At 44.0% G+C, this 57,671-nt stretch carries 38 protein-coding genes and 2 tRNA genes (1 of these 40 running past the window's edge); 22 read left to right on the plus strand and 18 right to left on the minus strand.

From position 1 onward, the window contains the following. Positions 1-66: 66 nt before the first annotated feature. The 9 genes from HMPREF0671_RS01150 to HMPREF0671_RS01190 form a co-directional block, all read right to left on the minus strand. A complete protein-coding gene (locus HMPREF0671_RS01150; RefSeq protein WP_036896268.1) occupies positions 67-1,755 on the minus strand; it encodes a RagB/SusD family nutrient uptake outer membrane protein in 1,689 nt (562 codons plus the stop codon). A gap of 14 nt (positions 1,756-1,769) precedes the next feature. Beyond that, complete coding sequence (locus HMPREF0671_RS01155) at positions 1,770-4,550, minus strand: SusC/RagA family TonB-linked outer membrane protein (RefSeq protein ID WP_036896269.1); 2,781 nt, start codon at positions 4,548-4,550, stop codon at positions 1,770-1,772. Positions 4,551-4,578: 28 nt separating this feature from the next. Further along, positions 4,579-6,426, minus strand: coding sequence for a RagB/SusD family nutrient uptake outer membrane protein (locus HMPREF0671_RS01160; RefSeq protein WP_036896205.1), 1,848 nt, complete (start codon positions 6,424-6,426; stop codon positions 4,579-4,581). A 13-nt stretch (positions 6,427-6,439) separates the two neighbouring features. Beyond that, positions 6,440-9,571 (minus strand): TonB-dependent receptor, encoded by a 3,132-nt coding sequence (locus tag HMPREF0671_RS01165; RefSeq protein ID WP_036896206.1) that lies wholly within the window; start codon positions 9,569-9,571, stop codon positions 6,440-6,442. A 474-nt stretch (positions 9,572-10,045) separates the two neighbouring features. Then, positions 10,046-11,185, minus strand: coding sequence for a DUF1735 and LamG domain-containing protein (locus HMPREF0671_RS01170; protein ID WP_036896207.1), 1,140 nt, complete (start codon positions 11,183-11,185; stop codon positions 10,046-10,048). Positions 11,186-11,223: 38 nt separating this feature from the next. Then, positions 11,224-12,351: a glycoside hydrolase family 18 gene (locus HMPREF0671_RS01175; protein WP_036896208.1), complete on the minus strand. Its 1,128-nt coding sequence runs from the start codon at positions 12,349-12,351 to the stop codon at positions 11,224-11,226. A gap of 21 nt (positions 12,352-12,372) precedes the next feature. Beyond that, positions 12,373-13,998 carry a RagB/SusD family nutrient uptake outer membrane protein gene (locus tag HMPREF0671_RS01180; RefSeq protein ID WP_036896209.1) on the minus strand — a complete coding sequence of 542 codons (1,626 nt, stop codon included), beginning with the start codon at positions 13,996-13,998 and terminating at the stop codon, positions 12,373-12,375. A gap of 16 nt (positions 13,999-14,014) precedes the next feature. Continuing rightward, positions 14,015-17,314 carry a SusC/RagA family TonB-linked outer membrane protein gene (locus HMPREF0671_RS01185; RefSeq protein ID WP_369793910.1) on the minus strand — a complete coding sequence of 1,100 codons (3,300 nt, stop codon included), beginning with the start codon at positions 17,312-17,314 and terminating at the stop codon, positions 14,015-14,017. An 84-nt stretch (positions 17,315-17,398) separates the two neighbouring features. Further along, complete coding sequence (locus HMPREF0671_RS01190; RefSeq protein WP_036896272.1) at positions 17,399-18,376, minus strand: FecR family protein; 978 nt, start codon at positions 18,374-18,376, stop codon at positions 17,399-17,401. A 286-nt stretch (positions 18,377-18,662) separates the two neighbouring features. Between HMPREF0671_RS01190 and HMPREF0671_RS01195 the strand changes: the two genes are divergently transcribed. The 6 genes from HMPREF0671_RS01195 to HMPREF0671_RS01220 all read left to right on the plus strand — a co-directional run bounded on the left by HMPREF0671_RS01195 (position 18,663) and on the right by HMPREF0671_RS01220 (position 26,762). Further along, on the plus strand, positions 18,663-19,283 hold the full coding sequence (locus tag HMPREF0671_RS01195) for an RNA polymerase sigma-70 factor (protein ID WP_052052733.1): 621 nt from the start codon (positions 18,663-18,665) through the stop codon (positions 19,281-19,283). Between the two features lie 816 nt (positions 19,284-20,099). After that, on the plus strand, positions 20,100-21,041 hold the full coding sequence (locus HMPREF0671_RS01200; protein ID WP_052052735.1) for a glycosyltransferase: 942 nt from the start codon (positions 20,100-20,102) through the stop codon (positions 21,039-21,041). An 8-nt stretch (positions 21,042-21,049) separates the two neighbouring features. Further along, on the plus strand, positions 21,050-22,141 hold the full coding sequence (locus HMPREF0671_RS01205) for a glycosyltransferase family 4 protein (protein WP_036896276.1): 1,092 nt from the start codon (positions 21,050-21,052) through the stop codon (positions 22,139-22,141). Positions 22,142-22,356: 215 nt separating this feature from the next. Further along, entirely contained in the window at positions 22,357-23,898 is a 1,542-nt protein-coding gene (locus HMPREF0671_RS01210; RefSeq protein WP_036896210.1) for a GH3 auxin-responsive promoter family protein, read from the plus strand. A gap of 37 nt (positions 23,899-23,935) precedes the next feature. Beyond that, positions 23,936-25,936 carry an Ig-like domain-containing protein gene (locus HMPREF0671_RS01215; protein ID WP_082721701.1) on the plus strand — a complete coding sequence of 667 codons (2,001 nt, stop codon included), beginning with the start codon at positions 23,936-23,938 and terminating at the stop codon, positions 25,934-25,936. Positions 25,937-25,946: 10 nt separating this feature from the next. Next, on the plus strand, positions 25,947-26,762 hold the full coding sequence (locus HMPREF0671_RS01220) for a DUF3108 domain-containing protein (RefSeq protein WP_036896211.1): 816 nt from the start codon (positions 25,947-25,949) through the stop codon (positions 26,760-26,762). Between the two features lie 136 nt (positions 26,763-26,898). Here HMPREF0671_RS01220 and HMPREF0671_RS01225 read toward each other — a convergent pair. Next, positions 26,899-26,971 (minus strand) — tRNA-Phe (locus HMPREF0671_RS01225). A 114-nt stretch (positions 26,972-27,085) separates the two neighbouring features. On the opposite strand from HMPREF0671_RS01225, the gene HMPREF0671_RS01230 reads away from it, so the two are divergent. Both HMPREF0671_RS01230 and HMPREF0671_RS01235 read left to right on the plus strand, forming a co-directional pair. After that, a tRNA-Pro gene (locus HMPREF0671_RS01230) sits at positions 27,086-27,158 on the plus strand. Positions 27,159-27,318: 160 nt separating this feature from the next. Then, positions 27,319-27,762: a D-Ala-D-Ala carboxypeptidase family metallohydrolase gene (locus tag HMPREF0671_RS01235; protein ID WP_036896212.1), complete on the plus strand. Its 444-nt coding sequence runs from the start codon at positions 27,319-27,321 to the stop codon at positions 27,760-27,762. Between the two features lie 108 nt (positions 27,763-27,870). Here HMPREF0671_RS01235 and HMPREF0671_RS01240 read toward each other — a convergent pair whose 3' ends face one another. The 5 genes from HMPREF0671_RS01240 to HMPREF0671_RS01260 all read right to left on the minus strand — a co-directional run bounded on the left by HMPREF0671_RS01240 (position 27,871) and on the right by HMPREF0671_RS01260 (position 34,804). Continuing rightward, positions 27,871-28,398 (minus strand): NUDIX domain-containing protein, encoded by a 528-nt coding sequence (locus HMPREF0671_RS01240; RefSeq protein WP_036896213.1) that lies wholly within the window; start codon positions 28,396-28,398, stop codon positions 27,871-27,873. Between the two features lie 2 nt (positions 28,399-28,400). After that, complete coding sequence (locus HMPREF0671_RS01245) at positions 28,401-29,831, minus strand: sialate O-acetylesterase (RefSeq protein WP_036896214.1); 1,431 nt, start codon at positions 29,829-29,831, stop codon at positions 28,401-28,403. Between the two features lie 133 nt (positions 29,832-29,964). Next, positions 29,965-31,137, minus strand: coding sequence for a TlpA disulfide reductase family protein (locus tag HMPREF0671_RS01250; protein WP_036896215.1), 1,173 nt, complete (start codon positions 31,135-31,137; stop codon positions 29,965-29,967). Between the two features lie 144 nt (positions 31,138-31,281). Beyond that, complete coding sequence (crcB, locus tag HMPREF0671_RS01255) at positions 31,282-31,659, minus strand: fluoride efflux transporter CrcB (protein ID WP_036896216.1); 378 nt, start codon at positions 31,657-31,659, stop codon at positions 31,282-31,284. Between the two features lie 910 nt (positions 31,660-32,569). After that, positions 32,570-34,804 (minus strand): GH92 family glycosyl hydrolase, encoded by a 2,235-nt coding sequence (locus HMPREF0671_RS01260; RefSeq protein WP_036896217.1) that lies wholly within the window; start codon positions 34,802-34,804, stop codon positions 32,570-32,572. Positions 34,805-34,941: 137 nt separating this feature from the next. Between HMPREF0671_RS01260 and HMPREF0671_RS01265 the strand changes: the two genes are divergently transcribed. The 6 genes from HMPREF0671_RS01265 (at position 34,942) to HMPREF0671_RS01290 (ending at position 43,746) form a co-directional block, all read left to right on the plus strand. Then, positions 34,942-37,110: a GH92 family glycosyl hydrolase gene (locus tag HMPREF0671_RS01265; protein WP_036896218.1), complete on the plus strand. Its 2,169-nt coding sequence runs from the start codon at positions 34,942-34,944 to the stop codon at positions 37,108-37,110. A gap of 46 nt (positions 37,111-37,156) precedes the next feature. Further along, complete coding sequence (locus tag HMPREF0671_RS01270) at positions 37,157-38,605, plus strand: glycoside hydrolase family 125 protein (RefSeq protein WP_052052748.1); 1,449 nt, start codon at positions 37,157-37,159, stop codon at positions 38,603-38,605. A gap of 6 nt (positions 38,606-38,611) precedes the next feature. After that, positions 38,612-39,886 (plus strand): MFS transporter, encoded by a 1,275-nt coding sequence (locus tag HMPREF0671_RS01275; protein ID WP_036896219.1) that lies wholly within the window; start codon positions 38,612-38,614, stop codon positions 39,884-39,886. Between the two features lie 40 nt (positions 39,887-39,926). Continuing rightward, the gene (locus HMPREF0671_RS01280; RefSeq protein WP_036896220.1) at positions 39,927-40,925 is read left to right on the plus strand and encodes a glycoside hydrolase family 130 protein; all 999 of its coding nucleotides are present in this window, start codon (positions 39,927-39,929) and stop codon (positions 40,923-40,925) included. A 13-nt stretch (positions 40,926-40,938) separates the two neighbouring features. Next, the gene (locus tag HMPREF0671_RS01285) at positions 40,939-42,576 is read left to right on the plus strand and encodes a beta-N-acetylhexosaminidase (RefSeq protein ID WP_036896221.1); all 1,638 of its coding nucleotides are present in this window, start codon (positions 40,939-40,941) and stop codon (positions 42,574-42,576) included. 120 nt (positions 42,577-42,696) lie between these two features. Beyond that, on the plus strand, positions 42,697-43,746 hold the full coding sequence (locus HMPREF0671_RS01290) for a redoxin domain-containing protein (protein ID WP_036896222.1): 1,050 nt from the start codon (positions 42,697-42,699) through the stop codon (positions 43,744-43,746). Between the two features lie 422 nt (positions 43,747-44,168). Here the strand turns inward: HMPREF0671_RS01290 and HMPREF0671_RS01295 are convergent, their stop codons facing one another. Further along, the gene (locus HMPREF0671_RS01295) at positions 44,169-44,543 is read right to left on the minus strand and encodes a desulfoferrodoxin (protein ID WP_036896223.1); all 375 of its coding nucleotides are present in this window, start codon (positions 44,541-44,543) and stop codon (positions 44,169-44,171) included. Positions 44,544-44,874: 331 nt separating this feature from the next. Continuing rightward, positions 44,875-47,118: a polyribonucleotide nucleotidyltransferase gene (gene pnp / locus HMPREF0671_RS01300; RefSeq protein WP_036896224.1), complete on the minus strand. Its 2,244-nt coding sequence runs from the start codon at positions 47,116-47,118 to the stop codon at positions 44,875-44,877. Positions 47,119-47,772: 654 nt separating this feature from the next. Here pnp and dut point away from each other — a divergent pair. The 4 genes from dut to HMPREF0671_RS01320 all read left to right on the plus strand — a co-directional run bounded on the left by dut (position 47,773) and on the right by HMPREF0671_RS01320 (position 52,757). Then, complete coding sequence (dut, locus tag HMPREF0671_RS01305) at positions 47,773-48,207, plus strand: dUTP diphosphatase (RefSeq protein WP_036896225.1); 435 nt, start codon at positions 47,773-47,775, stop codon at positions 48,205-48,207. Between the two features lie 198 nt (positions 48,208-48,405). Then, on the plus strand, positions 48,406-50,166 hold the full coding sequence (locus HMPREF0671_RS01310; protein ID WP_232223150.1) for a lipopolysaccharide assembly protein LapB: 1,761 nt from the start codon (positions 48,406-48,408) through the stop codon (positions 50,164-50,166). Between the two features lie 5 nt (positions 50,167-50,171). Continuing rightward, positions 50,172-51,098: a DUF4292 domain-containing protein gene (locus HMPREF0671_RS01315; protein WP_036896281.1), complete on the plus strand. Its 927-nt coding sequence runs from the start codon at positions 50,172-50,174 to the stop codon at positions 51,096-51,098. Continuing rightward, positions 51,099-52,757, plus strand: coding sequence for a peptidoglycan DD-metalloendopeptidase family protein (locus tag HMPREF0671_RS01320; RefSeq protein ID WP_036896226.1), 1,659 nt, complete (start codon positions 51,099-51,101; stop codon positions 52,755-52,757). Between the two features lie 137 nt (positions 52,758-52,894). Here HMPREF0671_RS01320 and HMPREF0671_RS01325 read toward each other — a convergent pair whose 3' ends face one another. Beyond that, the gene (locus tag HMPREF0671_RS01325; RefSeq protein ID WP_036896227.1) at positions 52,895-53,974 is read right to left on the minus strand and encodes a M20 family metallo-hydrolase; all 1,080 of its coding nucleotides are present in this window, start codon (positions 53,972-53,974) and stop codon (positions 52,895-52,897) included. Positions 53,975-54,063: 89 nt separating this feature from the next. Here HMPREF0671_RS01325 and HMPREF0671_RS01330 point away from each other — a divergent pair, with 89 nt between their 5' ends. The 4 genes from HMPREF0671_RS01330 to HMPREF0671_RS01340 all read left to right on the plus strand — a co-directional run. Then, a complete protein-coding gene (locus HMPREF0671_RS01330; RefSeq protein ID WP_036896228.1) occupies positions 54,064-55,872 on the plus strand; it encodes a long-chain fatty acid--CoA ligase in 1,809 nt (602 codons plus the stop codon). Positions 55,873-55,906: 34 nt separating this feature from the next. Then, positions 55,907-57,025, plus strand: a complete 1,119-nt coding sequence (prfB, locus tag HMPREF0671_RS01335) for a peptide chain release factor 2 (RefSeq protein WP_036896229.1) — start codon at positions 55,907-55,909, stop codon at positions 57,023-57,025. A gap of 92 nt (positions 57,026-57,117) precedes the next feature. Then, positions 57,118-57,258, plus strand: a complete 141-nt coding sequence (locus HMPREF0671_RS12355) for a hypothetical protein (protein ID WP_197421733.1) — start codon at positions 57,118-57,120, stop codon at positions 57,256-57,258. A gap of 160 nt (positions 57,259-57,418) precedes the next feature. Beyond that, positions 57,419-57,671 carry the 5' portion of a CYTH domain-containing protein gene (locus tag HMPREF0671_RS01340; protein WP_036896283.1) on the plus strand. Its footprint extends 248 nt past the window's final position, so 253 of the gene's 501 nt are visible here — the first part of the coding sequence; its start codon is at positions 57,419-57,421; its stop codon lies off the right edge, out of view.

A 57,671-nucleotide genomic window follows, 5' to 3' on the forward strand; every position in this document is an offset into this window, starting at 1 on the left:
TATATAAAAAGAAATCGTGTGCCGATAGAAGTCGACACACGATATTTTTGACTATCAATAGTAAAGTTATTCCCAGCCGGGATTTTGCTTCAAGTTTCTATTCTTATAAAGCTCGGCATTGGCAAAAGGATAGAAATACAACTTATCTTGGATGTCATAGGTAGTCAAAGGCAGACGCTCGTAACTGAGTTTGCCGTCGCTACCCTTCTTAATCTCTACCTTATAGATGTTCTTCATCTCGTCGAGAGCCTTCCAACGACGCAAGTCCCAGAAACGTTGTCCCTCGAATGCGAACTCTACTCGGCGCTCATTGCGAAGTCGTTTGATGAAAGCTTCCTTCGTCATACCCTTGGGGAACTTAGGCATCTTGACTTCCGGACGCTGGCGAACCATATTGACAGCCTCGCAAGCCGATAGCGTAAAGCCGGCCGGAGTTGCGTCTGGCCCATAGGCTTCGGCTGCTGCTTCAGCATAATTGAGCAATATCTCGGCGTAACGCATTACTACCCAGTTGTGGTGGAAGTTTTTGGTTGTCTGTCCGGCTTCAAATGTTACCTTGTTATTTACGTACTTACGCAGATAGTAACCCGTGGTAGTGGCATTGAGGAGGGGCTGTCCGTTCTTTCCACCTATAAAAGTTTCGACAGCTTCTTTAGCTGGCCATTTATCACCATTACATACAATCGTCATCTTCATACGAGGGTCGCGACTCTTGTAAGGATTGGCTGCGTGCGCAGGATTATTCCAATCGAAGACATCGCCATTGGCCATCTCGTAGGCATCAACAAGATTCTCGGTGGGGCAAGTGTTACCATTACCCTTGTTCACACCAATAGGGAAGTTGTTCGACTCGAACGATGTGGTCTCACCACCGGGTACACACATGATGACTTCGCTGCTTTGGTTGTTGGTCGGACCAAATAGATTGTTATATTTACTATCAAGTTTGTAGCCGAATTCGGACGACTTGTCAATGACATCATAAGCCGCTTTGGCAGCATCTTCCCACCGCTTCACATCTTTATTAGGATTGAAGAGCGGACTGGCCAAATACAACGTTGCACGCGATTTGAGTGCCAATGCCGTACCTTTACTTACACGTTGCATGTTGGCAGCGGCTCCGGGAAGCGTGGTAACCTTAGCAGGTAACTTCTCAGCAACAGCCGTACATTCGTCGATAACGAACTTCAATATGCTCTCAGCATTGGTAGGTTTCACGGCAGAAGCTTCTTCGGCACTTAATGTCTTGGTGACAAGTGGCACATTACCGTAACGCTTGGCCAATTCAAAATAGTAGAAAGCACGCAGCAATCTTACCTCATGCTCATAATTCAGATAACTATTATAGGTGTCTTGGAAACCATCAGAGTTCTTCCAATCGTCGTATGTCAGTCCCAAACAGTTCTCCAAATAGAAGTTGGCATCGTGTATTGCCTGATAATAATCAGAGAAAACATCGTCGACAGTACGGTTTGCCGACCACGAACCATTAACGAAACGCTGCACATTAGCAGTGGGATAAACATGTATAGCATCGTCGGTTGCCGCATCTTGTAGGGCTCCTGAAAGGCCTGTCAGGCCATTTGGCAAGTAGGTATATACTTGTGTACAGAGCTGATACACGCGCGACGGGTCGTAGAGTATCTCATCTTTATCGTAGTAGGTCGACTCGCTTGTATCAAGAAAGTCGCAGCTTGTGAACGCTGTGGCAAAGAGCAAGCCTGCCATCAGCGTAGGGATATATCTTTTTTTCATAATCCTCATTGTCATTAGAATGTTAAGTTGAAACCGATAGCATAGCGACTCATCGATGGATGACCGGTACCCATATTCTCAGGATCCATCACTTTGATATGGTCGAGGCAGAATAAATCGTAGCCACGAACATAGACTTTGGCACCGTGAACACAGCGCAGAGACTTCAATTGACGTGCATTGAACTGGTAATAGAGTTCAAGTGTGCGCAGCTTGAAGAACGAACCATCCTGCACCCACAACGAGTTAGTGACGTAATTGTTGCTCGAACCTGTCGATGTGAGGCGTGGATACTTGGCCATCGGATTCTCGGCTGTCCAGCGATTATTGTAATATTCGGTCGAAACAGTGCGGTTGTTGTACAGCGGCCAATAGATGCTAGGCGTGCTGGCCAACACACTCCTGTTGCCAACACCTTGGAACATGGCGAAGAGACCGAATCCCTTATATTCCAAATTCAAGTCTACAGAGTAGTAGATTTCAGGGAAATTGCTATAACCTATGGCCATTTGGTCGTGAGCATCGATTACCTTGTCCCCATTAAGGTCTTTGTATTTCAAGTCGCCGGGGCGTACTTCAGACAGCGTCTGCTTGACACCGCGGTTGTCAATCTCGTCCTGATTCTGATAAATTCCCTCTACTACATAGCCGAAATACTGTCCCATGCGCCCGTTGGTACGGTAGAGATAGTCGTAAGGACGATACTCTTCGTTCTGCTGTACAATCTTGTTGCGTGTAAAGGTGAATGTTCCGCCAAACGAATACTTAAAGTCTCGGCTGCCATCTGTCCAATGAATGTCAGTCTCAATGCCCTTATTGTCAACTACACCAGCATTCTGTTTCGAGATAGGACTACCGAAGATAGACGATACTTTACCGTTGGCTCCAACGAGAATATCGGTACGATGATCGTAGAACAGGTCGAACGTAACAGCCAAATGACGGAAAGCGCGAAGGTCGAAACCTAGATTCCACTTGTGAGATTTTTCATAAGTAAGGTCGGTCATACCCACTTGTGTAAGCTTCAGACCACCATCTTTCTTCGGAGTCTTGCCGAAGAAGAAGCCTCCACCGTTACCATACATATCTATATATAGGTCGTTATTGAAGTCGGCAGCACCTGAAATACCATAGCTAGCACGCAGTTTCAAGAGGTCGATGGCAGTGTCTTTCATGAAATTTTCTTCAGAAATGAGCCATGCCGCACCCACTGATGGGAAGATACCCCAACGATGTCCGGGAGCAAGGATGCTCGAAGCAGAACCCGTCAACGACAAGTCGGCAATGTAGCGCTGCTTGTATGAGTAGTGTACTTGCCCCACGGCGTCGATGAAAGCATAAGAAGTATTCTGCCCCTTAGCCGTAAGTTTATCCATGGAATATTGCAATGTGCTCTTTAAAGCATGGTCGCCCCAAGTACGATCGAACTTAGCAAAGGCTCCAAGATAGAAGTGATTGCGCGACGAACCTACCGAACGGCTGAAACTAAGAGCTGTTTCGTTGCGTAGATTCTTATACGAATAGCTCTTATTTGTCCAATCATAATCGGTCTGTTCGTAACCATAATTGCGCGTGTTGCTGTCCCAATAAGAAGCCATATTATCCAATCCTACACGTACTCCCACCGACAAACCGGGCAAAAGTGCATCCAATCGATGCACAATATTCATGTCGGCATAGAGGTTTCGCTGCTGTGAACGAGCGTAACCGGTACCCGAAATCATGGCAACGGGGTTGGTTCCGATGTCTTTCGTACCTGCCCATATACCGTTCTCATTGCGAATAGGGAACGCACCGGCAGGCACATTATACAGCGCATTGAAAATATTGGCAATGCTGGCTCCGGGTCGATTGTGCTCAGAGAATGCTCCGAAGATATTCAATTGCAAGTCGGTATTACGATTCAAGTGAATATCCAAGTTGCTACGCACGTTAAGATTAGAGAACTTAAACTGCGTAGAATAACCGCCATTGTCGTTCACCGGCTTCAGAATACCATCGTCATAAAGGTAATTCAACTGCGTGAAATACTTCACAAACGAACCACCACCGGTCACAGAGAAGGTGGCATTGTGACCATTACTATAGTCACGTAGCGACTCGCCCCACCAATCTATATTGGGATACATGCCCGGAACGCTACCATTTTGGAACGCAGCCAGTTCGTCATCATTGTATCGTGGTGTGAGACCATCGCTTACTCTACCCTCGTTCAGAGCCTTGGCATAGGTGTAACTATCGACCAACTTCGGCGTACGGAAAGGCTTTGCCATGTTAAACTCGTACGAGAAGTTAATCACAGGTTTCCCTAAAAAGCCGCGTTTTGTCTTTACCAAGACCACTCCATTGGCTCCACGCATACCGTAGAGAGCCGTAGATGGAGCGTCTTTGAGAATGGTTACCGACTCAATCTCATCGACAGAAAGCTGTCCGGGGTCACGCTCGAAACCGTCAATCAACAACAATGGTGCATTTGCATTGAGCGTATTGCGACCTCGAATGGTCAATCCTGCAGAGGTCTCCCATGCAGTTCCTTGACTTTGCAACGATTGAAGACCGGGTATCAAACCATAGAATCCGTCACGAGGATTGATGCCTTTACGATGCGAGAGCATCTCTTTGGTAGTAAAGGCAGTTGCTGTGGTCGACTCCTTTAAGTCGAACGAGAGATTACGTCCGTACTCGATGGGATATGAATCCTTGCTACGCTGCAGACTATCGGTCTGTGTCTGAGCCTGCAAGGGAAGGGATAACGGCAGGGCTATCAAGCCTACCAGATATGTTTTGAATGTCATATTACTATTCGTTTTTGTTAGAATGGAATTACCAACCGGGATTCTGAACAAGTCCATATCCCTTGCTTACTTCTCTTGAGGGGAAAGCACTGAGGCACATACGAGGCTGCCATCCGGTCTTCCACCAACTACGTGAGTACTTGGTCAGTTTGAAGGGAACGCACTCATAAGCCCTTGTCTTCTTATGACGATACACATGCAAGCCGTGCAACTGCGTCTCGAAGACATCGTATTTTTTCCATCTGATGAGGTCGAAGAAGCGTACTTCCTCGTAAGCGAACTCTACAGCACGCTCGTGAAGGAGAGCTTCGCGGAACTCTTCCTGTGTCATGCCCGATTTCAATGGAGGCATATCGACACGCGCTCTTACCTTATTCACAGCCTCGTAAGCCTCCGGTGTGGGGCCACCATTGTATTCGTTGAGAGCCTCAGCATAGTTCAGATAAACCTCAGCTAGGCGTATGATAGGCCATTGTACGGGGCGGTTGTAAGCCGCGTTGTTGCGATCGAGACCCCATTTACGACATACCAATCCTGTAATGATACTTAGATTATGAATCCTTCCTTGACTCCAGTCCTTACCCTTCGGATATTCTTTCTTCGGGTCATTGGGCTTTGGCTCCACCATATCAGCTTTACGTCCATTGTAATCGTCACCATCAAGGATGAAATTTTCGTACAGACGAGGATCACGATTTTTGAAAGGAGCTTTCTTATGTTTCGGATTATCCCAATTAAACTTGGTTCCATCCTTCATTTCAAACATATCGAAGAACTCTTTGGTGGGGCAATATGCACCCCAACGAAGTCCTTGATCGAACGTCTTATTGTTCTTCAACATAAGAATATTACGACGCGATGAAATGAGCGTCTCAGTGTTGCCACGATCAAAGTAAGCACTGGTATAAGCGTCACGCACCGACTTAATGCCGGGATCGCCATTCTCTACAAGCTTATAATAACCATTTCCACCCTTTTTCAATTCATCGAAGAAAGTCTTACAAGCATCAGCTGCTTGTTTCCAACGATTCTTATCGTAATTACCAAACCACGTCATCTTCTTCTCAGAAGCCTCACCCTCGGCAAACGGTGTAGGACTGTTGAAGAGTGGACTAGCCACAAATAGCAGCACACGAGTCTTCAAAGCCATGGCTCCGGCCTTGGTAAATCGACCGTCCCAGTTGCCCAATTCATCGGCAGGAATACTCCATGGGAAGTCTTTATTGGCTATGACAGAATCTAGAAGCTTCACGATAAAGTCGACCGTCTCTTGCAAAGTAGCACGCTTAGGGAACTCCGCATCCTCAGAAGAGAGAGCATGGTCGATGATAGGCATAGCTCCGTAGTGGCGCAGCATGTGCGCATAAAGCACTGCCACCATCATATCTGCCTCTGATTTCATGCGAGATTTCTCCGCAGCATCCATATCGGGAACGCGGTCTACATTCTCTTTGAAGAGCCAAGCGTGGCGCACAGCCGTCCAAATACCAGCCCTTGTAAACTGCATCTTGGTCACTCTGCCATTATCATTTGTATTGTCTTCTATCGATGCATTATAGAGACCGGGATAATAAGTCTTCCCCAACGACGACCAACCGATATTATCAAAATTCAAATCAGTAAGTCCTTCGATAGTACTCAAACACATCTGCGTGCGTCGACCATTGGTCTCCATACCGTAAGGTAGGTTCTCATAGCAACGCCAAAGCACACGACGAGCATACTCAGCCTTGCCAAATATCGTATCGATAGTAACGTCTGTGCTAGGTGGTTTCTGCAAAAAATCGTTTCCAATAGCTAGGTCTTCGCACGAAGCGGCGAACCCTGAGAGTAGCAGAGTCGTAACGATTGCTGCTGTATGTTTAAATAGTTTCATGATTATTTCGTTTTTAGAATCCAACTCTTAAGCCAAAGTTAATAACCTTCATCAATGGATATGCCTTACCATCGGGATTAGCTTCGGGATCACTGACTTTCAGATTGTCGAATGTAAGCAAGTTGTATCCCGACAAAGCCACACGCAACGAGTTCAGACGAAGCGCTCTCGTAATGGTCTTGGGAAAACTATAACCCAGTTCGACGTTCTTCAATCTCAAGTAAGAAGCATTACGCAACCACAGACTTGAGTTCTGATAGTTGTGCGATTTGTTACGGATAGAGATGGCAGGAGCCTTTGCGCTGTTTCCCTTTTCGGGTGTCCAGGCATCGTCTACCATATATCTCATTAAACTATAGTTGTCCATTTCGCCGAACGGAGTGCGATAAACAGAGCTCAACATACGCGAAGTCTGGAATGCACCGGCAAATGTAACGCTCAAATCAAGCCCACGCCAAGAGAATCCCATGTTCACACCGAGGGTGTAGCGAGGATAAATAGAATAGCCGATGTCGCGAATATCCTTTTCGTTGATGACTCCATCACCATTCAAGTCCTTAAATATCACGTCGCCGACAAGAGGGATATAACCGCTACCTTGGTCGGCAATGGCACCCGGCTTGCCCTTATTAGCAGCATAGTCGGCCACATCTTTCTCGGTGAAGTAACCGTCAAACACATAACCGAAGTTCTGTCCGACAGGCTTTCCAGTCTGTTTCATCCACTCGTATTCATAGTTGATTTCATCTTTGAACACGATTTTGTTCTTTGCATACGAGAGATTAGCACCTATATGATACTTAAAATCCTTGAAACGGTCTTGCCAACGCACGCTCACTTCGTAGCCGTGGTTGTCTACCTTACCCAGATTGACTGTAGGAAGTTGTACTGCCAAGTATCCGGGAATCACTCCACGAGAAATCAAGATATTGGTACGATGCTCGGTGAAATAGTCGAAATTCAAGCTCAATCGGTCTTTGAAGAGTTTCATGTCGATACCGAAGTTTTGCTTTACGGCCGTTTCCCAAGTTACGTCGCGGTTACCTATCTTACCTTCAGAGGCACCCTTGACCGATGTACTGGTGTTCACACCAAAGCTATACTGTCCGTCGACGATCTTATAAGTATCGGGCAGATAGAGGAAACGAGAGTTATCGCTCGTAATATCGTTACCCACCTTACCGTAAGAAGCTCTCAGTTTGAGATAGCCTACAACCGGTTTCAACGGCTTGAAGAAATTCTCTTCAGATACAATCCAACCCAACGAACCGGCCGGGAAGAATCCGAATCGATGACCTTTGGCAAAGTTTTCGGAACCGTTATAGCCCACACTGAAGTCTACCAAGTACTTTGTCATGTAGTCGTATGTACCTCTTCCCACGAAACCGATGTAACCACGAGGGATACCTATGAAGTTTCCACCGGGATAATACTTCATCGTCTGGTTGTACATGGCAAGACCCGACACGTGGTGAGGACCAAAGTTGCGCTTGTAGTTCAACGCTCCTTCAATGTACCAGTTGCGCGATAAGCCGTCGGACTCTTTAAAATCAAGTTTCTGATAGCTGGTAACCAACTTCAAGTCGGGCTTTCCGTCGGCATCAAGTATCGACTCATAGAGTGGTTCGCGACCTTCGCGGCGCTTATAGATAGTTACACCACTATTATATGCACCTTTCAAATGTACAGTCAAACCTTTGGTCAGGAAATCCAACTTCTGCGAAAGTTTGAAGTCAAAGTTCAACACATTATTAGCTGTAGTGGCATAACCCTTACCATAATAAGTGTTCAATGCATCCTGAAGGTTACCGATGGGCAACATTCCAGAGCCGATACGAATACGCTTTCCGTCTACAATACCTGCACCACTGAAAGGAGGCGAAGCATAGATATAGCGGTAGAGTGAGTTAATATCCTTCGTAGTACCGTCGTTATAGCAAGGCTCCTGTCGGTTACCAAAATATCCACCGAGATTCACCTGCAACGCCGTTGTCTTCGTTACATTTACATCCAAGTTCACACGATAGTTGTAACGGTTGTAGTTGAAACCTTTATCGTTACGATTCTTGAATACCTTAAAGTGGCCATCCTGAGTGAAAGCACTCAACGATGCGAAGTATTTCACGCGGTCGGTACCACCAGATATATTAAAGTTATGTTGTGTTTGGAGCGATGCTTTGCGCACTAACATATCTACCCAATCTACATCCGGATGGGTAAGCGGACTGCTATGCGTGCGGAATTTCTCCAAATCGTCGGGCTTGAAGGCTAGCATATCCTCGCCCACACCGTCGTGTATCTGAGCTTGGTTGTACTGACTTGCCCACTCGTAGCTGTTTACAAATTCAGGCAAACGAGCCGGAATCTGCCATGCCAGAGACGTAGAGAAGTTCATTTTGGGGCTTTCTTTGCTACCACGCTTCGTTGTTACGAGGATAACACCATTAGCACCACGTACACCAAACACCGCTGTAGCCGACGCATCTTTCAATACTGTAATGTCGTCTACTTCGTTCGGGTCGATTTGAGAGAACGCTCTTTCCACACCATCAACCAATATCAACGGTTGAGAGAGTGATGTACTCAACGAACCTACACCACGAATGAACAGCGCGGCACCGTCGGCTCCGGGCTGACCGCTACTCTGGATACTGGCCAAACCGGAAATTTTACCGGCCAACGCGTTCGACAAACTGGCTACTGGTGTCTTCAACAATTCGCCTTGATTGACAGATGCGAGTGCACCGGTAACGGTAACCTTACGTGTAGTACCGTAGGCAATCACCTGAACATCGGCCAATGCCACGGCGTCTTCTCTTAGATTAATTTTTAAAGGTACATTGTTTTTCACGACAACGGTCCTTGTCTCATACCCTACACACGAGATTTCGATTTTCGAACCCGGTTTCGCTTTGAGTCGGAAGTTACCATTAGCGTCGGTCACAGTTCCCGATTTGGCTCCTACCACTCTCACCGTAGCTCCTACAATAGCTCCCATTTCGTCTGTCACAGTACCTCGAATCTCAGTTAACTGATCGTTTTGTGTGATGCTATTCACAGGTTTCGGTGATGCATTTGCAGCAGAAAAGGGTAGAAATCCCATTGATAGCATCAAGATGCTACATTGAAAAAATCGTCTTTTCATTAGATATATTGATAAATTTAAAATATGTTCCCAGTTCCACTTCAATTCAAATTGAGAGGCCTAAAAACAGGTATTAGACATAATCTTTTTTGCAAATATAATAACCTAATACATATATTATATACCAATATCGTACAATAAAATACCAATATCGTACAAAACCGCATTCTCACAATGGTTTACACACTATAAATAATCATATTTTTTACAAAATATAGTACACAGTTATACTCTTCGGAAAGATGCTAACATCGTTATAAAAGGAGCGAAAATACGTATAATGAAGATAAAAACACCTTTCTAAAATACGAAAGTATGTAACATTTAAAAACGATAAAAGGGAGCAATCATACTATTGATTACTCCCCCCTTAAGATTATGAAATCGTTCAGTACACCATATTAATATCCTTATACTGATATGACTTACTTTGCTAGTTAACGTGAGTTCGATGAACCCACGTTAACCGATATACTACTTAATATTGATTGGTTCGGGCAAAGTTGCAATGTTTATTGAATTAGCTCTCATTTCACCTCTGATACCTTTGGCTTTATCGTATATCTCATTGCCTTCAGTCTTATCAGTACCATCAAGTTTGTAATAGAGTTCTAAGCCCTCACTCTTCGGATCAACACCTAGCATATGTTGTTTGATGTCGTTCTCACTACGAGCCACACTCCATACACGAACCTCACTCATATAGCCATAGAATGGACGGTCTCCCCATGGGAATCCTACCAACATACCAATTTGGAAGCCATAATCAGCATTCGGACTAAAGCCTTGGAAATCACTTTGTTGTTCAGCCCACTTTACACCATTCTTATACATAACGGTCTTACCGCTGCTTACATCGTAGGTTACAGCTAGATGATACCACTGCTTAGACTGCAATTTCTCAGGAGCTTCATACTTAATCTTTCCTGCTATCTGAGCTACACCGGCAGCAATACCACCACCAATATCTCCGACACGGAAGATTGAGAATCCTTCGCAACCCATAATGGTGTTCTCATACCAACCGGTAGCATAAACGAGTGCCTCATAGGTAAACGACTTCAAGTATGCACTGGCTGGGAACATGACGGTTATATTACTTCTTCTAAATTCTCCAACTTTTGTAATACGTATAGGATTAGAGATTACAATGTATTCTATATTGTTACCTTCTATAACAGGCATATTACTCGAACTGAGTTTGATAGGAATAACGTACGATGTGCCTTCTTTCAGTTTGTCGAGGTTGCTAAGCGATAACATGACCTTGTCTGCTGACAAATCTCCCTTGACTATCTTAGCCTTGCTAACTTCCAATTTTACATTTTCAGCATTAAGTGCCATGTGTTTGGTAGCTCCCTTAGCATTAAAATCACTGATAAGCGATGTATCTCCAAGTTCATATGAAACCTCTACGTCGTCAGAATGAACTTTCGATAAGCGAGCACTAATCTCTATGTTGAGTGTAGGCTGACCGTCGAGCGTTACTTGATGTTCTTGCTCTGGAAAGTACACTTTAGTTTCGAGCAAGTCGGCTTCGCTTTCGTTGTTGCACGCTGTAAAGAGCAATGCTCCCAATGCGAACGCCATATATCCGAAAATATGTTTATTCATAATTCTCATTGTTTTTAATCATTAAACTATTAAGACATTTACTTGCCTTCAGTCCCAGCTTCTTCGGCCTTCCTTTTTTGGAATACCTCTTGGTTTATCTGAATAGCGCGACGCATCCACTTATAGTTAGGCATGTTGTCGTAATCATTGTCGAAGCGATAAGCTCCGAATCCACCCTTGTATCCTTTGTCCGGCATTAGCGCAGCATGACGCAATAATAACCCACCATGCTCAAAGTTCTTTTCAAAGTTCTCGGTAAGAATAAACTTCTTAGAATCTACACGCAAGTGATTAATAGATGGGAAACGACCATAGGTTTGAGCTATCCAATAGTCGATATAGGGATCAAGTTCACCCTTAAAAGCAATTTCATCACCATCGTAGCAAAGCAGTTTATGTCCCTTACCTTCGGGGTCGCTATTCGGTCCAATTCGTTCACCCATCTTCTTGATAAGATAAATAACATGCTCATCAGTTTGACATGTACCATCAAGGTCAAATGTTCCGGAACCCGGTTCCCAGTCAATATCGTACCCATCCCAATCGTTTGCAATGAGCGAGTCTACCAAAGCATTGGCATACTTATCCAAACATTCGTAGTGGTTCTTCGTTTCTGGTACGCCTTCATAGCCCCAGAACTTCCAACGAGCCTTAACATATGCATCGGTTAAACGTTGCTTGTTCTCAAACCAACCTTCTGCTGTAGCTTTCTTATCCACCTCATCGTATACAGATTGTGGGGTTCTACCTTTACCAATATATCCTATCAAACAAACTTCTAAAAGCTTAGTACCTTTTACCTTCTGCACAAATTCTTTATCGGCTTTCTGCTGTGGAGTTATCTCAAAGCGGTTGGGAGCACCACTCCACATAGATACAATATCCATACTATCTGGCATAGAAGCCAAATAACCATGGCGACCCACACCGGCAGGCATCCAACTTGAGAACCATCCGAATGCTACGGGGCGCCCGTAGTTCATGGCTTGTTTTTTATATTCACGCAGATTCGCGTAGTATTCTTCGCTCTTTTCGTTGTTCATGGTATTGTATCCACCTATGTGGTCGAACGGTTTATTCTCCACCTCGATCATATCAGCGCATGAACTTAAACCAATTCCTGCTACGAAAGCTAGAAACAGTGTATAATATTTAAAGTTTTTCATTGTTCTTACGTTGTAGTTTAATTAATTATTTAAGCAATCCCACCATAGCGGAGTTCCGCCATTATCTGGACCTTTCAGCATTTGACGAGCTTTTTCCAAGTTCTCTAAGTCTTCTTTTGAAGAAGATGCTTGAGTAGGATACTGAAGACGACGTATGCCCTTTTGGCTGTCTATAAGCCCATTACTACGATTCTTATATACTCGATGTAGCTTCGGATAGCCTGTACGGCGAACCTCACTCCATGCTTCCATACCATTAGGATAAAGTGCAATCCATTTCTGAATCATAATCTTCTCCATCTTTCTATTCTGATTACCACCGTATTCAACGGTAGCTGTGGTAGGTTGTTTATAGTGCGCATCAATGTATGGATCTAACATTTCGAGTTCAAAACCAATAGGTTGTTTATCCGAATAGATGTAATCGTTTATCTTTCCTTCATCTACTCCATTCTCTTTAAACGACATAAGAATACCCTTGTAGTAAAGATTTTCATCTGTGTCTCCCATATCCCAATGCCTTAAAGCACCCTCTGCACGCAGGAAGTAAACTTCAGAAGCACGCATCCAATAGGTAGGAGAATTCTTTGCTATATTAGGCACAGAGAACGACTTATATGTATCATTATTCTTGCTTATTGTACCGGGAGGCAATGCTGCATATTTACCATAAGTACCTAGAGGCTGCGCCTTTGACCAAGAAGATTGTTGGAAGTAGGCAGGCAGACGTGGATCTTCGTATCCACCCATATAAGCATACATGGCAGAACCCATGCGTGCTTCACCATATTGGTTGGCAAATGTTTCAATATTGTTCACAAAAACAAGGCCTGCACCTTTTTCCATCTTGGCTTCATCATCCATATTTTGCATTACCGAATAAGGATTCTTAATAGCCATTTCGGCATATTTCTTAGCCTTAGCTTCGTCTATATTACTAATACGCATAGCCAAACGGAGCATGAGCGAGTTAGCATAACGAGTCCATTTAACAGCGTCACCACCGTAAACAGCATCATACTCTTGCATCACCTTAATACCTTGGTCGGCCTGCTTGGCCATGATAGCAATTGCTTCGTTAAGGTCGTCAAAGAAGTATTGATATACATCCTTTTGGCTGTCAAAAGGAACTACAAGCTTATCTTCACCGGCTTCTTTGTAAGGAATAGGACCAAACATGTCAGTAGCCTTGTGCCAAGCCGATATTTTTAATATCTGTGCCAATGCAAAGAGTTCAGGTCTATTGCTGTCTTTCGATTTTCTCTTCAATTCTTTCCACAACGGAATCACCTTCGAATACGATTCGCGGAAAGAAGTGGAAATCCAATCTTCAACCAAAGAATATGTAGTATTATTCCTACCACCAACCCAGTTATTATTCTCTCCAAAATAGCCACTATATACGTCAGCCGACAAGTGATAGGCTCTTTGGTAGTTGTTTATAATCTCAGTTTTATCGTTAATGGTACCTACAGGAGTTACCTGCTTCTGCAAAGCCGTAAGCGGAGCGCCGGCATACAGACCGTCGGTAAGCAATTCCTTATCGGTTATTTCTTGTTGATTTGTGTTTACTTCTTCGAAGCTACAAGCTGTTAAAGCACTTGCGGCAAAGAGCAGACACAAACTTTTGAATGTTATATGTTTCATGATTATATGTTATCTATTAGAATTTAAACTTAAGACCAACACCGAAGCTGCGTAGGCTGGGCTGCATAAAGTAGTCGTTACCCTGACCGTAAGTTCCGGTAGAAGCAGTTAATTCGGGATCGAAAGGCGCCTTACAGTAAATCATCCAAAGGTTATGGGCGTTCAAAGAGAAAGTTACATCCTTTACCACATTGCCAAACCAGCGTGAAGGCAAGGTATAACTGAGAGACAAGTCCTGCAAGCGTACGTTGGTAGCGCTATAGGTATAGAAACCTGCCAAAGCTGTCTCGCCTGTACCAACAGTAGCATAATAATTCTTAGCATCTACTAATCCTTGATTCGGGATAATAACGCCACCTGCGTCACGAGCATCGGCCGAAGCCTTAGAAACACCGAAACGATCCATAATAGCTTGTGTAGATGAGGTCACTACACCACCAAAACGACCATTGAACAAGAAGCTTAATGCCAAACTCTTATAACGAATGGTGTTGTTCCAACCCATAGTGAAGTCGGGAGTAGTCTTACCCAAATAGATGGGATCTACCGTTTCTACACCATAACTTCCAGAAGGACTAACGTTTACGAAGCCTTGGTTGTCTTTAGCCAACACCTTGCGAGCATAGATGTCATTGATAGAACCGCCCACTTTAAGTATTACTCGTCCATTGTCTTTGTTTACTTCAGGAATAGAAATGGGGTCAGGGCTCAATGGATGTTTGTAGTCTTTCACCATTTCCTTAATCTCGTTGATGTTTTTAGAGAATGTAAAGTTGGTTGAAACGCCTACATCTCCAAACTCATCATTGTATCCTAAGCTAAACTCAACACCACGGTTTTCTACGTTACCTGCCTGTAGATAAGCCTGCTTGTAACCGCTACTCTCAGGCAAAGTTCCGATAAAAGTCTGGTTGAAAGTATTCGACTTGTAATATGTGAAATCTAAGTTCAAACGCTTGAAGAGTTTCATGGTTAAACCAAACTCGTGCGAACGTGTACGCTCAGCCTTGTAATCAGTAAACGGATAGATGCCTGTAGGCTTCATGCTACCACCTACCAATGGTGTGGTAATAGTACCCGGAGTCATACCCGAACGTGAGACCGGTGCACCTACTTCGGTGAACGAACCACGTACCTTCAAGTAAGAAATGAATTCAGGAAGTTTCACCATCTCCGAAACGATGAGCGAAAGACCTACCGATGGATAGAAGAATGATTCTTCAGAAGAGTTTACCAAACGAGAGTTCCAGTCGTTACGGCCGGTAAGTGTCAGGTAAACCATGCTCTTATAACCCAACTCGGCGCTGGCAAACATGGCCACATTGCGAATATTAGTTTGGCCTCCATCTTCGCTTATAGAAGCATCGGTGGGGTCGATATTCTGCAAAGTAAACTTGTTGGGAACGAGAATGAGGTTACCACCATATCCACGTGAGATAGAAGAGAAGTCTGAATAGCTATAACCTAAGTTGGCTGCGAGTGAGAAATCACCAAACCTCTTGTTGATATTAGCCATGAAATCAATATACGTTTGATGGTCTTGATAGTTGGAATAACTATAGAATCCCTTACGCTTTGCAAATATATTATAAGTGGTAGCATACAATTTACGTTCGCTGGTAATAAATGTATTATCGTAACGAATACGTGATGCCAAACTTAACCAATCGGTAACTTTATAAGTTAAACCGGCATTGAACATGTAGCGATCTTTATTATTGGGAGCCAAATTGCGGTATGCTGTCCAATAAGGGTTCTGGTTTGCAAATGTTCCTTCGAGTAATGGCCAGTACTGTACAGGGATGTTACGTCCTCCATCGAGGCGCTCGAATGTCTTGATAGCTTCAAAGTTTTCGCCACGAGGGAAAAGATAAGCAGCTACAATTGGATTCCAATATTCACCCTGCGACACCATATTATTATCTTTCTGCTTGATGTATGATGCACCCAAGTCGAGTGTCAACTTATCTTGCAACAGATGCGAAGTATTACGAACACTAAAGTTATAACGGTCGTAAGTGTTGTTTGGAACAATACCCTTTGCATTGGTAGATGCCATAGAAGCAAAGGTTTGGTTATATTTGTTACCTGTTGTAAGGGTAACAGCATTGATAAAGTTAGTCCCGGTACGGAAGAAATCTTTCTTTGGGTCGTAACTTGAAGGTGTTTTCAACTTCTCACCCCAGCTGTCAAATGACCCCGGCTTGTTACCATAGGTATTTTGGAATTCCGGCATACGGAACGGATTGCTGAACTCAGCCGATGAAGAGAATGCAACAGAGAGCTTTCCTTCAGTACCCTTTTTGGTGGTAATAAGAATAGCACCATTAGCAGCATTACTACCATAGAGGGCTGCTGCCGAAGGACCTGACAATACAGAGATACTCTCAATATCCTCTGGGTTGAAGTCGGCAATACCCTCGGAGCCTACACGACCTTCACCCTTGATACCGCTATCGGTACCACCACTGTAGTTAAACAATGGAATACCGTCAATCACATAAAGTACATTGTTGTCACCATCGATAGATTTGGCACCACGCATAATAACGCGTGTTGCTCCACCCACACCACTGGCGCTCTTAGTAATGTTTACACCTGCAACCTTACCATTGAGAGAATTGATAAAGTTAGCATCTTTATTACGAGTCAACTCGTTGCTGTTCACCTGCTGAACATTGTAACTCAATGCTTTCTGCTCACGCTTGATACCGAGCGCGGTCACTACTACTTCATTGAGCACTCGCTCATCTTGCTTCATGCTAATAACGGTATTGCTCTTATTAGCAGCAATCTCACGAGTGGCATAACCTAGATATGAAACTTCCAATGTGCTATGGCTGTCGGCTTGAATAGAAAAGTTTCCATCCATATCCGATACTGTAGCCACATTTGTACCTTTCACTCTGATAGTAGCACCGATAATGGGTTGTCCAGATTCGTCAAGCACTTGACCTTTTACTGTTTTCTTGTCGCCTTTACCAACTACATTCTTACCGTTTTGTCCTACAACTCTCTTGTGTACCGTAATGAGATTCTTATCAATCTCATAGTCTACATCGCGGCCTAACACACGATTAAGAACTTCGCGTACAGGAGTTGATTTGAAAGTGGCCGTTACTTTACGTTCGGCATCCACTTCGTCGGCATTGTACATCACTGACATCTTTGTTTGCCGTTCAATCTCTTTCAGTACATTGCGTAACGACTCGTTCCGGAATGTCTTCGTGACATGCTGAGCGGCCATAGCCATCGTGCTGAAACAGAATACGACAAACAAGAAAATTCGTAGCATACTGCTTTGCTTTACTTTCATAGTGTTTTACATTTTTTTAGTTAATTATAAATTGATATATAGATTGTTTCTATCATTATGGTATTCGATTATGTTTGATATACATTATCGTGCATGAATATAGAGTTCTTTACCATTACGTTTGATTTTAATAGGCGCAATACGCTCTAGGGCAGCAGTTACATCATCGATCGTTTCTTTGTTTCTAAGCGACACAGTGATACGCGTGTCCCTAACACTCTGTGATGCGATACTGATGTTTACGGCATACTGACGTGATAATACACGCGCTAAATCGTCCAATCTGATGGATTCATACTCCATCTTATTGTCCACCCATGCATGCATATCACTTCGGTACGCACCTTTGGTTAATCTACCTGTCGTCCGATCAAAGCTTACCATTTCACCGGGTATCAAGTCCATCTGTTCTGTAGGGTTCTTTATTTCCACCTTTCCTTGTATCAAGGCCGTGGTTATTAGATTATCGCTTTTATAAGCAGAGATATTAAATTTGGTTCCTTTCACTACAATATCATAGCCTTGTGTCTTGACAGTAAATTCCTCATCACCCTGTTTCTTTACATGGAAATATCCTTCACCTTCCAACAATTCTACACTACGGTTCTTACGATTAAAGTCGGAAGAATATCTTAAAACAGAACCAGCATTCAACCATACTTCCGATCCATCGGGCAATGTCATTCTACTTTTACTTCCCATCTCAGTGGAGAAAGTATAATAGTCGACCTCTTGATGATTTGAAACAATCCATGTTGCCGTAGCACTCAGCACCATCAGTACAAGGATGGCCGCTGCTGCACGTAAGTATTTCCAAATATATACACGTTTCCTTTGGTTTTCCTCATGTTCTTGGATACCTTCCAACACCTCGTTCCAAGCTTGACGTGTCTCGTCAGTAGTCTTATTAGCGGCAATCCATTCCTCTTCCCATTGGTCAAATTTTGCACGATTGTCGGTATCAAGATTAATCCAATCGAAGAGATCCTTCTCCTCATTATAGGTGATTGTTCCATCAAAAAACTTGATGGCAACAGCGTATATATAATCTATTGTATTCATCTTTTTCTTGGTAAATTCAAACATATAACACGCAACTCTCCATTTTACCCACCCCCTTTCCTACTTTTTTTCAAAAAACAGCAAAATAATTGAATAACGGACTCTTTTTTATTTAGCTTTATAATAAATATTATCTTATTCCGAAAAGCAAAACATGCTATTTATTTTGACTTTCCATTCGTTTGCATTACCTTTGTAGAAGTTAAGCTACACTCGGCAATTTGAAAGTAAACTTTCATTGCACTCATTTGCATTATCTTTGTAGATATTAATAATCAATAAACCATTGATACAAGAAAGGGCAAACCTACAACTACTATTAGAGAATATTAAAGACGGGCATATCAATTCATACGAACGTGTATTCCACATGTATTATCCTCGTCTCAAAGCTTATGCCATGCATTTTATTCTCGATGCCGATGAAGCACAAGATATAGTACAGGAGTGTTTTATCACATTGTGGGAACGTCGCAAACTACTGATAACAACCTCTTTGTCATCTCTTCTTTTTGTTATGGTGCGCAACCGATGTTTCAACCATCTTCGTCATGAGGCACTTATCAGCCGTTTCCCTTCTACTCATATACCTGAATCTCCGGGTAGTGAAGCTCTCTACCAATTGAATCTTATCAATGATGCCGAACACGAATTGCTCTATAATGAATTGCGTAGACAAATAGATGATGTGCTAGACACACTCCCCGAACGTTCAAAACAAATCTTTACGATGAGCCGACTTGAAGGTATGAAAAATAGAGAAATAGCCGAACAACTCGGTATCTCTATTAAAGTGGTGGAACGACATATCAGTCGTGCCCTCTCAACCTTTAAAGATTTTGCTTCTAATCAACCCGATATTGCCCTTATCTTATCCTTTATGATTTGGGGATATGGTAATTATTGAATTACTGCAAAGACTTCCCACCATCGCTGCATCGTCTCTTCAGCATTGCTGAATGGGCGGGGCAGTAAGGCTGAAAAGGCGCTGCAATAACCCCACCCCTCCCTCCCCTTTTGGGGAGGGGAAATAAAAAGGGAAATAGGAGTTAAGTTTTTGAATTGATAAGTTTTTTATTTATAGGACTGAAAAGCGCCATTTCTATCTCCCTCTCCCTTTGGAGAACCATCGGTCATCGACCGAATTGTCGTTGTCGGCTGATCCGGTGCGACAGAAAATGAGGGAGATAATGGCTGGTGTGGGGCTTCTGTAGGGATGCGACATGTCGCGTCCTTACGATTAATATTATATCATCAGACAATTTCAATATATGGGAACGAATACCATATATTTGTCTGAATAATAGCCTATTCATAGCTCATTACGGATTTATCAACAATCTGTTGAAAACTCTGTGGATAACTCATCTAATAATTCAAGGATAACTATGTGGATATCCACATCCTATTTAGTAGTCCCATTAAATCGTGGATATCCACATGTTTATCACGGTGATTTCAGTAAGTTTTCCACAGATATACGCCGAAAAAAGATATAAACTTATTAACTTTGTACGTAAATCAATAGTTTTATGGAAAACTATCGTAATATATTGATTATCAAAGAAAAGATATAAAACTATCTGTGTATAACCTTATGTAAAAGGTTGATAAGCAAAATAGCAAAAAATAAGGATAAAAGTTATCAACTTATCCACGCTATATCATACTCTTCATTTTCTCTTTTTTAAAAAGAAAGAAAAGGAAATATTATAATAAAGTTGTGTTGGAAAAGTCGACAAAAACAAATATCGAGTTAAGTGTCATTGTTCCTGTGTACAATGTGGAAGATACTTTAAATCGTTGTCTGGAAAGTATTGCCGGACAACAGATACTTGCTATGGAGATTATTTTGGTTGACGATGGATCTACAGACGGTTCGGCCGATATCTGTCATCAATGGAAGGAAAAGGATGATCGAGTCGTTGTGGTGCATCAATCAAATGCTGGACTGAGTGCAGCTCGTAATGTCGGCATCGCAATAGCGCATGGTCGGTATATTACTTTTGTCGATTCCGACGATGTAGTAAGCGATCATACTTATTCTCAATTGCTCAATATACTCGCGCAGCATGCTGAATACGATATGTTGGAATATCCTGTGTCGCTACATCATGATAGTGATGACCAATGTGTATTATCATTTCAAGAGGCTGTTTATACCGATATGACGATGTATTGGTTTCAGACCGAAGCTTATCGACATGCTTATGCGTGGAATAAGATATATAGAAAAAGTTTGTTTGATGATGTCAAGTATCCTGTAGGTAGATTGTTTGAAGATATCTATACATTACCTATTCTATTAAAGAAAGCATCGTGCGTGGCTACCACTTCACAAGGTTTGTATGGTTACCATGATAATCCGAAGGGATTAACAGCATTGGCTGACGGAGCTGCTTATGAAGCATTGCTCGATGCCCAACTAAATGTTTTCAATGGTTTAGTGAATTATAAAGACTCAGAAGCATTGAGCCGTTATTATCTACACCTATTAAATATACAGATAACCGTGTGCCGGTTGACTGGTAAGCAGCCTATCCTTCTTGATTATCGAGCAAAGGTTTTGAATGAATTCAATTGGATAGGAAAGTTGAAAATAGTTTTGTTGCGCTTGTTGGGAATCAAATTTGTATGTAGATTGTTTAGTATTGTGAAGGTATGAAGCAAAAAATGAAAATACTTCTTATTGGTGAATACAGTAATGTTCACAATACATTGGCTCACGGATTGAGAGCTTTGGGACATGAGGTTACGGTCATGAGTGATGGTAATAATTGGAGAGATTATCCACGCGATATTGATATAACACGTCGACCGGGTAAATGGGGTACATTATGTTATATATTCAGACTGCTCAGTTTGTTACCTAAAATGCGTGGATATGATGTAGTACAACTGATAAATCCTGACTTTTTAGAATTGAAGGCAGAACGAATATTTCTGTTTTATCGCTATTTACGCAAATATAATAGGAAGATTTTCCTCGGTGCTTACGGCAATGACTATTACTGGGTGAACACTTGTTGTACCACGATGCCGCTTCGTTACAGTGATTTCAATATGGGAAAAGAACTTCGAAATACCAAAGATGCCCTCAAATTCAAAGAAGAATGGCTTGGAACGGAGAAGGGACTACTCAATAAAATGATTGCCGATGATTGCGATGGTATCATTGCCGGACTGTATGAGTATTGGGTTTGCTATTATCCGGAGTTCCCAAAGAAGACTACATTTATCCCTTTTCCAATTGTACCTTTGGAAAATGAGCCTGATTATACGGTTCATGAACCGCTTAAATTGTTCATAGGTATTGACCGAAAACGTTCGGAATATAAAGGAACAGATATCATGTTGCGGGCAGCAAAGGCAGTCAAGGAGCGTTATCCCAATCAAGTGGAACTACAGATAGCAGAAGATTTGTCTTTTAAGGAGTATCGGAAGCGAATGGATGGCAGTGATGTGATTCTTGATCAACTATATAGTTACACACCTTCGATGAATCCACTGGAAGCCATGAAGAAAGGTATTGTCTGTGTGGGAGGTGGAGAACCTGAGAATTATAAGATATTGAACGAAGAGGAATTGCGTCCCATCATCAATGTATTGCCTAATTATGAGAGTGTGTACGAGGCCTTGGAACAACTCGTTTTGCATCCTGAACGTATCTCACAATTAAAACGAGAAAGCGTGATATATGTGTGTCGACACCATGATTATATCAAGGTGGCACGGCAATATGAGGATTTTTTTCTTAGGAATTAGTGGGAGTTAAGAAGTTAGGAAATTAAGCCAAATGCTTATAAACATGGTATTAAATCATACAAGAATATCAAAGACTCTATACATTTGGCTTAACTCTCTAACTCCTTTATTCCTTAACTTCTGATAATCTCCACTCTTTATTAAATTAAGTGAATTGTCCCTATATTCCAAAAGTTTGGGGTAAATTTGCAATTTAAACCGAGAACTATCCAATCATGAGTTTAACAAGTATTGTAGGAAAGTTTTTTCTTCCACGTCAAAAATCTTTGGAACTTCATCAAGAGCGAGGTATGGATTTGCAACATGCAGTGTTGCAACAACTACTTCATCATGGTAAGGACACGGAATATGGACGGAAACATTTACTCAATCATACCCATACATACGAAGAATTTATAAAAAACGTACCGGTCAATACGTACGAAGATCTGAAAGAAGACATCGATCGGATGCGTCATGGAGAACCCGATGTGTTGTGGCCGGGTACAGTGAAATGGTATGCCAAGTCGTCGGGAACAACCAACGATAAAAGTAAATTCATCCCGGTGTCGTCTAACGGACTACACAGAATACACTATCAAGGGGGAAAAGATGTTGTAGCGTTGTATCTACGCAATAATCCCAATAGTCGATTATTTGATGGTAAGAGCTTGATTCTCGGTGGTAGTCACTCGCCAAACTACAACCTGCCCGGTTCGATGGTGGGCGATTTGAGTGCTATCTTGATAGAAAATATCAACCCATTTGCTAACTTGGTGCGTGTACCAAAGAAGCAAACGGCCCTATTAAGCGACTTTGAAGTGAAGCGCGACCGTATAGCTCGTGAGACATTCAACAAGAATGTTACCAATATATCAGGTGTTCCATCGTGGATGTTGAGTGTGTTGGTGCGTGTCATGGAGTTGAGTGGAAAGAAGTATCTAGAAGAGGTATGGCCTAATTTGGAGGTGTTCTTCCATGGAGGTATTGCTTTTACGCCTTACCGTTCGCAGTATGAACAATTGATAACATCGCCCGGTATGCACTATATGGAGACGTATAATGCCAGCGAAGGATTCTTTGGTATACAAGATAATCTACAGGATAAGTCGATGTTGTTAATGCTTGACTACGACGTTTTCTATGAGTTTATGCCAATGGATGAATTTGGTAGCGATAATCCTACAATTGTTCCGCTCGAAGGAATAGAAGTTGGGAAGAATTATGCTATGCTTATTAGTACCTCGTGTGGACTGTGGCGATATATGATAGGCGACACGGTGAGTTTCACAAGTAAGAATCCTTATAAGTTTGTTATCACCGGACGAACGAAGTATTTCATTAATGCTTTCGGCGAAGAACTCATCATGGACAATGCCGAAAAGGGTTTGGCGTATGCTTGTGAGCAAACCGGAGCAGAGGTATCTGAATATACTGCTGCTCCCGTATTCATGGATAGTCGGGCTAAGTGTTGTCATCAATGGGTGATAGAGTTTGCCAAAGAGCCGACCGACTTAAACAAATTTGGCGATTTGCTTGACCAAAAGTTGCAGGAACTCAATAGCGATTACGAGGCAAAGCGTTTCCACGACATCACACTACAACACTTGGAAATAGTGAAAGCACGTCCGAATTTATTCAACGACTGGTTGAAATCGAAGGGTAAGATGGGTGGGCAACATAAGGTTCCACGCCTCAGTAACACGCGAAAGTTTATAGACGAGATACTTGAAATACAAAATTCATCGGTCTACGATGCTGCTTCAAAGGTACAGTAAGAATAAGCAAAACCGGCAATACATATATATGAATCGAATGAAAGGAATAAATAGACGACTCTTCAATCAGTTATATATCGTAGTGATATTGGCTGTGGTTGCCGGAATAGTGTCTTGTGCAAGGATGGGAAATCCCGATGGTGGATGGTATGACGAGACTCCTCCGAAGGTGTTGGGAGCTACTCCGGCTGATAGAGGTACGAATGTGACTTCAAAAAATATTCGTATTCAGTTTGATGAATTTATCAAAATAGAGAACGCCAGTGAAAATGTTATTGTCTCTCCACCGCAATTGGAGACACCGGAGATTAAAGCTTCGGGCAAATATATAGACGTGAAACTGATAGATTCGTTGAAACCTAATACTACGTATACGGTGGATTTCAGCGATGCCATCAGCGATAATAATGAGGGAAATCCGCTTGGTAACTATACATATAGTTTTTCTACAGGCAGTGATATAGACACGATGGAGGTGTCGGGTTATGTGTTACAGGCCGAAAATTTGGAGCCAGTAAAAGGTATTTTGGTAGGTCTCTATGCGAATATGGCCGATTCTGCTTTTCAAAAACTTCCTATGTTACGTGTGAGTAGAACTGATAGTCGTGGCCATTTTGTTGTCAAAGGTGTGAAACCGGGACAATATCGTATCTATGCTTTACAAGATATGGATGGGAATTATACATTCAATCAGAAGAGCGAGATGATAGCTTTCAGTCATGATATGATCACTCCATCGGTGAAAGAAGATGTTCGTCAAGATACTACATGGACCGATTCGTTGCATATTGCGGCCATCGACAGAGTGCAATATCATCATTATATGCCCGATGATGTGGTGTTGAAGGCCTTTACCGAGGTGTTGACCGACCGTTATTACATCAAGAATGAGCGACAGAACCCTGATAGATTTACGCTATTTTTTAGTTATGGTAATGCACAATTGCCTCAAATTCACGGACTTAACTTCAATGAGAAAGACGCTTTCATCATTAATACCACTGTGAAACAAGATACGATTACTTATTGGTTGAAGGATACGGCGCTGGTGAATCAAGATACATTGCGCATGGAGATGACTTATTTGATGACCGATAGTTTGGGTAAACTGGTCAGTCAAACCGAACCTTTGGAAATACTCTCCAAGCAACCTTATGCCAAGCGCATGCGTGAGAAGCAGAAAGAAATAGCCGATTGGAAGAAGAAAATAGAAAAGGCGAAGAAGAAAGGTGAACCTTTTGACAGTATTATGCCGCTCAAACCATTGGCTATGGATATTAAAGTAAGTGCTCAATTAGACCCCGATAAGAACATACGATTCATATCGCCTACCCCATTAGAGATGGTTGATACTACGAAAATACATCTCTATTCTAAGCACGACTCACTGTGGTATAAGGCTCCATTCTTATTCCGACAGTTGGCAAAACGAGCTACCGATGGTACCATGATACAGCCCGATAGCCTGCGACACGGATTGAAATATGAGCTTATAGGTGAATGGAGACCGAATATAGAGTATAGTCTTGAAGTGGATAGTGCTGCATTTGTAGATATCTACGGCAATATATCGGGTAAGTCGAAGAACGGATTCAAAGTGAAATCGAACGACGAATACAGCACGTTATTGGTGACTTTACAGGGTATGGATTCACTGAATATGGTGGTACAACTGCTTGATTCAGGCGATAAAGTGGTAAAAGAAGTGAAAGCAAATAATGGTCAAGCCGAGTTTTTTTACCTCTCTCCGGGCGAATACTATATGAGATTGTTTGTAGATAGTAATAATAATGGTGTGTGGGATACCGGTAAATACGATGAAGATAGGCAAGCTGAGGAGGTGTATTATTACCCTCAGAAGTTGGAATGCCGTGCTAAATGGGATATAACACAGACATGGAATCCTAAGTCTACCGTTCTCTATAGACAGAAACCTGCGGAAATAACGAAGCAAAAAACAGATAAGAAACGCACCGTTCAGCATAGAAATGCTGAACGAGCAAGGAAATTAGGTAAACAGTATATACCTAGAATTTAAACGAATATATATGGACAGACTCACTAGAAAAATCATAGGAGCAATGCTGTTGTTGCTTATTACAACAGCCGGTCGTGCTCAGTGTTCATTTCGAAACACAGCTTTTAAGTCGGGAGAGTTCCTCTCTTATAATCTATATTATAACTGGAAGTTTGTTTGGGTCAAGGCCGGTACAGCTTCCATGTCGACAGTTCAGAGTAGTTTTGAGAGTAAATCGGTTTATAGATGCAGTCTTACCACACGTGGAAATGATAAAGTAGACAATTTGTTTGTGCTGCGTGATACACTACTTTGTTACAATTCACTCGATTTGGAACCCATCTATTATCGTAAAGGAGCACGCGAAGGCAAACGCTATACAGTTGACGAGGTGTTTTATAATTACGATGGTGGCAAGTGTAATGTGCGCCAACATCGTCAGCACAACGACGGTACGCACTCATGGGAACGTCATTCTTACAGCGATTGTATCTATGATATGGTGAGTATTTTTATGCGTGCTCGCTCGTTTGATCCTACCAATTGGAAGAAAGGAAACGTGGTGAAGTTCCTTATTGCTGATGGAAAAGGACGCACACCGGCACAGATTCGTTTCGATGGAGTGAGCGTTGTCAAGGGGGATAACGGTGTGAAATACCGCTGTTTGCGTCTTGCTTATATGGAATGGGATGAAGGAAAATTCAGGCGTATAGTAGATTTTTACGTCACAGATGATGTTAATCATGTGCCTGTGAGACTTGATATGTTTCTTAAATTCGGTTCTGCCAAGGCCTTTTTAGTTAGTGCCAAAGGGCTAAGAAATCCTATCCAGTCAATAGTCAAGTAAATTTTACAGGAGTAAGTAGGAGTTAATTGGAGTAAAAAGGGAGTTAATGGACATTTGTCTGTTAACTCCTTATTCTTTTAAAAAGAAAAAAGCCGCTACCCTCCGAAGAGAAATAGCGACCTAATGAAAGGAGGAGTGGTGCCACCAGGAATCGAACCGGGGACACAAGGATTTTCAGTCCTTTGCTCTACCAACTGAGCTATGGCACCAAACATAGCTTTTTAAAAGCGAGTGCAAAGATACTGTTTTTACGTAAGTCTGGCAAATTTTTAAGATAGAAAATATACTTATTCAAAAAAATACTGTACCTTTGCAACACCAATCGGGATGTAGCGCAGTTGGTAGCGCACTACGTTCGGGACGTAGGGGTCGGGCGTTCGAGTCGCCTCATCCCGACTTTTAGACAGTTTGCAAGCGTTGTTAAATTAGCGAAGCAAGCTGTCTTTTTTCGTATCTATGCCCTATGTATGCACAAGTGTATGCGATACGAGCGTATGATTTTGACCAAACGAGAATATCTTTGCAGTGATACTAACAAATCAAAAAGTAACATTGTATGGATAACAAAAATCAAAACACGATGTTGTCTCCTCATTTTTCACTTTGGGAAATGACTCGTTCGGGGACAGCAGAACGCTTAGGTATCAAGAATATACCTAATGATGAAGAAGTAGAAAACTTGAAATTGCTGTGTAAAAATGTGTTGGAACCATTGCGAGAACGTTTCGGTCGCATCATCATTACGAGTGGATTCAGGTGTGAATCATTGAATAATCGGGTGAAAGGAGTAGCCACTTCACAGCATTTACATGGGCAAGCTGCCGATATACATATATCGAATCGAGAGACAAGTATGCGCTACTTTAATTTTATTAAAGACCATCTAGTGTTCGACCAATTGCTCTTTGAGCGTAAACTGAGCAATGGTTGTCTGTGGTTACACGTAAGTTACCGGGCACGAAACAATCGAAGAAAGATTGGCGTAGTAAGTCTGAAATGACGTTTAAGACGGAGTTAGGAGAAGTTAAAAGGGAGTAAATAGGGAGTTAAAAGGGAGTAAATAGGAGATAATGGACATATGTCTGATAACTCCTATTATCCTCTTTTTTTACTCCCTTTTTAATTTTCTAATATATTTCTCTACTCCTTTCCGAATAGAATGTAGTCCGAAGTCGGCCGGATTAACCTCTTTTATTGGTATCCATAGACACTCTGCAGCATCATCAGAAGCCTTTAAGTCAGTGATATTGTCCACATGACAACGGAAAAATAGGTCGAGTGTGGGTATTGTCAAACCGCTGTAGACATATTGATTGGGCAGACTGAAGAGGTATTCCGCCCGTGTTACATGGAGTCCGGTCTCCTCTTTTACTTCGCGACATACACCTTCTTCTACGGTCTCTTGTACGTCGGCGAATCCTCCCGGAAGGTCTAATGTACCCTTGGCAGGTTCCTTTTTACGACGTACCACGAGCATTTCGCCTTGCTCATTGGTGATGATGGCTGCGTTAGCACTGCTTGGATTCATGAATAATTCAAATCCGCAATCACCGCAAACCTTACTTTTCTCGCTGTTGGCAATAAACTTTTGGCTGCCACAGACAGGACAATAATTATATTTATCGAGCAACATCATGTTTACCAATTGTCAGTTCTAAAGGGGAATAGTGGCAGTAGTGCACGATTCTTCACATTACCATAGCCCCAATTATTGAATGCGTAGCGCACGGCAACAGGCTTCTTCACCTCCGGACAAGTGATAATGATACCCTTGGTGTAGTGATAATATGCATTGGCTTTATGGAAAACGCGATCTTCACCGGCCACTTCAAATCCTTGTAAATCCTCGTATCGATTGATACTGTTATAGTCGTTCTTCAAGTGGACATAACAAGTGTCGTTGCTAATTGTAAAGTCTTTGAAGGCAGGACTCTCACACATAATCTCCTTCATACCATAAGTTTTGTTCAAAGCTTGCCATGCCAGTCGCTCCCCTACTTGTTGTTTCTGTGCCGGATGTATCTGTTGACTCTCGTAAGGATATACTAAATCGTCGGTACAAATAATGCCACTGTTAGGTATAACAAGCGAAGCGTTATATTGTTGTTCGCGTAACAAGGCTCCGTCATCACCATCTTTCTTACCGTAATTGTATGGAGCTATTTGCACAAAGTAGAAAGGCAGTTCGCCCAGTTTGAAGTCGCGACGCCATTGTTCTACCAACATCTTCAGTCGATTGGTATATTGTCCGGCCGGATCGCCTACGTTAGAGCAACCTTGATAATAAATGATTCCCTTGACGGTGTAGTTGAGTATAGGGTGGAAAGTGCCGTTACCCCAAAGTAACGGACGGTGATAGTCATAGCTAAACTTTTTCACTATCTGTATGGAGTCCATGGGTTCGTGCGTGTATTTCTTTAAATTGGCTTCGTCGAGCCAACTTTCTACGCGTGTGCCACCTTTGTTTGCCATGATGATACCTACCGGAATATCAAGAGTTTTATTCACTACTTGTGCGAAGAAATAGCCTGTGGCCGAAGCATTGGCAACTGTTTCAGAACCGATAACTTTCCACTCGCAAGGGCGGGTGTCCTCTTGTGGCTTCATAGCCATGGTACTGGGGATGGGTAGATAGTGGATACCACTGTATTGACGAGCTTCTGTTACAGCCTTATTATAGCCTTCTACCGGGCAGTTACCGAACCCTTTGACGGGCATCTCCATATTGCTTTGTCCTGCACATACCCATACTTCGCCGGACAATACATCCTTGATGGTGGTAATATCGCCATCGTCGAAGGTGATTTGGAAGGGTGTATAACTAGCTTTTGGGGTTGCTACTTCTACCAGCCAACGCCCATTTCTATCTGCTTTTACTTGATAACTCTTACCGTTCCACGATGTTGTTACCTTGATAGATGACCCCGGACGATCCCAGCCCCATAGTCGCGCGTTGGTATTTTGCTGGAGAATCATGTTGTCTCCAATCATCTGTGGAAGCTTCACTTTGGCATAGTTGCCTAGTGTGGTAGCCAATACTGCTGATAATAATGCGATTTGTTTTAGCATGGTCGTTTATTTATTACGATATATCAAATGCAATATTACGAAAAAAATTGCTATCTTTATTCTTATATACCATTACAAAAGAGACGATGTAGAAACATCGTCTCTTTTGTATATAAATAGTTTTTGATTCCTTTTATAACAAAGCCTTAATCTCTGCATCCAAGTCTTTTACCTGAGCATCGCGCTTGACAAGTGTATTATCGCGACCAATGAGGAAGAAGGTAGGGATGCTTTGTACGTTGTACTGCGATAATATAGAGCTGTTCAAGCCATTTTCGTCGCGTACACTAACCCAAGGTAACGCGGCAGTTTGTGTCTTCCAAAAGTGTTCATCGGGGTCGATAGATACCTGATAAATCTCAAATCCGGCAGCATGATACTTGTTATAGAGCGAGCGCATCATCATAATACGTTTCGGACTCTCGGGAGTACTGAACACATGGAAGTCGAGTAACACTACTTTTCCGGCTAGTTGAGTCAGGCTACGCATGTTACCATGGTTGTCACGCAATGGAACGTCAATCAAACCGGCTAGCTTTACCTTGCTGGCATCAATGGTAGCGGCTTGCTGTTTGGCTTCGAGTATGCGCACGTCTTTCATTCCTTCGATGGCGATATTGTGTAGGTTCAGTCCTCGTTCGGCCTTGGGATAATAAGTATCCCAGCTAGTTGCTACAGCAGCAAATACCTTGATGTCGTCCTTATTATTGCGAGGATTGAAGATAAGCGAGTTTATATTGCCCAGTGTGAAAGCCTGAAAGAGTGCGAAATAGCTGTATGCCTTCATGGGTTCTTTGAAGATATAGCGTGTCTTTACATTGTCTTTGTAAGCTGTGAGCACCTTGCCTATACTGTCTTCTACAGCTTCTACGCCTAAACTAGGGTTGTTGGCGATGGCGTTAACCTGCGCTTGAAGTCCCATTTGCATCAAAGCCAACTCTTTTATCTTCGTACAGTTGTCACTTCCGCTTACTTCGTATTTAGAAGCCATCGTGGGGTATGATGCCTTCACATTTACAGTTTCGGTAGAGTCAATAGACAGATTGATAATCTGTCCAGCTATGCGTAAGCGGTAGAACTCAGGCGCATTGGTGGCTTTTTCGTCGAAACTAAAAGAGCCATCGGCATCTAGTTTTACTGAGTCGGTGACTACCGGACCATTCAGACTCATATTTTCAAAGTAGAGAATAGAATCTTTAGCATCGGTAATTTCGCCGTTGACATGGAACTTCTTGTTGTTACAAGAGACTAAGCTCAAACTTGCCAGCACGATGACAGCTGCAATGTGGAATTTAGATATACTCATTTATTAGGCTATTTCATGATTTGCATACAAAAGTAATAGAAATGGGGCGAAACACAAAATTAATTGTTTTGTTTTTTACACCATTTTACAGACACCAACAACCATTATGACATGGTTCTCCATCAGAATCGTTCCACCGACTTATCAGAATTGTTTCATTAGTGTATAACCGGCATAGACAGCCAGTATTCCCACCGTTATGCTCACGCCGGCATAGAGAGCTGCCGTGAACGGATGGCCGTCGCGTAGAAGCGTGAGATTCTCGTTACAGAAGGTAGAGAATGTAGTGAGTCCGCCACATAGGCCTACTGTGAGGAACAACTTCATGTCGCCACTCACCCATGCCACGCGTGCCGACAGGGCATAGAAGATACCTATGAGTAGACAACCCAACAGATTGACCACCAATGTACCGTAAGGGAACGCCGAGAGAATGGTGCCCTGAATAAAGCGCGAAAGCAAAAAGCGAAGCACCGTTCCTATGGCTCCGCCCAAAGCTACTATTAATATAGTTCGTATCATCAGTGTGTAAAGGTAGTCATTTTCATGGGTTTACGTGTCGATGGAGCCACTTTTTTATGTAGAGAGGAAGTGTCTTGTGCGGGAAAACCTCTGAAAGAATAGGGAAAATCCCCCTTATGTATATGGAAAACCCTTTGTCTATGATGCATAACCTACGTAACTTTGCAACCATCAAACAGTCAACGGACAAAGATTAGAGAGTAAACATAAAGAATTAGAGAGTTATAAAATTCAGGATAAGACTGTTGATCATAGGTATTAGGTTAACCTCTTAAGGGTTAGAAGATAGATGACTCAAGTTACATGACGTATTGTGTATGTGGCAGGTTTTTATTCCACTAAAGGAATAAGACCTGCTTTTTTCTTGTTTATTGACAACCTGTATGAGAGTATTTTGTATATTTGCATACGTTTAACCAAAGAAAGGAGATGCGTTATGAAAAGACAACCGAAGATGCATCATGAGGACGATTTCGACCTTGAGAATGTGTATAACGAAGACGAGAATTTCTTTCGGGGATGCGAAAGTGTGTAGATTTTAAGGTGATAAAAAGCCTCACCCCAACCCTCCCCATAAAGGGGAGGGAGATAAAGATGAACTTTTTCCGTTTCTACAGAAGCCTCTCCCAAGCCATTATCTCCATCATTTTCTGTCGCTACAGAGGCCTCACCCCAACCCTCTCCAAAGGGAGAGGGAGAAAGAAATGGGCCTTTGTCGTCCCACAACTTAAAAACTTATTAACTCAAAAACTTGACCCCTATTCCCCTTTTTATTCCCCTTTCCCTTTTGGGGAGGGTTGGGGTGGGGCTGTTGCAACGCCTTTTCAGCATTGCTGCTCCGCCTCTTCAACAAAACAGCTAAGGCTTTGCAGCATCGCTGCAAAGCCTTAGCACTCAATTAATGATAATCTTATTGGATGACGAGACGGCCACCTTTGACCAACTCATCGTGCGATATGCGGTACTTGGTAAGCGGTTTTCCGCCCAGTGTCATACGACGAATGCGTTCACCTTTGGTCTGTTTTTCTATCACGAGATCGCCCTGTGGATAATACTTTTGGTCGAGATGTAACGTCACTTTGTCGAAAGTAGGCATCGTAATGCTGTAATACGGACTGCCGGGACAGTCGGGATAGAAGCCCATCATAGAGAAGAGAGCCCATGTAGACATTGTTCCGGTATCGTCGTTTCCGGGAATTCCGTCGGGCTTATCGGTGAAATGCTGTGCCAAAAGACGTGTTACCTCTTTCTGAGTGCGCCATTCCTCACCGGGGAATTGGCAGAAAAGATAAGGATAAGCAATATCCGGTTCGTTGGCAGGGTCGTATAGTTTTTGGTCGAACACCATTTGCAGACGGTCTACAAACTTCTTATTGCCCCCCATCAGTTTAGCCAATCCTTTGACATCGTGGGGTACATAGAAGGTATAATTCCACGCACTTCCCTCGTGGAAACCGGGCGCATTCGAGAAATCGGCGCCATCTTTGGGATTGAAAGGAGTCAGGAATGTGCCGTCGGCCTTGATAGGTCGCAGTGTTCCAAACTCTTTTGAGTAATAATGACGATAACCTAAACTCTGCTTACGGAAGCGTTTTGCATCGTCTTTTTTGCCGAGTGCATCGGCCAAATTAGCCAAAGCATTGTCGGCCACATAGTACTCCAAAGCGTGGGAAACGCTGTTGTCGCCCGACTCATCGGCTGCATATTCGCCCAGAGGCACGTAACCGCGCTGCAAGTAAGGGTCTATGTCGGGGCGCATCTTGTTGTCTTTGCTCGCCGTGGTAGCTGACTTAACGAAAGCAGCATAGGCTGTGTTGATGTCGAAATCGCGCAATCCTTTGAGGTAAGTATCGGTGATGGCAGGGATGGAAGGGTCGCCCTCCATGGTCCAAGTCTCGCGCCCGAACAGCTCCCACTTAGGCATCCATCCCCATTCACGGTACATATCTACCATTGAGCGTACCATATCGAGCTGTCGGTCGGGATAGAGCAAAGTTTCAAATTGATGTACATTGCGGTATGTATCCCACAATGAGAACACCGTATAGCGATTAGTGGTGGTCTTACCGTTGCCACTATTCTCCATCAATGGATATTCACCGTTGACGTCTTGAAGGATATTGGGGTGTATCTGACTGTGGTAAAGAGCCGTATAGAAGACCCGACGTTGTGCCTCGGTACCGCCCTCTACCGTGATACGGTCAAGGCATTGAGACCAAGCTTCGACCGCTTTGGCACGAATATCGTCGAACGAAAGCGACGGCTGTTCGGCTTCCAGATTCTGTCGGGCATTGGCTATGGAAACGAAAGAGACACCCATCGACACCTCTATCTGTTCGCCCTCAGCGCAGTCGAAGTCGAAATAATAGCCCACTTGATCGCCTGCTAGTTCGCGACCATAAGATGTATAGAGCTTGTAGCGGCCATTGTCTTTATCCCATTGTCCCTCTACGCCTGTCATCTTCGGCTGCTTTTTCCAGTATCCGGAGCTTTTGGGAGCCTTGTTCACACGCATCACGAAGTACATGGGGAACACTGCTTGCGCGGTATAACAGAAATTGCCAAGTAGTCGATAGCCCTCTATCTCAGTGTCGGAAACGCGGCGTACCATGCCACCCACTTCGTTGGTGAGACCGTCGCCGACGTTCAATAAAATGTGACCTTCACCCTTTGGGAAAGTATAGCGTTCGCGCGAAGAGCGCAGGGTAGATGTTGCTTCGCAGCCGATACCATATTTCTTGAGTTTCACGGCGTAATAACCGGGCGATGCTTTTTCGTCGGTATATTCAGAACCGTAGTTATGATAGTCGACATCGAGCTTACCTGCAGTGGGCATAGTGAGCAATGTACCGAGTTCGGGACATCCCACACCACTTAAAGTGACATGTGCAAAACCGGTAAAAAACTTGTTGTTGTATTCGTAAGGAGCCGACCACCAGCGAGCATCCTTGTCATATTGATTGAGGTCGGAGCCCATCACATTGAACGGAACGACCGACATCAGTCCATGAGGAAGTACTGCCCCCGGATTACAGACACTGAAATTGGTTGTCCCGATAAACGGGTCTACATAGTCCACATTTCGCTCTGCCATCATCGGCATAGCTGTCAACAGCAGCAGAGGTAATAAGGTTTTAAATTTCATGCAGTTCGATTGATAGTTAAAATTTAAGCGTAAAATTACGTAAAAAATGGTAATCGCCCAAATTTAGAACTTTTGCATCACCCGATTTTCTTTATTTTTAGTATATTTGCAGTCATTATAAACTATAAAGCCTAGTCATGATATTAAGGAAAAAAATATTGTTATCATTAGCCATTATTGTGCCTATGGGGCTTATGGCGACTGTTCAGAATAACGAAAAACAAGCAATTGATTACGTCAATCCGATGATAGGGGCAGGTGGTCACGGGCATGTATTCGTGGGAGCCAACGTGCCTTTCGGCTTCGTACAGCTAGGTCCGACGGAATATACCCGTGGTTGGGACTGGTGTTCGGGCTATCATTACAGCGATTCTGTGCTCGTAGGGTTCGGTCATACCCACTTGAGTGGAACCGGAATCGGTGATTTGGGCGACATTGCTTTTCTGCCTGTGGCCGACAAAAACCAGAAAGATGTGAAGTTCTCACATGCTGCCGAGACCGTTCGTCCGGGCTATTACACCGTGAAATTGCAGCATCCCAACGTGTTGGTGGAGCTTACCGCTACCAAACGTGCAGGTTTTCACCGTTATTATTACGGTGCCAACGTGAAACAAGGACTTATCGCTTTGAACCTGAAACAGGGTATTGGATGGGACAAAATGACCAGTTGCAAGTTCACACAAGACGGTGCTACCACCATCAGCGGTTATCGTATGTCGAGCGGATGGGCCAAGAATCAGCAGATGTATTTTGCTGTCGAGTTTTCACAGCCGGTGAAATTGGTGCAGAATCAAGACTCTGTGGGTGTTTTTGCATTTGAAAACAATGGTACACCACTGCTTCTAAAGGTCGGCTTATCGGCCGTAAGTGTAGAGAATGCACGAGAAAATTTGAAAGCAGAAATCGCAGGATGGAACTTCAATCAAGTGGTGGCTGATGCACAAAAGGCATGGCAAGACGAATTAAGTCGTATCACCGTGCAAAGCGACAACGAAGCTCAAAAGACTATTTTCTATACAGCTATGTACCACACCATGACCGCTCCATCGGTATTCAGCGACGTGAATGGACAGTATCGTGGTGCAGACGGACAAGTACACAGTGGTAATTCTGTCAACTATACCACTTTCTCGCTGTGGGATACTTATCGTTCATGGGGGCCGCTAATGACCTTGATTCAGCCTAAACTGATGGGCGATGTGGCACAAACTTTCATGAATATCTACCGCGAACAAGGCAAACTGCCCGTTTGGCACCTTGTAGGTAATGAGACAGACTGTATGGTTGGTAATCCCGGAAGCATCATGTTGGCCGACTTAGTGCTCAAAGGTTTTGTGAAAGACCGCACTGCTGCTTTCGAAGCCTTGAAGAACACATCGCTTAAAGACGACCGCGGACAGAGTTTCTTAAAGCAATACAACTACATACCTTACGACAAAGACGAGACCATGGAGACCGTGGCTAAGACCATGGAATACGCCATTGCCGACGCCGGTGTGGCCAAAGTAGCGAAGCTCTTGGGCAAGACAGCCGACTACAAGCTATTTACCAAGCGCAGTCAGTCGTATCGTAACCTCTTCGACCCAACTGTAGAATTCATGCGCGGACGTGATTCCAAGGGTATATTCCGTCAAGAATTCAACCCATTCAAGACCATTCACCGCCAAGACGACTATACAGAAGGCAACGCATGGCAATATACTTGGCTCGTACCACAGGATGTTCACGGCCTCGTAAACTTGTTCCCATCGGAGAAAGCATTCGTGAATAAGTTTGATTCTTTGTTCGTTGTGACAGGTGATCTTGGTGAAGAGGCTTCTCCGGATATATCAGGTTTGATTGGACAATACGCTCATGGCAATGAGCCAAGTCACCATGTACTCTATATGTACAACTATGTGGGACAGCCATGGAAGGGTGCCAAGCTCATGAGACAGACCATGGACGAGATGTACACCACCGATATTGATGGTTTGAGCGGTAACGAAGACGTGGGTGCTATGTCGGCTTGGTACGTGATTTCAAGCATGGGCTTGTATCAAGTAGACCCATCCGGTGGTAAATATGTATTCGGTTCACCCATTTGGAATGAAGCTACGTTGAACGTAGGCAGCGGAAAGACTTTCCGTATCACGACGGTTAACAACAGCAAGGAGAATATCTATATCCAGTCGGTGAAACTGAATGGAAAGAAATATACGAAGTCGTACATCAACTATACCGACATCGTGAAGGGTGGAACATTGGAATTCACCATGGGCAACAAGCCTTCTACATTCGGTACAGCAAAGAAAGACAGACCTTAAAGAAGATATGAATAATCGTAATAAACAGTTATTAACAGCAGCAAGCATGGGTTTGCTGCTTGCTATGCCCACCACGAAGACATGGGCACAAGACGTAAAAGTAGAGCAAAGATACTTGACCGTAGTTCCTGATAATACCACGAACTACGTATCGAAACGGCACCCTGAGAGCGAAAGACTGTTCCGATCGGAGGCTGTGGATAAAAAGATTAAGGAAGTACAAAAGCTTCTGGCAGGTAATCCGAAGCTTGCTTGGATGTTTGGTAACTGCTTTCCAAACACCTTAGAGACCACCGTACACTACAGCAATGCGTCGGGTGATGACGATACATTCGTCTATACGGGCGACATACATGCCATGTGGTTGCGCGATTCGGGGGCTCAAGTATGGCCTTATGTGCAGTTGGCCAAGAAAGATAAGAAGCTTGCCAAGATGATTCGCGGTGTCATCTTGCGCCAGTTTAAGTGTATTAATATCGATCCGTATGCCAATGCTTTCAATCCCGGACCAACGGGTGACGGCTGGCAGAACGATGAGACCGATATGAAGAAAGAGGTGTATGAGCGCAAATACGAGATTGACTCGCTCTGCTATCCCATTCGTCTGGCTTATTACTATTGGCTCGTGACGGGCGACAGCAGCATCTTTGGTTCGGAATGGCAAGCCGCCATCGCCAACGTACTGAAGACTTTTAAGGAGCAACAACGCAAGAACGATTGCGGTACATACCATTTCTTACGTGTCACCGACCGCACTTACGATACCGTGGGATGGGGAGGTTACGGTGCACCGGTGAAGCCTGTAGGACTGATAGCGTCTGTTTTCCGTCCTTCGGACGATGCAACGACCTATCCGTTCCTTATTCCTTCTAACTTCATGGCGGTAAGTTCATTACGCAAATCAGCAGAGATTCTTACCAAAGTGAATAAGGATGAGACCACGGCAAAGGCATGTACAGAACTCGCCAACGAAGTAGAGGCAGCTTTAAAGAAGTACGCTGTATACAATCATCCGAAGTATGGAAAGATCTATGCGTTTGAAGTTGACGGATTTGGAAACCACTTGTTGGCCGACGATGCGAATGTTCCAAGTCTCTTAGGTATGGGTTATTTGGGCGATGTAAGCCTTGACGACCCCATTTATCAGAATACTCGACGTTTCGTTTGGAGCGAAGATAACCCATGGTTCTTCCGCGGTAAGGCAGGTGAAGGTATCGGTGGACCACACGTTGGATTGAATATGGTGTGGCCGATGAGCATTATGATGAAGGCATTCACATCGAAAGACGATGCCGAAATCAGCCAATGTATGCGCATGTTACTGACCACTGACGCCGGAACAGGATTTATCCACGAGTCTTTCAACAAAGACGATGCGAAGGATTATTCGCGTGCTTGGTTTGCATGGCAGAACACTTTGTTCGGTGAACTGGTGCTGAAACTTATTGATGATGGTAAGACCGATGTACTCGTGAACTGTCTAAACGCTAAATAAAGGAACATGATGACTAACGAAAATCAAAAGAAGATCAGTCCGATAGCATGGGTTCCGACCCTATATTTCGCCATGGGAATGCCTTTTGTGGTACTCAATATGGTGTGCACATTGATGTATAAAGGACTCGGCGTGAGTGATACGCAGATTGCATTTTGGACAAGTAGCATCATGCTTCCATGGACATTGAAACCTCTATGGAGTCCTTTCTTAGAGATGTATCGCACCAAGAAGTTTTTCGTAGTATTGACACAGTTGCTTTCCGGACTCCTTTTTGCCCTTATAGCATTTGCTTTACACCTGCCCGACTTCTTCGCTATCACCATTGCTATGCTCTTTGTGGTGGCGCTAAGTGGTTCTACCCACGACATAGCAGCGGACGGAACGTATATGTCGGTGCTCAATAACGAGGAGCAAGCACAATGGATTGGTTGGCAAGGAGCATTCTACAATATCGCCAAATTAGCTGCAACGGGTGGCTTGGTGTATCTTGCTGGCTTCTTCATCGACCATTACGGAGTGGCTCAGGCATGGACGATTATCATGCTCATCATTGCTGTTATCATGGTAGTATTGGGCGTTTATCACATCTTTATACTCCCTTCGGGGGGGAAACAAGCTGAAACCGGTAAGACATTAAAGGAGTCGTTGACCGAATTATGGGGTGTTTTCGTGGAGTTCTTCCAAAAGAAACACATTATTTATTACGTTTTCTTTATTATTCTCTATCGCTTTGCAGAGGGCTTCGTGATGAAGATTGTGCCGTTATTCCTGAAAGCTTCACGTGCCGATCAAGGCCTAGGAATGACAGAACAACAAATCGGTCTGTGCTACGGAACGTTTGGAGCGGCAGCCTTTGTCATCGGTTCCATCCTCGGAGGATATTACATTGCCCACCGCGGATTGAAGAAATCGCTCTTCTCGCTAGCCTTGGTGTTCAACCTACCATTTGTGGCTTACACTTTCTTAGCGTTTGAACAGCCAGAGAATATGTTCTTCATCGGTAGTGCCATCACGCTCGAATACTTCGGTTATGGATTCGGATTTGTAGGTTTGACGCTCTTTATGATGCAACAGATAGCACCCGGTAAGCACCAAATGTCGCATTATGCATTCGCCAGCGGCATCATGAATCTGGGCGTAATGTTGCCCGGTATGCTCAGCGGATTGGTGAGTGATGCCATCGGATACAAGATGTTTTTCGTCTTTGTATTGGTATGTACCATCCCGGCTTTGCTGATTACGAAGTTTGTTCCATTCACTTACGAAGACCAAAAATAAGATTATTCAATTACATAAGAAATAAAAACTCAATAACCTTATGACAAAACTTATCATCCAAGGGCAGCCATTGCCCAACATGCCTTGGGAAGAACGTCCCGCCAACTGTAAGACAACCGTATGGCGTAGTGAGCGCAATCCTATCATTCCACGCGACCTTTTGCCTACCAGCAACAGTATATTTAATAGTGCAGTAGTACCCTTTGGTAAGGGCTTTGCGGGTGTTTTCCGCTGCGACGACACTAATCGACGCATGGTATTACACGTTGGTTTCAGCGACGACGGTGTAAAGTGGAACATCAATGAAGAACCTCTTCGCTTTGAATGTGACAATGCCGAGATAGGCGAATGGGTGTATGGATACGATCCACGCGTTTGTTTTATCGAGGATCGTTACTATGTAACATGGTGCAATGGCTATCATGGACCTACCATCGGAGTGGCTTGGACCAAGGATTTCAAGACTTTCCACCAGCTGGAAAATGCTTTCTTGCCCTATAACCGTAACGGTGTACTATTCCCAAAGAAAATCAATGGCAACTTCGCCATGTTGAGTCGCCCATCCGATACTGGGCATACGGCTTTTGGAGACATTTTCTACAGCGAATCGCCTGATATGGAATTCTGGGGGCACCATCGCCATGTTATGGCACCGGCTCCCTTTGAACAGAGTGCTTGGCAGTGTATGAAGATAGGTGCCGGACCTATTCCTATTGAAACAAGTGAGGGTTGGTTGCTCTTCTACCATGGTGTATTGCATTCTTGTAACGGCTATGTATATGCCTTTGGTTCGGCTCTTCTCGACCTTGAACAGCCTTGGAAACCCATCTATCGCAGCGGTCCTTACCTCATCACACCGCAAACTCCTTACGAATGTATGGGCGATGTACCTAACGTTTGTTTCCCTTGTGCCGAGTTACACGACCCCGAAACCGGTCGCGTAGCCATCTATTACGGATGCGCTGACACCGTAACCGGCCTCGCATTTGGCTACATCCCTGAGATTATTGAGTTCACTAAGAAGAACAGTATTATTTAATCAACCTATAAACATGAAAAAAACATTATTATCAGTAGCTATCATGATGGCCTCATTATCATTGCAGGCAGCTGATGCTAACTACAACGTAGTGCCGCTACCTCAAAACATTGAGATGGTCAAAGGTAAGGCTTTTGTGCTCGATGCCAACACTGTTATCGTTGCAGATGCCGATGCTGACATGCAGCGCAATGCTCAATTCTTGGCTGATTTCATCAAAGAGACCACCGGAATCCAAGTTTCCGTGGCTCAAGGTAAAACCAAAGCAAAGAGTGGAAACATCATATTACGCTTAAATAAGAAGCTCACCAATAATGAAGGATACCAATTAACGGTAGACGGAAAGAACGTCACTATCGAGGCATTAACCCCGGCTGGTGTGTTCTACGGCATCCAGACACTACGCAAATCATTGCCCGTAGGTACTGAGGCCAGCGTCAACTTGCCCGCAACAAAGATTTCCGATGCACCTCGTTTCGGCTATCGTGGTGGTATGTTGGATTGTGCTCGTCACTTCTTCCCAGTTTCTTTTGTGAAGCAATACATTGATATGTTGGCTCTCCACAATCTCAATACCTTCCACTGGCACCTTACCGAGGATCAGGGATGGCGTATGGAAGTGAAGAAATATCCTAAGTTGACACAGTTGGGTGCTATCCGTGAGCAGACATTGGCGGGACATTATGGTAGTGGATTGTACGATGGTACTCCCTATGGTGAGGGCATGTACTACACAGAAGCGCAGATGCGAGAGATTGTAGACTATGCTGCTAAGCGCTATATAACTGTAATTCCTGAGATAGATATGCCCGGTCACATGCTTGGAGCATTGCGTGCTTATCCCGAATTAGGTTGTACCGGTGGTCCTTACAAAGTAGCTGAAGAGTGGGGAGTATTCCCTGATATCCTCTGTGCAGGTAAAGAAGAGACATTTAAATTCGTAGAAAACGTTCTTGACGAACTCTGCGATATCTTCCCATCTAAGACCATACATCTTGGTGGAGACGAAGCTCCGCGTGTTCGTTGGGAGAAATGTCCACTCTGTCAGAAGCGTATTAAGGATCTCAACATCACCGGTAAGAATGGTTTCTCGGCCGAAGCTCAATTGCAAGTGTACTTCCTGAACCGTGTTGCTAAATACCTTAAGGGTAAGGGACGCAACGTTATTGGATGGGATGAAATACTTGAAGGCGATGACATAGACCCTGCTACTACCGTCATGAGTTGGCGTGGTGTTGAGGGCGGAAAGACCGCTTCTGATCGTGGTCTGAATGTTATCATGTCGCCTACCACTTACTATTATCTCGACTATTATCAGACAAAGGACAAGAGCAACCTCTTGTTGATTGGTGGAAACCTCCCTGTAGAGAAGACATATAGTTATAATCCGGTGCCCGACGACGCTTCTGCTAATCTGAAGAAGCATGTAGTGGGTGTACAAGCTAACCTATGGACTGAGTATATTCCATGTGCATCTGTGGCAGAATATCAGCTTCTTCCTCGTCTCGCGGCAATGGCTGAGACTGGCTGGACAGCCAATGATAAGAAAGATTTCAATTCGTTTAAGCAGCGCGAAGGCAATCTAACCAAACTCTACGATACCAAGGGTTGGGCTTATTGCAAGGAAGCTTGGCAACAAGAAAAGAAGTAAATCCTCTTTCACCCAGCAATCTTTTGCTCGATTGTTGGGATTTTTTTGCCTTTATTTACTGTATTTCAAGTTATTATCTACATTTTTTTCCGACACTTATATATAATATAACTATAACTCATGAAAGGTTTACGCATCTATTTCACTATTATTCTAGCTTTTTTATGCTTACAAGGTACAACTGCTCAAAACAACGATTTCCATTTCCATGGAACATTAACAACGTGGGGAGACACCCTCGTTGTAATGCAACCCATGCATCCGGAATACGCTGATACCATTATTCGACATAACGGAACATTCGACTTCCTACTTCCCATCAAAACTTCCACGCTAGTAGACATTGTATCGTTATCCGCACTGAGAAATATCAACCATGAACAGATAGAACGCTTTTTGGCCGTTCCGGGGGAAACGTTAGATTACAAAGAAGGCCATCTTGCGGGCAGCTCCTTCTATCAAGTATATGAACAGACGCTCAACCACGTTATAAGAGACAAAGACAAGCCGGTTACACGAGAGTCTATCATCGACTACGCATTGGCTCATGCTGACTCAGAAAATGCGGTCATAGCCTTGTCAGAATGGCGAACAAATTATTTGTTGACGAGCGACGAGATGGAAGAGACGTATAAGAAGCTGTCGCCCGATATACAGCAAGGACGACTGAAAGAGTTTTTTTACGATTTGGTGCAATGGAAAAGAGACTTCGAAAACAAAGTACAAGAGGCTCAACAGACCGAATCCGGTATTGTAAACCAGTCTGCTCCCGACTTCGCTTTGCCCGATACGAACGGTCGTATACATCGTCTTAGCGACTATCGTGGCAAGTATATACTCTTGGATTTTTGGGGAACTTGGTGCGGAGCATGCGTCAAGGATCTACCTAGGCTGAAACAATATGCCACACAATACCAAGACCGAATGATGGTTATCGGTGTGGCTTGCAACGACAAGACAGATAGCTGGAAACAGTGTATTGATAAACATGAGTTGTCATGGCTTAATCTCATACAGCCCAAAGACGGCAAGACTACACAACAATATGGCGTATTGCAGTTTCCCACAAAGATACTGATAACACCAGAGGGAAAAGTAATAAATGCTCCGCGAGGCCACGGTATCTATGAATTCATAGACAAATTGTTTAGTCAAAAAGGCAATCTATAAATCAATAATGTGCAAATATACAAAATCATATAAGGCAAATACAATAGTTTTTCTATAAAATATTACACTCATCCGAAGAATTGCGTGATGGAATAATGACTGTCCGGAGGACAGCCCTATCAATCGCCGTAGTGTTGGAGCGAAGCGAAAACCTACGGAAATAAGGGTAAAGGTATTCGAGTCTGAAAGACTCCCCCTTTGATAATTATGCTGATGGGTAGTCTTAGCAGACTGAATACTTGCCATCACACAACACCGTAGGTTTAAAAGCCCACGGCTATGAAATGGGTAGTTCTACGGACTGTTAATGCCCATACTATTATATGATTTCACGGATGAATCCCATTTTGCCCCGTATATCAATAAAAAAACTCCCTACAATCTTATGAATGATTGCAGGGAGTTTCTATATTTCTACAGTATTATGAACGCCACAAACCGTGAAGGTTGCAATATTCGCGAGCATAAACATCGGTAGCGTCAGTCTTGAATTCAGCTACAGGAGCCTCACCCGGCTTCAAGTATTTACGCATTACCATATCGCCAGCGATGAGTTCAATCCACTGGATAGAGTGTTCTTCCAACATTGGATGAGCTACAGAACCAACAGTTACTCTGTATCCGCCCTCAATCTTCTCTACAACAGGTACGTGTTTCTCTTTGGCTGCGTCTACACTATTCTCTTTTAGGAGCTCCATAGGTTCGCCACAACAAGCCAACTCACCATCTGTAGGATTCAATACTTCTACGAGGCTTCCACATTTAGTAGAACGATAAATTTCATTTAACTTCATAATCTAGTTCGTTTTTATTTTAATGTATAATGTTTATTTTAAAAAATATATCTCATTCGATATTGCAAAGATAATAAAAAAAACAATACATGCAAATATTTTAGCAAAAATAAAAATCCTCCTCGCAGTTTTCAGCAAACCATGAGGAGGATTTATTACACCTTATTATATATATGCTTTTCGCAAGTTGGTGTGTAATTTGGAGTTATGAGAAGTTATTGGAAGTTAGCAGGAGTTGTCGGACAAATGTCTGTTAACTCCTTTTATCTTCCGTTATCTCCCGATAACTTCAGCATCGAACATGAATGTTCGACGTGAGTTCTGTACACGATAGTTAGTCGTTGTTCTCGTTATGCTCGTGACGTAGCTGACGATCACCATCTCTACGAGGACGGCGTTCGCCGTTGTTTTCGCGACGAGGGCGGCGCTCGCGCTCTACATAACCTTCAGGTTTAGGCAACAATGCACGGCGAGAGAGCTTGTATTTACCAGTCTTGGGGTCAATATCAACCAACTTCACCTGAATCTTATCGCCTTCCTTGATGCCTGCCTCTTCGACAGTCTCAAGACGCTTCCAGTCGATTTCGCTGATGTGGAGCAATCCGTCCTTGCCCGGGAGAATCTCTACGAAGCAACCATAAGGCATGATCGAACGAACAGTACCGTCGTAAACCTCACCTACTTCGGGGATAGCCACGATAGCCTTAATCTTAGCCAACGCTGCATCAATAGCGTCTTTGTTAGGAGCCGATACCTGTACGTGACCCTTACCGTCGCTCTCGTCAATGGTAATCGTAGCGCCCGTATCTTCCTGCATCTGCTGGATAATCTTTCCACCGGGGCCGATGATAGCACCAATAAATTCCTTAGGAATATCGAAAGCCTCGATACGAGGAACCTGTGGCTTCATTTCTGCGCGTGGCTCAGAGATGGTTTCCATCATCTTACCAAGAATATGTTCGCGTCCAGCCTTTGCCTGCATCAGGGCTTGTTCCAAGATTTCAAAACTCAAACCGTCGCACTTGATATCCATCTGAGTAGCTGTCAAACCATCCTTTGTACCGGTGGTCTTGAAGTCCATATCGCCCAAGTGGTCCTCATCGCCGAGAATATCACTCAAGATAGCAAACTTGTCTTCGCCCGGATTCTTAATCAATCCCATAGCGATACCCGAAACAGGCTTCTTCATAGGTACACCGGCATCCATCAATGCCAATGTTCCGGCACATACGGTAGCCATAGAAGAAGAACCGTTAGACTCCAAAATCTGGCTTACCAAGCGAACTGTGTAGGGGAACTCAGCTGGAATCTGATCCTTCAGACCGCGCCATGCCAAGTGACCGTGCCCGATTTCACGGCGACCTACGCCACGTTGAGCCTTAGCCTCGCCTGTAGAGAACGGTGGGAAATTGTAGTGAAGGAGGAAACGCATGTAACTCTTCTCTAATACGTCGTCCACCATCTTCTCGTCAAGCTTTGTACCAAGTGTACAAGTAGACAGAGACATGGTCTCACCACGCTGGAAGAGCGCACTTCCATGAGGCATTGGAAGAGGCGAAACCTCACACCAAATAGGACGAATATCGGTAGTCTTACGACCATCCAAGCGTATTCCTTCGTCCAAAATGCAACGACGCATGGCATCGCGCAATACATCTTCGTAGTAGCGAGCAGCTTCGGCATGCTTTTCTTCCAGCTCATCGGCTGTCAGATCGGTATGAGCTGCATCGTACTTCTCGATGAAGTCGGCCAGTATTTTGTCGAAAGCATCGTGGCGTACGTGCTTTTCCAAAGCCTGCTTGTTAATATCATATACGGGCTGATACAGCTCGTCGTTCATCTGCTTACGCAAATCTTCGTCGTTCACTTCGTGGCAATATTCGCGCTTGGTGTCTTTGCCCAACTCCTTAGAGAGTTCGTCTTGCAACTCGCACATAGGCTTGATAGCCTCGGCAGCAACCTTCAATGCACCAATCAAATCTTGCTCTGAGACTTCTTTCATCTCACCTTCCACCATCATGATGTTGTCCTTAGTAGCACCCACCATCAAGTCCATATCGGCATCTGCCATCTGTTGGAAAGTAGGATTAATCACGTACTCACCATTAATGCGTGCTACGCGAACCTCAGAGATAAAATAATCGAAGGGAATATCTGAACAAGCCATGGCTGCAGAAGCTGCAAAACCAGCCAGAGCATCTGGTTGGTCTACGCCATCGGCTGAAAGAAGCATCACTTGTACATAAACTTCAGCATGGTAATTAGAGGGGAAAAGGGGACGTAGTGCACGGTCTATCAAACGTGAAGTAAGAATCTCGTTGTCACTAGCTTTGCCTTCGCGCTTGGTAAATCCACCGGGGAATCGACCGGCAGCACTGTACTGCTCGCGATAATCTACTTGCAAAGGCATGAAATCTGTACCCGGAACGGCATCCTTAGCTGCACAAACGGTTGCGAGGAGTACGGTGTTGCCCATGCGGAGTACCGCAGCACCATCGGCTTGTTTTGCAACTTTTCCGGTCTCAATTGTGATGGTTCTTCCATCAGGCAATTGAACTGTTTTTGTAATTACGTTCATCTAAAAAATTAAAACTTTATTGTTTTGACTTACATCTAAAAAATATTTCGTGACAAAGATACTGATTTAATAGGGAAGTAAAGACTAAATGGTCAATTATTTTGTAATTTATCACATTACTGCAAGGGCATAACAGCAATCTTGCCTAACCTCCCCAGTTTTTATGCATGGCCGAGGCAGCAATGTTGAAGAGGCGCTGCAACAGCCCCACCCCAGCCCTCCCCAAAAGGGGAGGGGAATAAAAAGGGGAATAGGAATTAAGTTTTCGAGTTAATAAGTTCTTAAATTATGAAGCAGAAAAGATTATTCTCTTTCTCCCTCTCCCTTTGGAGAGGGCTGGGGTGAGGCCTCTGTAGCGACAGAAAAGATTATTCTCTTTCTCCCTCCCCTTTATGGGGAGGGCTGGGGTGGGACTTTTCTATCATCATGGATTTGTAATATGTGGAAGCGAATGTAATTCTCCCCAACAATAGGGTATGATTTGGGAGTTGAAAATGGGCCTTTTATAGAGGCTAAAGGTTTTATAAAACATGTGGAAACCTGCTATGTAGTGTGCCAAAAGGCACATCACGACATCCCTATTTTTCTTTTTTAAGATGAAAAAGGGAACTATTCAGACAGAATTGATTAATTTTGCAAGATATAGTATCCAGTATGAAGATAAAAGTAGTAAATACCGGTCGTCAGCCATTACCGCAATATGCGACGGCGCAAAGTGCCGGACTCGATCTCAGGGCAAACATCGATGAGCCCATCATTCTCAAACCTTTGGAGCGCAGACTCATCCCCACGGGGCTGCATATCGCCCTGCCTGTAGGCTACGAGGCGCAGATACGTCCTCGCAGTGGACTGGCTTTGAAGCATGGACTCACGGTACTCAATACGCCGGGAACGGTGGATGCTGACTATCGTGGCGAGATTATGGTGCTGCTGATCAATTTTTCCAACGAACCGTTTACGGTGAACGACGGTGAGCGTATTGCCCAAATGGTGATAGCACGTCATGAACAAGCCGAGTTTGAATTGGTGGAAGAACTTGATGAAACCGAGCGTGGTGTGGGCGGATACGGACATACCGGAGTGAAATAAATATAATAAACTTTCGCAAGTTTAGAAGTAAGCGGGAGTCAACAGGAGTGAAAGTCTCTGAGAGACTTGTAGTCAACAGACGATAATTTGGTCTTTTATATATAGTCATACGTCTGTTAACTCCGACGCATAGCGACTAACTTCCCTTAATTTCCGATAACTCCAAAGGTGAGCATCATTGCGAAACTGAGATAGAATATGAAGCATTTGATATCTTTATTGGCGGCTTTCATGGGTGCAGCCATCTTATACCCTGCCCTAGCCGACAACGATATACATACAACCAAACCTAAGTTTACGGTTGATACCATACCGGCTGTCATTCGTAACAGTTACGAAGCTCATTTCTTGGAGGCTGCGCGACAACTCAATGCCAATCACGACGACTCGGCACTGACGTTGTTGAACCGTTGTATTGATATGAAACCGGAGGCTGCCGAAGCTTATTTCCTGCGCTCACGTATCTATGGTATACAGCACGAAGACACGTTGGCCATGGCCGATTTGCAGCATGCTGCCGCGCTCAATCCGCAGAATAGCACCTATCAGGAGAACGTAGCACAGAACTATATCAACTTTCGGCAGTTCGATAAGGCTATCGTTGCTTTTGAGAAACTATATGAGAACAATCGAGACCGTAGTGATGTACTGAATGTGTTGATACAACTTTATCAGCACGAAAAGAACTACGATATGATGCTTGACGCCACCAACAGACTGGAACTGATGGAAGGTAACAGTGAGGATATGACGTTGGCGAAGATACGTATCTACGAGATGAAGGGCGATAAGAAGTCGGCTTTCAAAGTTCTCAAGGCACTTTGCGACGCTCATCCCAGCGATGTGAACTACCGAGTGATGATGGGTAACTGGCTGATGCAGAACAGTAAGCAGAAAGATGCTTACAAGATATTCCAACAAGCATTGAAAGAAGAACCCGACAACGTGTATGCTGAAAGTTCTATGCGCGACTATTATCGTGCCACGGGTAAGGATTCTTTAGCGCACGAATTGACGGAACGTATCTTGATGAGTCGCAAGACGAGCTCGCAAGACCGCGTCACCATGATGCGACAACTGATTCAGGAGAGCGAGAAAGATGGTAAGGACAGTATGGATATTGTGCGATTGTTCGACCGCGTATTACAACATAATCCGAAAGACGGAGACGTGGCTGAGTTGGCAGCAGCCTATATGACACTGAAAAAGATGCCCGAAGACAGTGTCAAGCGGGCGTTGAATCGCGTGCTAAGTATTAGTCCCGATAACGTAGGTGCACGCTTACAACTCATTCAAGGGTTGTGGTCCAAGAAAAAGTGGGACGATATTATCGCGCTATGCGAACCGGCTTTGCTCTATAATCCCGACGAAATGGCATTCTACTATTTCAAGGGATTGGCCTATTATCAAAAGGAGAACAATGATGAAGCGCTGTCTACGTTCCGCAAAGGGGTGAGTCAAATCAACTCGAGTAGCAATCCCGATATTGTATCCGACTTCTATGCTATCATGGGAGACATACTTCATCAGAAGGGACAGGCCCAAGAGTCGTTTGCAGCTTACGATAGTTGTTTGCAATGGAAGTCTGATAATGTGGGTTGTCTGAACAATTATGCTTACTATCTTAGCGAAGAGGGGCAAGATTTGAAGCGTGCTGAGGAGATGAGTTTCCGCACAGTGAAGGCCGAACCCAAGAATTCTACTTTCTTGGATACTTATGCTTGGATTCTATTCTTGCAAAGCCGATACGAAGAATCGAAGATTTATATAGATCAAGCTATCAAGAACGACACCGACTCGGTGGTGAGTGCGGTGGTCTTGGAGCATGCCGGTGACATACACGCTATGTGTAATGAACCTGATAAGGCGGTGGACTTTTGGCAGCAAGCCGTCAAGGCGGGTAGTACAAGTGCGCTGATACAGAAGAAATTGAAGTTGAAGAAATATATCAAAGAATAGGTATGATGAGAACAAAGATAATTTATAAGATAGGATTGATGGGCATGAGTGCGCTCTTGTTCCTAGCCTCTTGCGGCAGCAAAAAGGCTTTGGTAAAAGAAGGACAAGGCGTTGCCGGTGTGACCACCCAATCTGGTAAGACGGCCGGAAAGGCTACTAATGCGACTACTTCCGACTTGCAACGACTGGCATTTGTGCAGAAAGTGGCCGACACCAAAGTGTATGCGGAGAATATTGTAGGCGGTATTACGTTCAATTTGAAGGCAGGCGACAAGGATATTACAATGCCCGGGCAGTTGCGTATGCGTAAAGATGAGGTGATACGATTGCAGATTACCATCCCGTTGCTGGGTACAGAGGTGGGGCGACTGGAGTTTACACCAACCTATGTGCTCGTCATCGACCGTCTACACAAGCAATATGTGAAGGCCAATTACAATGAGTTGGACTTCTTAAAGAATAACGGTTTGAATTTCTACAGTTTACAGGCATTGTTCTGGAACCAATTGTTCTTGCCCGGACAGCAGAAAGTATCAGAGTCGAACTTGAAGAAATATGGTGTCGATTTGCAGGCTATGGGCGCTATGGTGCCCGTGACTTTGACCGATGGTAACATAACTTATCAATGGAATGCAGATAAGAATGACGGTCGAATCATGCGTACCGATGTCACCTATAAGAGTGCACAGCACGGCACATCGACCTTGGTATGGAACTATTCCGATTTCAAGAGCGTGGGTGTGAAGTCGTTCCCCGGTACACAGGTGTTCTCTTTTACCACCACAGCTACCAAGAAGAAACAGCAAGCTACAATCTCTATCTCTATGAATGAGGTGACAACCAACGGCAACTGGGATACACAGACGACTGTATCTGATAGATATAAGCAGATTGCAGCACAGGATATCTTGAAACAAATCATGAACTTATAAATGAAGAAGATACTGTTGATATTGTTGGCTGTAGCTTTTACTGCAGTTGCTCCCGCCCAAAAGAAGACGGTGAAGACGCAGAAACGGAAGGCACAGACGACGGTTAAAAAGAAGAAGACCACTACTACAAAGGCGACAAAGAAGAAGACAGCCGTCTATTCCAACGCGTCTATTAAGAGTCTGCAAGGTCAGCGCTCGCAGATACAAAAGAAGATTAAGCAACAAGAACAGCAGTTGCGAGCCAATCAAGCCGACGTGAAGAAGCGATTGGAAAATCTCATTAGCCTGAATACTCAGATTGATGAGCGACAGAAAAATATCGAAGGTATTCAGAAAGATATTCACCATATCGAGGGCAACTTGGATATATTGAAGGCGCAGTTGCAAACATTGGAGCAACAATTGGCCGACCGTAAGACAAAATATATCAAGTCTATGCGTTACATGGCACGCAATAGTACGATACAAGATAAGCTGATGTTTATATTCTCGGCAAAGAACTTGGCGCAGATATATAGACGCTTACGCTTCGTTCGTGAATATGCCGACTACCAAAAAGCCCAAGGCGAGATGGTCAAAGCCAAGCAAGCACAAGTGGATAGTAAGCATCAGCAGTTGCAGGATGTTCGTAGTCAGAAGAATAACTTGCTTTATAAGGGTAAGAAAGAACAGTCGGCGTTGATTGGACAGCAGGACGAACAGAAGAAAGTAGTGGCTTCGTTGCAGAATCAACAGAAGACGATTCAGAAGGTAATCAACGAACAACGCCAGAAAGATGCGGCTCTGAATGCACAGATTGATCGCTTGATAGCCATTGAAGTAGAGAAAGCCCGGCAGCGAGCTATTGCTGAAGCGAAGCGTAAGGCGGCCGCTCAAGAAGCAGCAAGGAAGCGTGCTGAGGAGTTAGCTCGGCGGAAAGCAGCAGCCGAAGCAGCGGCACGAGAGAACGCTCGTCGTATTGCTGAGGCTAAAGAACGTGAGGCTAAGTTGAAGGCCGAGGCCGAAGCGGCTCGTCAAGCACAACTTCAGGCAGCGGCAGATGTTGCCAAGAAGGAGAGTAAAGAGCGTGCTCAGAAGTTGGCAAATGAAGCTGCTGAACGTCGGGAAGCAGCAGAACAAGCTGCACGTGAGGCAGAGTCGGCTCGTATAGCGGCCGAACGTAAGGCACGAGTAGATGAAGCTCGCGAGGCCAAAGAGATAGCCGATGCTACGAAAAAGAATAATGAAGCACAGCGATTCAGTACGGTAGACCGTATGATGAGTGGTGGATTTGAAGCTAACAAAGGTCGATTGCCGATGCCGATTACTGGTAGTTATCAGGTTGTGAGCCACTTCGGACAACATAAAGTGGATGGTCTGAAGAACGTAAGTTTGGATAATAAAGGTATCAATATCAAGGGAAATTCGGGCTGTATGGCTCGTTCCATCTACGATGGTGAGGTGAGTGCTGTATTCGGATTTGCCGGTTCGATGGTCGTTATGGTGCGTCATGGCGCCTATATCTCGGTATATTGCAACCTGAAATCGGTGAGTGTGACGAAAGGACAAAAGGTTTCTACCCGCCAAGCATTAGGTGCTGTAGGTATCGACAACATCCTCCAATTCCAATTAAGAAGAGAAACTGCCAAGTTAAACCCTGAGGTTTGGTTGGGGAGATAAAGAGTCTAGCGATAGATAATATTTGTAAAAAGTAATTATCTATACGGCTCAAAGATAGCAAGAAAATCTTATTAATCGGCTCAAATTGAGCTGATTAAGTATAATTTTATATCGATTTTGAACCGATTAAGGGCTTTTCAAAATTGTTGGTAGAACGGTATCTTGCATCCATCCAGTATCTTTTGATACATGTCGATGGCGTTTTCCATCTCTTGGATATAGATGAATTCATCGGCAGAATGCGAGCGTGATGACTCTCCGGGACCAAGTTTAAACGATGGGAATGGCATGAGAGCTTGGTCGCTGAGGGTTGGTGAGCCATAAGGAGTAAGGCCCATGTCTATACAGCGACGTACCAAAGGGTGTTCAATGTCGATGTGCGACGAGCGGAGATGGAACGAGTGGGCATGCACTTCCGACTTTACATGTCGGCAAATAAAGTCGTATACCTCTTGATTATCGTAGTATTCGTTGGTTCGGATATCCACCAACATCTTGCATTCATCGGGTATCACATTGTGTTGTGTGCCTGCATTGACAACCGTTACCGTCATCTTTGTCGGACCAAGAAACGGACTCACCTTCTCAAAACGATAGTCGCGAAGCCATAGTAGGTCGTCTAATGCCTCGTAAATGGCATTCACTCCCTCGTTACGGGCGGCGTGTCCCGATTTCCCACGAGCTATGACGTCGAGCACCATCAGTCCTTTTTCGGCAATGGCAGGCTGTAATCCGGTGGGTTCACCCACTACTGCCACATCAATAGATGGCAATAATGGCAACACACGACGGATACCATTAGCTCCCGAAACCTCCTCTTCTGCCGATGCCAAATATACCAAGTTATAAGGTTGTGGACGCTCCACTAGATAGCGGAATGTTTGTAGTAGGGTGGTCAACCCGCCTCCACAATCGTTGCTACCCAACCCGAATAATTTTCCATCTTTAATCGTTGGACTGAACGGATTGCGTGTCCAAGTTGCCACAGGTTTCACAGTATCGAGGTGAGCATTCAACAACAGAGTGGGACGCGAGCTGTCAAAGTGTGGGTCTATCGCCCATACATTGTTCGCCTCACGGCAAGGTGAGAAACCATAATCGGCTATGGTTTGAAACATTACATCGGATGCTTTTTCCTCATCTCGGCTAGTTGATGGGATGGCAATGAGTTGGCTGAGCAGTCGAACGGCTTCGTTGGTATATTCTTTCTGTGTCATAGGTGTAGGCAAAAGTAATAAAATAATTATATCTTTTTGCTGTTCTATCTGATTTACACTATCTTTGCAAGAAATAAAATCGTTAGATTATGCAAACAATATGCCACCTCTCAGTCCTTATTCATGAACAAGCAAAGAAGTATGCGAACCGTCCTGTGTTGACATATCGTAATTTTGGAAGCAGAGAGTGGAAGACTGTTTCATGGAATCAATTCTCTTTACGCGTCAAACAAGTGAGCAATGCGCTTCTTAATTTGGGTATTAAGCCTCAAGAGCACATTGCCGTTTATGCCCAAAACTGCGTACAATACCTCTATACAGACTTTGGTGCTTATGGTATAAAAGTTGTTTCTGTGCCGTTTTATTCTACTAGTAGCGAGCAGCAGATACAACATATGATTAACGATGGAAGCATCCGTTTTGTTTTTGTTGGCGAACAGGAACAGTATGATAGAGCCCATCGTATTTTTGCATTATGCCCTACTTTGGAGCGTATCATCGTTTTCGACCGTGGCGTAAGAATCAGTACGCACGACCCTGCAAGTATTTATTTCGATGATTTTATAAAACTTGGAGAAGACCTTCCTCGCCAGACAGAGGTCGAAGCATTGTGGAAAGAAGCTTCCGACGACGATTTATGCAACATCCTTTATACCAGTGGAAGCACCGGAGATAGCAAAGGTGTGCAGCTCACATACAGTCAATATACTGCTGCTCTCAAAGCGAATGGAGAGTGTGTACCCGTCGGTGAGAAGGATAGAGTCATCAATTTCCTTCCTTTTGCCCATATTTTTGAGCGTGCATGGGCATACTTATCCTTGTCAGCAGGTGCACAGTTGATAGTCAATACCAATCCGAAAGAGATACAGGATAGCATGCGCGAGACCCATCCTACGTGTATGAGCAGTGTCCCAAGGTTTTGGGAGAAAGTCTATATAGCTGTAAAAGCACGTGTGGAAAGTTCAAGTGCGGTGCAACGCAAGTTGTTCTTGCATGCTTTGTCGGTCGGTAAGAAGCGCAATATAGAGTATCTCAGCAAAGGCAAACGAGTACCGTTGGCACTTGAGTTGGAATATAAAGTGATGAATAAGACTATTCTCAGTCTTGTGCGTAAGCAGATAGGACTTGAGAATCCCAATATCTTCCCTACGGCAGGAGCTTATGTTTCGCCCGAAGTAGAAGAGTTTGTACATTCCGTTGGCATTGATATGCTCGTAGGATATGGACTCACCGAGAGTCTGGCCACAGTCTCTTGCGACCACAAGGGTAAACCATTTACCTTGGGATCTGTAGGTCGTCCAATCAATGGGCTAGAGATAAAGATAGGCGAAAACAACGAAGTCTTGCTCAAAGGGCCAACGATTACGCCCGGTTACTACAAGCGCGATACCACCAATGCAGCTGCTTTTGATGAAGACGGATTTTTCCATACGGGCGACGCAGGGTATCTGAAAGATGGCGAACTCTTCTTGACCGAGCGCATCAAAGACCTCTTTAAAACTTCGAATGGTAAGTATATAGCTCCTCAACATTTGGAAGCCATGCTGTTAGTCGATAAATATATAGAGCAAACAGCGGTGGTAGCCGACCAACGCAAGTTCGTTTCCGCGCTTATAGTTCCTGAATATACCGTCCTAGAAGAGTGGGCTCGCGAGCATCATGTGGCTTTCAACAACCGCGAAGAACTGTGTAATAATGCCGAGGTCAAGCAGATGATGAAAGAGCGTATCGACACGCTCATGCAGGGATTGGCCTATTACGAGCAGGTGAAACGATTCACCCTGTTGCCTCATCATTTCTCGATGGAGACGGGAGAATTAACCAATACGCTCAAACTGAAGCGTGGAGTTATCAATAAGAATTACAAGAACGTCATAGAAGACATGTACGCTGAATAGGCCGGTACGCTCTATCGACACATCAAATAAGTAAATGATTACATCCGATCAACTCAAAAATGTGATGGAGCGTGCCGACGCTTTACATCATTATTTGAATATAGACCAGAAGAAAGTAGAGTTCGAAGAAGAACAATTACGTACCCAAGCTCCCGACTTTTGGGAAGATGCGCAACGCGCTCAAGACCAAATGAAGAAGGTAAAGAGTATCGAGAAGTGGCTCAAGGACTATCAACAAGTACGCCAACTTGCCGATGAGTTACAGTTGGCTTTCGACTTTTACCGCGACGAAATGGTCACCGAACAAGAGGTAGACGACCTTTATGCGAAGGTTATCACGGCCATTGAAGCGCTCGAACTCAAGAATATGCTCCGTCAGGAAGAAGATCCGATGGACTGTGTGATGAAGATTAATTCCGGAGCCGGCGGTACCGAGAGTCAGGATTGGGCTTCCATGCTCATGCGTATGTATATGCGGTGGGCCGAAGCTCATGGATATAATGTCACCATCAGCAACCTACAAGATGGCGATGAGGCCGGCATCAAGAGTGTCACGATGAAGATTGAGGGGAGTGAATATGCTTATGGCTATCTCAAGAGCGAGAATGGTGTACACCGATTGGTACGTGTTTCACCATTCAATGCACAGGGTAAGCGCATGACAAGTTTTGCCAGTGTGTTCGTAACTCCGCTGGTCGACGATACTATCGAGGTGTTTGTAGACCCTGCCCGACTCTCTTGGGACACCTTCCGATCGGGTGGTGCGGGCGGTCAGAACGTCAATAAGGTGGAGTCGGGTGTGCGTTTGCGCTATCAATACGAAGACCCCGACACCGGCGAACAAGAGGAAATCTTGATTGAGAATACCGAGACGCGCGACCAACCTAAGAACAAAGCCAAGGCCATGCAGCTTTTGAAGTCGCAGCTCTACGACCGTGCTATGAAGCGACGCCTCGAAGCTCAGGCCAAGATAGAGGCCGGTAAGAAGAAGATAGAATGGGGAAGTCAGATACGAAGTTACGTCTTCGACGACCGTCGTGTGAAAGACCATCGTACTAATTATCAGACCAATGATGTGGATAGTGTGATGAATGGCAAGCTCGATGAGTTTATCAAGGCTTACCTCATGGAGTATCCGGAAGAAGAGTCGTGATAGAGTGAAGGAGTTATATCCTCCCTCCTATTCTTTCTAATGCCCCTACTCTGCTTATCCTTTTCCAATAAATAACCTTTAATAAAAAATATATGAGTAACAACAGCAAACTGCACCGCGAACAACGCGCTGCTAAACAAGAGAAGCAAGCTAAGAAAGTAATCAACTGGATATTTGTCGGTTTGATTCTATTGGCAATCGCATTTGCCATCTATTCGATGACTATCGTATAATCAACTTGACTTTCGCAAGTTGATGTATATTGAGGAGATAACGGAAGATGACGGGAGCTAAAAAGGGATAGCAGGCATTTAGGCCGATAACTCCTATTTACTCCTAGTAACTTCCAATAACTCCTAAGTTGAGCATCCATGCGAAACTTAAATAATGAATATGAGTGGATTAGAAATTGAAAGGAAATTCCTTGTGAAGAAAGGCGACATGTATAAGCGTGCCGCCTTTTCTTGTAGCCATATCCGGCAAGGCTATATTCCGGCGCAAGGTGCTACAGTAAGGGTGCGCGTACGCGACCATCAAGCCTTTTTGACTATCAAAGGTCCGTCGGTCAATGGGGGTATGTCGCGTTATGAATTTGAAAAAGAAATCACGCTCGATGAAGCCGGTCATCTGCTGGAATTGTGCCAAG

The organism is Prevotella sp. S7 MS 2 (assembly GCF_000762865.1).
Lineage (GTDB): Bacteria > Bacteroidota > Bacteroidia > Bacteroidales > Bacteroidaceae > Prevotella.

What these genes read in the sequence shown, in the direction of transcription:
- HMPREF0671_RS01250 (WP_036896215.1), bottom strand. Translation starts at nt 31,137, where the DNA reads ATGAGTATATCTAAATTCCACATTGCAGCTGTCATCGTGCTGGCAAGT.
- HMPREF0671_RS01265 (WP_036896218.1), top strand. Translation starts at nt 34,942, where the DNA reads ATGATATTAAGGAAAAAAATATTGTTATCATTAGCCATTATTGTGCCT.
- HMPREF0671_RS01245 (WP_036896214.1), bottom strand. Translation starts at nt 29,831, where the DNA reads ATGCTAAAACAAATCGCATTATTATCAGCAGTATTGGCTACCACACTA.
- HMPREF0671_RS12355 (WP_197421733.1), top strand. Translation starts at nt 57,118, where the DNA reads ATGAGTAACAACAGCAAACTGCACCGCGAACAACGCGCTGCTAAACAA.
- HMPREF0671_RS01150 (WP_036896268.1), bottom strand. Translation starts at nt 1,755, where the DNA reads ATGAAAAAAAGATATATCCCTACGCTGATGGCAGGCTTGCTCTTTGCC.
- HMPREF0671_RS01205 (WP_036896276.1), top strand. Translation starts at nt 21,050, where the DNA reads ATGAAAATACTTCTTATTGGTGAATACAGTAATGTTCACAATACATTG.
- HMPREF0671_RS01180 (WP_036896209.1), bottom strand. Translation starts at nt 13,998, where the DNA reads ATGAAACATATAACATTCAAAAGTTTGTGTCTGCTCTTTGCCGCAAGT.
- HMPREF0671_RS01275 (WP_036896219.1), top strand. Translation starts at nt 38,612, where the DNA reads ATGATGACTAACGAAAATCAAAAGAAGATCAGTCCGATAGCATGGGTT.
- HMPREF0671_RS01325 (WP_036896227.1), bottom strand. Translation starts at nt 53,974, where the DNA reads ATGACACAGAAAGAATATACCAACGAAGCCGTTCGACTGCTCAGCCAA.
- HMPREF0671_RS01280 (WP_036896220.1), top strand. Translation starts at nt 39,927, where the DNA reads ATGACAAAACTTATCATCCAAGGGCAGCCATTGCCCAACATGCCTTGG.
- HMPREF0671_RS01185 (WP_369793910.1), bottom strand. Translation starts at nt 17,314, where the DNA reads ATGAAAGTAAAGCAAAGCAGTATGCTACGAATTTTCTTGTTTGTCGTA.
- HMPREF0671_RS01290 (WP_036896222.1), top strand. Translation starts at nt 42,697, where the DNA reads ATGAAAGGTTTACGCATCTATTTCACTATTATTCTAGCTTTTTTATGC.
- HMPREF0671_RS01240 (WP_036896213.1), bottom strand. Translation starts at nt 28,398, where the DNA reads ATGATGTTGCTCGATAAATATAATTATTGTCCTGTCTGTGGCAGCCAA.
- HMPREF0671_RS01330 (WP_036896228.1), top strand. Translation starts at nt 54,064, where the DNA reads ATGCAAACAATATGCCACCTCTCAGTCCTTATTCATGAACAAGCAAAG.
- HMPREF0671_RS01165 (WP_036896206.1), bottom strand. Translation starts at nt 9,571, where the DNA reads ATGAAAAGACGATTTTTTCAATGTAGCATCTTGATGCTATCAATGGGA.
- HMPREF0671_RS01260 (WP_036896217.1), bottom strand. Translation starts at nt 34,804, where the DNA reads ATGAAATTTAAAACCTTATTACCTCTGCTGCTGTTGACAGCTATGCCG.
- HMPREF0671_RS01155 (WP_036896269.1), bottom strand. Translation starts at nt 4,550, where the DNA reads ATGACATTCAAAACATATCTGGTAGGCTTGATAGCCCTGCCGTTATCC.
- HMPREF0671_RS01175 (WP_036896208.1), bottom strand. Translation starts at nt 12,351, where the DNA reads ATGAAAAACTTTAAATATTATACACTGTTTCTAGCTTTCGTAGCAGGA.
- crcB (WP_036896216.1), bottom strand. Translation starts at nt 31,659, where the DNA reads ATGATACGAACTATATTAATAGTAGCTTTGGGCGGAGCCATAGGAACG.
- HMPREF0671_RS01315 (WP_036896281.1), top strand. Translation starts at nt 50,172, where the DNA reads ATGAGAACAAAGATAATTTATAAGATAGGATTGATGGGCATGAGTGCG.
- HMPREF0671_RS01190 (WP_036896272.1), bottom strand. Translation starts at nt 18,376, where the DNA reads ATGAATACAATAGATTATATATACGCTGTTGCCATCAAGTTTTTTGAT.
- HMPREF0671_RS01215 (WP_082721701.1), top strand. Translation starts at nt 23,936, where the DNA reads ATGAAAGGAATAAATAGACGACTCTTCAATCAGTTATATATCGTAGTG.
- HMPREF0671_RS01170 (WP_036896207.1), bottom strand. Translation starts at nt 11,185, where the DNA reads ATGAATAAACATATTTTCGGATATATGGCGTTCGCATTGGGAGCATTG.
- HMPREF0671_RS01285 (WP_036896221.1), top strand. Translation starts at nt 40,939, where the DNA reads ATGAAAAAAACATTATTATCAGTAGCTATCATGATGGCCTCATTATCA.
- dut (WP_036896225.1), top strand. Translation starts at nt 47,773, where the DNA reads ATGAAGATAAAAGTAGTAAATACCGGTCGTCAGCCATTACCGCAATAT.
- HMPREF0671_RS01235 (WP_036896212.1), top strand. Translation starts at nt 27,319, where the DNA reads ATGGATAACAAAAATCAAAACACGATGTTGTCTCCTCATTTTTCACTT.
- HMPREF0671_RS01210 (WP_036896210.1), top strand. Translation starts at nt 22,357, where the DNA reads ATGAGTTTAACAAGTATTGTAGGAAAGTTTTTTCTTCCACGTCAAAAA.
- HMPREF0671_RS01270 (WP_052052748.1), top strand. Translation starts at nt 37,157, where the DNA reads ATGGGTTTGCTGCTTGCTATGCCCACCACGAAGACATGGGCACAAGAC.
- HMPREF0671_RS01320 (WP_036896226.1), top strand. Translation starts at nt 51,099, where the DNA reads ATGAAGAAGATACTGTTGATATTGTTGGCTGTAGCTTTTACTGCAGTT.
- HMPREF0671_RS01310 (WP_232223150.1), top strand. Translation starts at nt 48,406, where the DNA reads ATGAAGCATTTGATATCTTTATTGGCGGCTTTCATGGGTGCAGCCATC.
- pnp (WP_036896224.1), bottom strand. Translation starts at nt 47,118, where the DNA reads ATGAACGTAATTACAAAAACAGTTCAATTGCCTGATGGAAGAACCATC.
- HMPREF0671_RS01220 (WP_036896211.1), top strand. Translation starts at nt 25,947, where the DNA reads ATGGACAGACTCACTAGAAAAATCATAGGAGCAATGCTGTTGTTGCTT.
- HMPREF0671_RS01160 (WP_036896205.1), bottom strand. Translation starts at nt 6,426, where the DNA reads ATGAAACTATTTAAACATACAGCAGCAATCGTTACGACTCTGCTACTC.
- prfB (WP_036896229.1), top strand. Translation starts at nt 55,907, where the DNA reads ATGATTACATCCGATCAACTCAAAAATGTGATGGAGCGTGCCGACGCT.